This is a genomic window from Streptomyces sp. NPDC045287 (assembly GCF_056432325.1).
On record NZ_JBWKJG010000001.1, the window covers coordinates 663,251 to 711,636 of the forward strand.

48 protein-coding genes and 2 riboswitches (1 of these 50 cut by a window edge) are annotated in these 48,386 nt (G+C 73.6%); of the genes, 32 read left to right on the plus strand and 16 right to left on the minus strand.

Features of this window, described 5'->3' with window-relative positions:
* Window positions 1-984, minus strand: the 5' portion of a protein-coding gene (locus tag AC07D6_RS02900) for an aminotransferase class V-fold PLP-dependent enzyme (protein ID WP_479041413.1). The gene continues 402 nt to the left of window position 1, outside the view; only the first 984 of its 1,386 coding nucleotides appear in the window; its start codon is at window positions 982-984; its stop codon lies beyond the left edge, outside the window.
* A 235-nt stretch (window positions 985-1,219) separates the two neighbouring features.
* Here AC07D6_RS02900 and ctaC point away from each other — a divergent pair, with 235 nt between their 5' ends.
* From ctaC to AC07D6_RS02920, 4 genes are all read left to right on the plus strand, one after another.
* A complete protein-coding gene (ctaC, locus tag AC07D6_RS02905) occupies window positions 1,220-2,188 on the plus strand; it encodes an aa3-type cytochrome oxidase subunit II (RefSeq protein ID WP_315879599.1) in 969 nt (322 codons plus the stop codon).
* Window positions 2,185-3,933 (plus strand): aa3-type cytochrome oxidase subunit I, encoded by a 1,749-nt coding sequence (gene ctaD, locus AC07D6_RS02910; protein ID WP_315879600.1) that lies wholly within the window; start codon window positions 2,185-2,187, stop codon window positions 3,931-3,933. The genes ctaC and ctaD overlap by 4 nt, the downstream gene beginning before the upstream one ends.
* Window positions 3,930-4,328 (plus strand): cytochrome c oxidase subunit 4, encoded by a 399-nt coding sequence (locus AC07D6_RS02915; protein ID WP_315879601.1) that lies wholly within the window; start codon window positions 3,930-3,932, stop codon window positions 4,326-4,328. The genes ctaD and AC07D6_RS02915 overlap by 4 nt, the downstream gene beginning before the upstream one ends.
* A gap of 109 nt (window positions 4,329-4,437) precedes the next feature.
* The gene (locus AC07D6_RS02920; RefSeq protein WP_479041416.1) at window positions 4,438-5,685 is read left to right on the plus strand and encodes a L,D-transpeptidase; all 1,248 of its coding nucleotides are present in this window, start codon (window positions 4,438-4,440) and stop codon (window positions 5,683-5,685) included.
* A gap of 36 nt (window positions 5,686-5,721) precedes the next feature.
* On the opposite strand, the gene AC07D6_RS02925 is transcribed toward AC07D6_RS02920, so the two are convergent.
* The gene (locus tag AC07D6_RS02925; protein ID WP_315879603.1) at window positions 5,722-6,123 is read right to left on the minus strand and encodes a hypothetical protein; all 402 of its coding nucleotides are present in this window, start codon (window positions 6,121-6,123) and stop codon (window positions 5,722-5,724) included.
* A 202-nt stretch (window positions 6,124-6,325) separates the two neighbouring features.
* On the opposite strand from AC07D6_RS02925, the gene ctaE reads away from it, so the two are divergent.
* From ctaE to AC07D6_RS02960, 7 genes are all read left to right on the plus strand, one after another.
* Complete coding sequence (gene ctaE / locus AC07D6_RS02930) at window positions 6,326-6,946, plus strand: aa3-type cytochrome oxidase subunit III (protein WP_023589066.1); 621 nt, start codon at window positions 6,326-6,328, stop codon at window positions 6,944-6,946.
* A 61-nt stretch (window positions 6,947-7,007) separates the two neighbouring features.
* Complete coding sequence (gene qcrC / locus AC07D6_RS02935; protein WP_315879604.1) at window positions 7,008-7,817, plus strand: cytochrome bc1 complex diheme cytochrome c subunit; 810 nt, start codon at window positions 7,008-7,010, stop codon at window positions 7,815-7,817.
* Window positions 7,814-8,860: a cytochrome bc1 complex Rieske iron-sulfur subunit gene (gene qcrA, locus AC07D6_RS02940; RefSeq protein ID WP_315879605.1), complete on the plus strand. Its 1,047-nt coding sequence runs from the start codon at window positions 7,814-7,816 to the stop codon at window positions 8,858-8,860. Before qcrC ends, qcrA begins: the two co-directional genes overlap by 4 nt.
* The gene (gene qcrB, locus AC07D6_RS02945; RefSeq protein ID WP_315879606.1) at window positions 8,857-10,479 is read left to right on the plus strand and encodes a cytochrome bc1 complex cytochrome b subunit; all 1,623 of its coding nucleotides are present in this window, start codon (window positions 8,857-8,859) and stop codon (window positions 10,477-10,479) included. The genes qcrA and qcrB overlap by 4 nt, the downstream gene beginning before the upstream one ends.
* A 120-nt stretch (window positions 10,480-10,599) precedes the next feature.
* A complete protein-coding gene (gene trpD, locus AC07D6_RS02950) occupies window positions 10,600-11,664 on the plus strand; it encodes an anthranilate phosphoribosyltransferase (RefSeq protein WP_479041420.1) in 1,065 nt (354 codons plus the stop codon).
* Between the two features lie 46 nt (window positions 11,665-11,710).
* On the plus strand, window positions 11,711-12,013 hold the full coding sequence (locus AC07D6_RS02955; protein WP_479041422.1) for a hypothetical protein: 303 nt from the start codon (window positions 11,711-11,713) through the stop codon (window positions 12,011-12,013).
* Window positions 12,014-12,160: 147 nt separating this feature from the next.
* Window positions 12,161-12,278: riboswitch (SAM riboswitch) on the plus strand.
* 201 nt (window positions 12,279-12,479) lie between these two features.
* Window positions 12,480-13,898 (plus strand): aminotransferase class V-fold PLP-dependent enzyme, encoded by a 1,419-nt coding sequence (locus tag AC07D6_RS02960; RefSeq protein ID WP_315879609.1) that lies wholly within the window; start codon window positions 12,480-12,482, stop codon window positions 13,896-13,898.
* Window positions 13,899-13,962: 64 nt separating this feature from the next.
* Here the strand turns inward: AC07D6_RS02960 and AC07D6_RS02965 are convergent, their stop codons facing one another.
* A complete protein-coding gene (locus AC07D6_RS02965) occupies window positions 13,963-14,244 on the minus strand; it encodes an Lrp/AsnC family transcriptional regulator (protein WP_479041424.1) in 282 nt (93 codons plus the stop codon).
* Window positions 14,241-14,960 (minus strand): rhomboid family intramembrane serine protease, encoded by a 720-nt coding sequence (locus AC07D6_RS02970; RefSeq protein ID WP_315879611.1) that lies wholly within the window; start codon window positions 14,958-14,960, stop codon window positions 14,241-14,243. Before AC07D6_RS02970 ends, AC07D6_RS02965 begins: the two co-directional genes overlap by 4 nt.
* A 209-nt stretch (window positions 14,961-15,169) precedes the next feature.
* Between AC07D6_RS02970 and AC07D6_RS02975 the strand changes: the two genes are divergently transcribed.
* The 5 genes from AC07D6_RS02975 to AC07D6_RS02995 all read left to right on the plus strand — a co-directional run bounded on the left by AC07D6_RS02975 (window position 15,170) and on the right by AC07D6_RS02995 (window position 20,691).
* Entirely contained in the window at window positions 15,170-15,412 is a 243-nt protein-coding gene (locus AC07D6_RS02975; RefSeq protein WP_149179381.1) for a hypothetical protein, read from the plus strand.
* Window positions 15,413-15,477: 65 nt separating this feature from the next.
* Window positions 15,478-16,842: an NYN domain-containing protein gene (locus tag AC07D6_RS02980; protein WP_315879612.1), complete on the plus strand. Its 1,365-nt coding sequence runs from the start codon at window positions 15,478-15,480 to the stop codon at window positions 16,840-16,842.
* A 327-nt stretch (window positions 16,843-17,169) separates the two neighbouring features.
* Window positions 17,170-18,195 (plus strand): C40 family peptidase, encoded by a 1,026-nt coding sequence (locus AC07D6_RS02985; RefSeq protein WP_315879613.1) that lies wholly within the window; start codon window positions 17,170-17,172, stop codon window positions 18,193-18,195.
* 242 nt (window positions 18,196-18,437) lie between these two features.
* A complete protein-coding gene (locus AC07D6_RS02990) occupies window positions 18,438-19,469 on the plus strand; it encodes a C40 family peptidase (protein WP_479041428.1) in 1,032 nt (343 codons plus the stop codon).
* Window positions 19,470-19,566: 97 nt separating this feature from the next.
* Complete coding sequence (locus AC07D6_RS02995; protein WP_479041430.1) at window positions 19,567-20,691, plus strand: hypothetical protein; 1,125 nt, start codon at window positions 19,567-19,569, stop codon at window positions 20,689-20,691.
* Here the strand turns inward: AC07D6_RS02995 and AC07D6_RS03000 are convergent.
* The gene (locus AC07D6_RS03000; protein ID WP_479041432.1) at window positions 20,661-21,932 is read right to left on the minus strand and encodes a glycosyltransferase 87 family protein; all 1,272 of its coding nucleotides are present in this window, start codon (window positions 21,930-21,932) and stop codon (window positions 20,661-20,663) included. The genes AC07D6_RS02995 and AC07D6_RS03000 overlap by 31 nt on opposite strands.
* A gap of 91 nt (window positions 21,933-22,023) precedes the next feature.
* Here AC07D6_RS03000 and AC07D6_RS03005 point away from each other — a divergent pair, with 91 nt between their 5' ends.
* Window positions 22,024-23,166: a glycosyltransferase family 4 protein gene (locus tag AC07D6_RS03005; protein WP_479041434.1), complete on the plus strand. Its 1,143-nt coding sequence runs from the start codon at window positions 22,024-22,026 to the stop codon at window positions 23,164-23,166.
* 111 nt (window positions 23,167-23,277) lie between these two features.
* On the opposite strand, the gene AC07D6_RS03010 is transcribed toward AC07D6_RS03005, so the two are convergent.
* Window positions 23,278-25,074, minus strand: coding sequence for an AMP-dependent synthetase/ligase (locus tag AC07D6_RS03010; RefSeq protein WP_315879618.1), 1,797 nt, complete (start codon window positions 25,072-25,074; stop codon window positions 23,278-23,280).
* A 268-nt stretch (window positions 25,075-25,342) separates the two neighbouring features.
* Here AC07D6_RS03010 and AC07D6_RS03015 point away from each other — a divergent pair, with 268 nt between their 5' ends.
* The 6 genes from AC07D6_RS03015 (at window position 25,343) to AC07D6_RS03040 (ending at window position 30,243) form a co-directional block, all read left to right on the plus strand.
* Window positions 25,343-26,119, plus strand: a complete 777-nt coding sequence (locus AC07D6_RS03015) for a metallophosphoesterase family protein (protein ID WP_315879619.1) — start codon at window positions 25,343-25,345, stop codon at window positions 26,117-26,119.
* A gap of 58 nt (window positions 26,120-26,177) precedes the next feature.
* A complete protein-coding gene (locus AC07D6_RS03020; RefSeq protein ID WP_479041437.1) occupies window positions 26,178-26,627 on the plus strand; it encodes an SRPBCC family protein in 450 nt (149 codons plus the stop codon).
* A gap of 97 nt (window positions 26,628-26,724) precedes the next feature.
* Window positions 26,725-27,867, plus strand: a complete 1,143-nt coding sequence (locus AC07D6_RS03025) for an ArsA family ATPase (protein WP_479041439.1) — start codon at window positions 26,725-26,727, stop codon at window positions 27,865-27,867.
* A 33-nt stretch (window positions 27,868-27,900) separates the two neighbouring features.
* Window positions 27,901-28,350: a DUF5304 domain-containing protein gene (locus tag AC07D6_RS03030; protein ID WP_315879622.1), complete on the plus strand. Its 450-nt coding sequence runs from the start codon at window positions 27,901-27,903 to the stop codon at window positions 28,348-28,350.
* A 77-nt stretch (window positions 28,351-28,427) separates the two neighbouring features.
* Entirely contained in the window at window positions 28,428-29,369 is a 942-nt protein-coding gene (locus tag AC07D6_RS03035; RefSeq protein WP_315879623.1) for an ROK family glucokinase, read from the plus strand.
* A 118-nt stretch (window positions 29,370-29,487) separates the two neighbouring features.
* Complete coding sequence (locus AC07D6_RS03040) at window positions 29,488-30,243, plus strand: endonuclease/exonuclease/phosphatase family protein (RefSeq protein WP_479041442.1); 756 nt, start codon at window positions 29,488-29,490, stop codon at window positions 30,241-30,243.
* An 11-nt stretch (window positions 30,244-30,254) separates the two neighbouring features.
* Here the strand turns inward: AC07D6_RS03040 and AC07D6_RS03045 are convergent, their stop codons facing one another.
* Window positions 30,255-30,962, minus strand: a complete 708-nt coding sequence (locus AC07D6_RS03045) for a hypothetical protein (protein ID WP_479041444.1) — start codon at window positions 30,960-30,962, stop codon at window positions 30,255-30,257.
* Complete coding sequence (locus tag AC07D6_RS03050; protein WP_479041446.1) at window positions 30,955-31,758, minus strand: alpha/beta hydrolase; 804 nt, start codon at window positions 31,756-31,758, stop codon at window positions 30,955-30,957. The genes AC07D6_RS03045 and AC07D6_RS03050 overlap by 8 nt, the downstream gene beginning before the upstream one ends.
* Window positions 31,759-31,948: 190 nt before the next feature.
* Between AC07D6_RS03050 and AC07D6_RS03055 the strand changes: the two genes are divergently transcribed.
* The 4 genes from AC07D6_RS03055 to AC07D6_RS03070 all read left to right on the plus strand — a co-directional run bounded on the left by AC07D6_RS03055 (window position 31,949) and on the right by AC07D6_RS03070 (window position 35,745).
* Entirely contained in the window at window positions 31,949-32,665 is a 717-nt protein-coding gene (locus AC07D6_RS03055; RefSeq protein ID WP_315879647.1) for a lysophospholipid acyltransferase family protein, read from the plus strand.
* A 67-nt stretch (window positions 32,666-32,732) separates the two neighbouring features.
* Entirely contained in the window at window positions 32,733-33,965 is a 1,233-nt protein-coding gene (macS, locus tag AC07D6_RS03060; protein ID WP_479041448.1) for a MacS family sensor histidine kinase, read from the plus strand.
* On the plus strand, window positions 33,962-34,636 hold the full coding sequence (locus AC07D6_RS03065) for a response regulator (protein WP_315879628.1): 675 nt from the start codon (window positions 33,962-33,964) through the stop codon (window positions 34,634-34,636). Before macS ends, AC07D6_RS03065 begins: the two co-directional genes overlap by 4 nt.
* 113 nt (window positions 34,637-34,749) lie before the next feature.
* Window positions 34,750-35,745 (plus strand): 2-hydroxyacid dehydrogenase, encoded by a 996-nt coding sequence (locus tag AC07D6_RS03070; RefSeq protein ID WP_479041450.1) that lies wholly within the window; start codon window positions 34,750-34,752, stop codon window positions 35,743-35,745.
* Here the strand turns inward: AC07D6_RS03070 and AC07D6_RS03075 are convergent.
* Both AC07D6_RS03075 and AC07D6_RS03080 read right to left on the minus strand, forming a co-directional pair.
* Entirely contained in the window at window positions 35,697-37,592 is a 1,896-nt protein-coding gene (locus tag AC07D6_RS03075; RefSeq protein WP_479041452.1) for an anthranilate synthase family protein, read from the minus strand. The two genes, AC07D6_RS03070 and AC07D6_RS03075, sit on opposite strands and share 49 nt — an antisense overlap.
* 93 nt (window positions 37,593-37,685) lie before the next feature.
* Window positions 37,686-37,742: a trp operon leader peptide gene (locus AC07D6_RS03080; RefSeq protein WP_391653854.1), complete on the minus strand. Its 57-nt coding sequence runs from the start codon at window positions 37,740-37,742 to the stop codon at window positions 37,686-37,688.
* 156 nt (window positions 37,743-37,898) lie between these two features.
* Here AC07D6_RS03080 and AC07D6_RS03085 point away from each other — a divergent pair, with 156 nt between their 5' ends.
* Together AC07D6_RS03085 and AC07D6_RS03090 are read left to right on the plus strand one after the other, a co-directional pair.
* Window positions 37,899-39,254 carry a class II 3-deoxy-7-phosphoheptulonate synthase gene (locus AC07D6_RS03085; protein WP_479041454.1) on the plus strand — a complete coding sequence of 452 codons (1,356 nt, stop codon included), beginning with the start codon at window positions 37,899-37,901 and terminating at the stop codon, window positions 39,252-39,254.
* Window positions 39,255-39,437: 183 nt separating this feature from the next.
* Entirely contained in the window at window positions 39,438-39,719 is a 282-nt protein-coding gene (locus tag AC07D6_RS03090; protein ID WP_479041455.1) for a (2Fe-2S)-binding protein, read from the plus strand.
* 39 nt (window positions 39,720-39,758) lie between these two features.
* On the opposite strand, the gene bfr is transcribed toward AC07D6_RS03090, so the two are convergent.
* Entirely contained in the window at window positions 39,759-40,238 is a 480-nt protein-coding gene (bfr, locus tag AC07D6_RS03095; RefSeq protein ID WP_315879632.1) for a bacterioferritin, read from the minus strand.
* A gap of 155 nt (window positions 40,239-40,393) precedes the next feature.
* On the opposite strand from bfr, the gene AC07D6_RS03100 reads away from it, so the two are divergent.
* Window positions 40,394-41,026, plus strand: a complete 633-nt coding sequence (locus tag AC07D6_RS03100; RefSeq protein ID WP_315879633.1) for a sulfite oxidase-like oxidoreductase — start codon at window positions 40,394-40,396, stop codon at window positions 41,024-41,026.
* Window positions 41,027-41,087: 61 nt separating this feature from the next.
* On the opposite strand, the gene AC07D6_RS03105 is transcribed toward AC07D6_RS03100, so the two are convergent.
* The 5 genes from AC07D6_RS03105 to thiO form a co-directional block, all read right to left on the minus strand.
* Complete coding sequence (locus AC07D6_RS03105) at window positions 41,088-41,990, minus strand: deoxyribonuclease IV (protein ID WP_315879634.1); 903 nt, start codon at window positions 41,988-41,990, stop codon at window positions 41,088-41,090.
* A 6-nt stretch (window positions 41,991-41,996) separates the two neighbouring features.
* Window positions 41,997-43,985 carry a Stk1 family PASTA domain-containing Ser/Thr kinase gene (gene pknB / locus AC07D6_RS03110; RefSeq protein ID WP_479041458.1) on the minus strand — a complete coding sequence of 663 codons (1,989 nt, stop codon included), beginning with the start codon at window positions 43,983-43,985 and terminating at the stop codon, window positions 41,997-41,999.
* Window positions 43,986-44,079: 94 nt separating this feature from the next.
* The gene (locus tag AC07D6_RS03115; protein ID WP_479041460.1) at window positions 44,080-44,874 is read right to left on the minus strand and encodes a thiazole synthase; all 795 of its coding nucleotides are present in this window, start codon (window positions 44,872-44,874) and stop codon (window positions 44,080-44,082) included.
* A 3-nt stretch (window positions 44,875-44,877) separates the two neighbouring features.
* On the minus strand, window positions 44,878-45,102 hold the full coding sequence (gene thiS / locus AC07D6_RS03120) for a sulfur carrier protein ThiS (RefSeq protein WP_315879637.1): 225 nt from the start codon (window positions 45,100-45,102) through the stop codon (window positions 44,878-44,880).
* Entirely contained in the window at window positions 45,099-46,250 is a 1,152-nt protein-coding gene (gene thiO / locus AC07D6_RS03125) for a glycine oxidase ThiO (RefSeq protein WP_479041462.1), read from the minus strand. Before thiO ends, thiS begins: the two co-directional genes overlap by 4 nt.
* A riboswitch (TPP riboswitch) is annotated at window positions 46,248-46,359 on the minus strand. Its footprint overlaps the gene before it by 3 nt.
* A gap of 227 nt (window positions 46,360-46,586) precedes the next feature.
* Here thiO and AC07D6_RS03130 point away from each other — a divergent pair.
* Together AC07D6_RS03130 and AC07D6_RS03135 are read left to right on the plus strand one after the other, a co-directional pair.
* A complete protein-coding gene (locus AC07D6_RS03130; RefSeq protein WP_479041582.1) occupies window positions 46,587-47,774 on the plus strand; it encodes an NAD(P)/FAD-dependent oxidoreductase in 1,188 nt (395 codons plus the stop codon).
* Between the two features lie 92 nt (window positions 47,775-47,866).
* A complete protein-coding gene (locus AC07D6_RS03135; RefSeq protein ID WP_315879639.1) occupies window positions 47,867-48,232 on the plus strand; it encodes an Rv2175c family DNA-binding protein in 366 nt (121 codons plus the stop codon).
* Window positions 48,233-48,386: the final 154 nt, after the last annotated feature.

Here is a 48,386-nt window from a genome sequence, read left to right on the forward strand (position 1 = left end):
GCTGGGCGTCAGCGTCGAACTCGTACACGACGAACCGGACGAAACCGAGAAACCGGACCGGTCCAGCTCGTGCAGCAGCGCCTCCCCGTCCACGTACAGGCAGGAGAACGTCACCAGGTGGGGCAGTCGCCGCACCGGGTCGCCCACCACCTCCACCTCCGGCACCGACTCCGCCACCCGCGCCCGGATCCGCTCCACCAGCTCCCGCAGCCGCTCCGCCTCCGCCGCCGCCTCGGCCCGCACGGCCCGCAGCGACGCCGCCGCCGCCACGATCGCCGGGAGGTTCGGGAACCCGGCCGACCGCCCCGACTCCCGCTCGTCCGCCGGCCCCTGCGGCGCGAACCGCACCCCCTTGCGCACCGCCAGCAGCCCGACCCCCGCCGGACCGCCCCACTTGTGGGCGCTCGCCGCCAGCAGTGACCAGTCCCCCTCCACCGGACCCCACGCCAGCGACTGCGCCGCGTCCACCAGCAGCGGCACCCCCGCCGCCCGGCACGCCTCCGCCGCCCGCGCCACCGGCTGCACCGTCCCCACCTCGTGGTTGGCGGACTGCAGGCACGCCAGCGCCGTGTCGTCGCGCAGCGCCCCCGCGTACGCCTCCGGGGCCACCGCCCCGGACCGCTCCACCGGCACCCGCGTCACCGCCCCGCCCGCCGCCTCGTGCGCGTCCGCCGCGTGCAGCACCGACGAGTGCTCCACCGTCGACACCACCAGGTGCCGGCCCGCCCGGCGCCGTCCCGCGAGGGCGCCGGCGATGCCCGAGTGGACCGCGTGCGTCCCCGAAGGAGTGAACGTCAGCTCGTCCGGCCGGCACCCCACCGCCTCCGCCGCCGCCTCCCGCGCGGCGTCCAGCAGCAGGCGGGCGCGCCTCCCCTCCCGGTACAGGCGCGCGGGATCGGCCCACCCCTCGTCGAGGGACGCCTGGAGCGCCTGACGGGCGACGGGGTGGAGGGGAGCGGAGGAAGCGACGTCGAAGTAGGCCACGTGGCAACGCTAACTCCGCACCCCCACCGGACCGGGTGACGGGCCCGCGACCTGCGCCCCCAACCCGAAAGAGGGGCCCGGCGGCGCGTTGGGCACCCTCCCCGCGCGACCCCGGATAGCGTCCAGTAGGGTTTGGTCCGCATAAACATCCAAACCCCTGCCCGCGTCAGGGCGGCGACCGACCAGCGAGACGGCCGCAGCCGAGCCGCGGGCGAGACTCTCGGGAAGGCGCTACGTGAGTCCCAACGGCTCCGACCGCTCGTCGCGGCGCCCGATGCGGCGGAAGCTGCCGCAGGTGCTGACTGCGGGCCTGATCCTGGCTACCGCCTCCGGTTGCTCGTACAACTGGGAGGACTTCCCTCGCCTCGGTATGCCCACCCCGGTGACGGAGGAGGCCCCGCGGATCCTCTCCCTCTGGCAGGGCTCGTGGGCGGCAGCGCTCGCCACGGGCGTGCTCGTGTGGGGCCTGATCCTGTGGAGCGTCATCTTCCACCGGCGCAGCCGCACCAAGGTCGAGGTTCCTCCGCAGACCCGGTACAACATGCCCATCGAGGCGCTGTACACGGTGACCCCGCTCATCATCGTCTCGGTGCTCTTCTACTTCACCGCGCGTGACGAGTCCAAGCTCCTCGCCCTCTCCGACAAGCCGGCCCACACGATCAACGTGGTCGGCTACCAGTGGAGCTGGGGCTTCAACTACATCGAGAACGTGGACGGCGACGCCACCACGGGCGCCGAGCCCTCCCCGGAGCTCGGTGCCATTCCGGACAAGTGGCAGAAGCAGTTCCCCGCCGGTGCCGAGGGCGTCCACGACGTCGGCGTCCCGGGGACGCGGAACCCGCAGACCGGCAACCCGGGCCCGACGCTGTGGCTGCCGAAGGGGGAGAAGGTCCGGTTCGTCCTGACCTCCCGCGACGTCATCCACTCCTTCTGGGTGGTCCCCTTCCTGATGAAGCAGGACGTCATCCCGGGCCACACCAACGCCTTCGAGGTGACCCCCACCCGGGAGGGCACCTTCCTGGGCAAGTGCGCCGAACTGTGCGGCGTCGACCACTCCCGGATGCTCTTCAACGTCAAGGTCGTCTCCCCGGAGCGCTACCAGCAGCACCTCAAGGAGCTGGCCGAGAAGGGGCAGACCGGCTACATCCCGTCGGGCATTGAGCAGACGGACCCGGCCAGGAATGCGGAGAAGAACCAACTGTGAGCATCCTCAACGAACCTCAGGGTGCCGCCACGGCAGCTGACGGCTCGAAGGAGCCGTACCAGAACGAGCTGCCCGTCCGGCGCAAGCAGCCCGGCAACCGCGTCGTGAAGTGGCTGACCACCACCGACCACAAGACGATCGGCACGCTCTACCTGGTCACCTCGTTCGTCTTCTTCTGCATCGGCGGTCTGCTGGCGCTGTTCATGCGCGCCGAACTGGCCCGCCCCGGCACGCAGATCATGTCGAACGAGCAGTTCAACCAGGCGTTCACGATGCACGGCACGATCATGCTGCTGATGTTCGCGACGCCGCTGTTCGCCGGATTCGCGAACTGGATCATGCCGCTGCAGATCGGCGCGCCCGACGTGGCGTTCCCGCGGCTGAACATGTTCGCCTACTGGCTCTACCTGTTCGGCTCAATCATCGCCGTGGCCGGCTTCCTCACCCCGCAGGGTGCCGCCGACTTCGGCTGGTTCGCCTACACCCCGCTGTCGGACGCCGTCCGCTCGCCGGGGGTCGGCGCCGACATGTGGATCATGGGTCTGGCCTTCTCCGGCTTCGGCACGATCCTCGGCTCGGTCAACTTCATCACCACCATCATCTGCATGCGCGCCCCCGGCATGACGATGTTCCGCATGCCGATCTTCACCTGGAACGTGCTGCTGACCGGTGTCCTGGTCCTGCTCGCCTTCCCGGTCCTGGCCGCGGCGCTCTTCGCGCTGGAGGCCGACCGCAAGTTCGGCGCGCACATCTTCGACTCGGCCAACGGCGGTGCCCTGCTCTGGCAGCACCTCTTCTGGTTCTTCGGCCATCCAGAGGTGTACATCATCGCGCTGCCGTTCTTCGGCATCGTCTCCGAGATCGTCCCGGTCTTCAGCCGCAAGCCGATGTTCGGTTACATCGGCCTCGTGGCCGCGACCATCGCGATCGCCGGCCTGTCCGTGACGGTGTGGGCGCACCACATGTACGTCACCGGCGGTGTGCTGCTGCCGTTCTTCTCCTTCATGACCTTCCTGATCGCGGTCCCGACCGGTGTGAAGTTCTTCAACTGGATCGGCACCATGTGGAAGGGCTCGCTGTCCTTCGAGACGCCGATGCTCTGGACGATCGGCTTCCTGGTCACCTTCACCTTCGGTGGCCTGACCGGTGTGATCCTGGCGTCGCCGCCGATGGACTTCCACGTCTCCGACTCGTACTTCGTCGTCGCGCACTTCCACTACGTCGTCTTCGGCACCGTGGTGTTCGCGATGTTCGCCGGATTCCACTTCTGGTGGCCGAAGTTCACCGGGAAGATGCTGGACGAGCGCCTCGGCAAGATCACCTTCTGGACGCTGTTCATCGGCTTCCACGGCACGTTCCTCGTCCAGCACTGGCTGGGCGCCGAGGGCATGCCCCGCCGCTACGCGGACTACCTGGCCGCGGACGGCTTCACCGCGCTGAACACGATCTCCACGATCAGCTCGTTCCTGCTCGGCATGTCGATCCTGCCGTTCTTCTACAACGTCTGGAAGACCGCCAAGTACGGCAAGAAGATCGAGGTCGACGACCCGTGGGGCTACGGCCGGTCGCTGGAGTGGGCCACGTCCTGCCCGCCGCCGCGCCACAACTTCCTCACGCTGCCGCGCATTCGCTCCGAATCCCCGGCGTTCGACCTGCACCACCCTGAGATCGCCGCGATCGACCAGCTCGAGAACCAGGGCCGCGAGCACACCGCGCTGGTCGGCGGCAAGGAGGCCGGCAAGTGAAGATCCAGGGCAAGATGTTCATCTGGCTGAGCTTCTTCATCCTGGCCATGGCCGTCCTGTACGGCCTGTGGTCGAAGGAGCCGGTCGGCACCACCGCGCTGTTCATGGCCTTCGGCCTGGCGATCATGGTCGGCTACTACCTGGCCTTCACGGCCCGGCGCGTGGACGCCATGGCGCAGGACGACAAGGAGGCCGACGTCGCGGACGAGGCCGGTGAGCTCGGCTTCTTCTCGCCGCACAGCTGGCAGCCGCTCTCCCTGGCCATCGGTGGCGCGTTCGCCTTCCTCGGCGTCGCCCTCGACTGGTGGCTGATGTTCTTCTCCCTGCCGATCATCCTGATCGGCATCTGGGGCTGGGTCTTCGAGTACTACCGGGGCGAGAACCAGAACCAGTAGTCACCCGTAGGGGTGAAGGGACCCGGCGGCCTCCGGGAAGAGGCCGCCGGGTCCCTCTTTTGCACCCATCCGGAGTGCCGCCCCCGACCGCCGTTCCTACGGTGTGGCTATGAGCCACACGCCGAGCCTCCGCATCGCCCTCAGCTGCTCCCTGCTGGCCGTCACCACGGTCGCCGGCGTGGCCGGCTGCGGAGGACCGGACGGCCACCCGCTCTCCGCGCGGCCCTACGACGCCACCCGGCAGGTGGCCCTCGCCGGCTTCGCCGAGGACCGCGAGGTCCCCCTCGGCAAGCCCCTCACCGTCACCGCCACGGACGACGACGCCCGGATCACGGACGTCACCGCCGTCGACGGGGCCGGGCGCCGCCTGGCGGGCGAGCTCTCCGCCGACGGCACCGATTGGCGCTCCACCCGCCCGCTCGCCGCCGACGCCCGCTACACCGTCAGGGTCGCCACGGAGGACGACGACGGGGCACCGGGCGTCCGTACGCTGACGTTCCGGACGGCGCGGGCCAAGAAGCTCCTGAAGGTGGATTTCGGGCCGGAGGCGGGCAAGTACGGCGTCGGACAGCCCCTCACGGCGACCCTGAGCGCCCCCGTCACCTCCCAGGAGGGCCGCGCGGCCGTCGAGCGCGCCCTGGAGGTCCGCTCCACCCCCGCCGTCGTCGGCGCCTGGCACTGGGTCGACGCCAAGGAGCTCCACTTCCGGCCCAAGGAGTACTGGCCCGCCGGCGCCTCCGTCACCCTGACGAGCCGCCTCGCCGGCGCCCCCGTCGCCCACGGCCTCTACGGCACGGCGACCGCCCCGCTCCGCATCGACATCGGCGACCGCGTCGAGGCCATCGCCGACGCGTCCACCCACCACATGGTCGTCAAGCGCAACGGTGAAGTGATCAACACCATTCCGGTGACGACCGGCAAGCCCGGCTTCGCCACGCGCAACGGCGTCAAGGTGGTGCTGGAGAAGCAGCCGTTCGTCCGGATGCGCAGCACCACGGTCGGCATCGCGGCGGACAGCAGCGAGGCGTACGACCTGCCCGTCCACTACGCGACCCGCGTCACCTGGAGCGGCGAGTACGTCCACGCCGCGCCCTGGTCGGTCGGTTCGCAGGGGTACGCCAACGTCAGCCACGGCTGCGTCGGGATGTCCACCGGCAACGCCGCCTGGTTCTTCGAGAACATCCGGCGCGGCGACATCGTCGAGGTCGTCAACAGCCAGGGCGAGGAGATGACCCCGTTCGGCAACGGCTTCGGCGACTGGAACCTGCCCTGGGACCAGTGGCGCCGGGGCAGCGCCGTCCACGCCGACGCCCGCGAGGGCACCGCCCCCGCCCGGCTGCGGCCCCAGCCGCTGTAGCCGGGGCCCCGGCACCGGTGCGGGAAGGGGCGGAGGTCAGGCCTCCACGGACAGGCGGCTGCGCAGCAGCGCCGCCAGGGCCTCCGCCAGCTCCGCGGGGTCCACCGGCAGCGTCACCGCCGCGTCGGCCCGGCTCCACGTCGCCAACCACGCGTCCTGCGGCCGTCCGATCAGCAGCAGCACCGGCGGGCAGTCGAAGACCTCGTCCTTGATCTGCCGGCACACGCCCATCCCGCCCGCCGGAACGGCCTCGCCGTCCAGCACGCACACGTCGACACCGCCCCCGCCCAGCTCCTCCAGGACCGCCGGCAGCGTCGCGCACTCGACGTACTCGACCGGGGGAACGTCGGCCGCGGGGCGCCGCCCGGCCGCCAGCCGCACCTGCGCGCGGGTGTTCGCGTCATCGCTGTAGACCAGTACGGTGGCGTGGGGCTGCATGGTTCCTCCGAGTTCGTACGTGGCAGTGCTCGGTAACCGATGCGGCGGATGCTACTCCGTCCCACAGCCCGTCAACACCGTCCCGTCACCGCTTCGGACGCGTCCACGATGGGCCGTTCGGGTGCGGTCGCGGCGCCCGGGGAGGGCCGGGACACTCCGAACGGCACCCCCCGGAGTGAGGGCGGGATAAGCGACCGACATAATGTCGGTCGTGGCGACAGCAACGACAGTAGATACCGGGCACGCGCACCCGTCGGTCAATCGACCGAACCTCACCAGCGTCGGAACCATCATCTGGCTGAGTTCCGAGCTGATGTTCTTCGCGGCCCTCTTCGCGATGTACTTCACCCTGCGATCGGTAACGGGTGCCGAATACTGGTCCGAGCAGGCGGGCCACCTGAACTTCCCGTTCTCGGCGACCAACACCACGATCCTGGTGCTCTCCTCCCTCACCTGCCAGCTCGGCGTCTTCGCCGCCGAGCGCGGCGACGTGAAGAAGCTGCGCGCCTGGTTCATCGTGACGTTCATCATGGGCGCGATCTTCATCGGCGGCCAGGTCCTCGAGTACACCGAGCTGGTCAAGGAGGCGGGCATGTCCCTCTCCTCCGGCCCGTACGGCTCGGTGTTCTACCTGACCACCGGCTTCCACGGCCTCCACGTGACGGGTGGCCTCATCGCGTTCCTGCTGGTCCTCGGCCGGACGTACGCCGCGAGGCGGTTCACTCACGAGCAGGCAACCGCCGCCATCGTCGTGTCCTACTACTGGCACTTCGTCGATGTCGTCTGGATCGGCCTCTTCGCCACGATCTACATGATCAAGTAATCGGGCCAGGCCCGACTTCCAGCAAGCATCGACGCAGAAGATCCTGACACCGGGGTAATCCGTGAAAAAGCTCTCCGCACGACGACGCCATCCGCTGGCGGCGGTCGTCGTCCTACTTCTCGCGCTGGCGGCCACCGGGGGGCTGTACGCCGCGTTCGCGCCCGCGAGCACGGCACAGGCCGACGAGACCGCCCAGTCCCTCGCCATCGAGGAGGGCAAGAAGCTCTACACCGTCGGCTGCGCCAGCTGCCACGGCACCGGCGGTCAGGGCACCTCCGACGGCCCGTCCCTGGTCGGCGTGGGCGCCGCCGCCGTCGACTTCCAGGTCGGCACCGGCCGCATGCCCGCGCAGCAGCCGGGCGCCCAGGTCCCGCGGAAGAAGAACATCTACACGCAGGCCCAGATCGACCAGCTCGCGGCGTACATCGCGTCGCTCGGTGCCGGTCCGATCACCCCCACCGAGAAGCAGTACAGCGTGGAAGGCGCGGACGTCGCCAGGGGTGGCGAACTCTTCCGCAACAACTGCGCCCAGTGCCACAACTTCACCGGCGAGGGTGGCGCGCTCACCAAGGGCAAGTACGCACCGAGCCTCGACGACGTCAGCGAGAAGCACATCTACGAGGCCATGCAGACCGGCCCGCAGAACATGCCCTCCTTCCCCGACACGACGATGCCGGAGAAGGAGAAGAAGGACATCATCGCGTACATCAAGGCCGTGAACGGTGAGGAGACGCCGACCCCCGGCGGCTTCGCGCTGGGCGGCCTCGGACCGGTCAGCGAGGGCCTGTTCGGCTGGATCTTCGGGCTGGGTTCGCTGATCGCTGTCGCCGTCTGGGTCGCGGCCCACACCGCTAAGGCCAAGAAGTCATGAGTAGCCAAGAGATTTCCGAAGAGAGCCTGCACGAGCAGGACACCGCGCACGGCAAGGCGCTAGCCGAGAACCCGTTCGCCAACCCGGGGCTGCCGCCCCACAAGCCCCGCATCCAGGACATCGACGAGCGGGCCGCCAAGCGCTCGGAGCGCACGGTCGCCCTGCTCTTCACGATCTCGATGCTGGCCACGGTCGGCTTCATCGCCTCGTTCGTGATCTTCCCGGTCGACAAGATCGTGTACGTGTGGCCGCTCGGCCACGTGAGCGCGACCAACCTGTCGCTCGGCCTGACGCTGGGCCTCGCCCTCTTCTGCATCGGCGCCGGCGCGGTCCACTGGGCCCGCACGCTGATGTCGGACGTGGAGATCGCCGACGACCGCCACCCGATCGAGGCGGCGCCGGAGGTCAAGGCCAAGATCATGGCCGACTTCGCCCAGGGCGCCAAGGAGTCCGCGCTCGGCCGGCGCAAGCTGATCCGCAACACCATGTTCGGCGCGCTGGCCATGGTGCCGCTCTCCGGTGTCGTGCTGCTGCGCGAGCTGGGCCCGCTGCCCGAGAAGAAGCTCTTCCACACGTCCTGGGGCAAGGGCAAGCAGCTCATCAACATGAACACGCACGAGCCGCTGCGTCCCGAGGACGTCGCGGTGGGCTCGCTCACCTTCGCCATGCCGGAGGGCCTGAGCGAGGAAGACCACGACTTCAACAACAAGATCGCCAAGGATGCCCTGATGATCGTCCGGATCCAGCCGGAGGACATCAAGGACAAGCGCGAGTTGGAGTGGTCCCACGACGGCATCGTCGCGTTCTCCAAGATCTGCACCCACGTGGGCTGCCCGATCTCCCTGTACGAGCAGCAGACCCACCACGTCCTCTGCCCGTGCCACCAGTCCACCTTCGACCTCTCCGACGGCGCCCGCGTCATCTTCGGCCCTGCCGGTCACGCCCTCCCGCAGCTGCGGATCGGCGTCAATGACAAGGGCTTCCTCGAGGCGCTCGGCGACTTCGAGGAGCCGGTCGGTCCTGCATTCTGGGAGCGCGGATGAGTACCGCACACGACAAGCGGAAGGCGCCCGCCGGTGAGCGGGTGGCCGACTGGGCGGACGGCCGGCTCGGGATCTACTCCCTGGCCAAGGCCAACATGCGCAAGATCTTCCCGGACCACTGGTCCTTCATGCTGGGCGAGATCTGCCTCTACAGCTTCCTGATCATCATCCTCACGGGTGTGTACCTGACGCTGTTCTTCCACCCGAGCATGAACGAGGTCGTGTACCACGGCTCGTACGTGCCGATGCACGGCGTCCGGATGACGGAGGCGTACGCCTCGACCCTGGACATCAGCTTCGACGTCCGCGGTGGCCTGCTGATCCGTCAGATCCACCACTGGGCGGCGCTGATCTTCATCGCCGGCATGTTCGTGCACATGATGCGCGTCTTCTTCACCGGCGCGTTCCGCAAGCCGCGCGAGATCAACTGGCTGTTCGGCTTCCTGCTGTTCGTCCTGGGCATGTTCACCGGCTTCACCGGCTACTCGCTCCCGGACGACCTGCTCTCCGGCACCGGTGTGCGCTTCACGCAGGGCGCGATCCTGTCCGTGCCGATCGTGGGCACGTACCTGTCGATGTTCCTCTTCGGCGGCGAGTTCCCCGGCCACGACATGGTCGCCCGGTTCTACTCGATCCACATCCTGCTGCTGCCGGGCATCATGCTCGGCCTCGTGGTGGCCCACCTGATCCTGGTCTTCTACCACAAGCACACGCAGTTCGCGGGCCCCGGCCGGACGAACAAGAACGTGGTCGGCATGCCGTTCATGCCGGTCTACATCGCCAAGGCCGGCGGCTTCTTCTTCCTGGTCTTCGGCGTCATCGCGGCCATCGCCGGCATGTTCACCATCAACCCGGTGTGGGCGCTCGGCCCGTACCGCCCGGACATGGTGTCCACCGGCGCCCAGCCCGACTGGTACATGGGCTTCGCCGAGGGCCTCATCCGCGCCATGCCCGGCTGGGAGATCAACCTGTGGGGCCACACGCTCGTCCTGGGCGTGTTCCTCCCGCTGGTCCTGTTCGGCGTGATGCTGGCGGCGATCGCGGCGTACCCGTTCATCGAGTCGTGGATCACCGGCGACAAGCGCGAGCACCACATCCTGGACCGCCCGCGCAACGCCCCGACGCGGACGGCGCTCGGCGTCGCCTGGGTCACCGGCTACATGATCATGCTGATCGGCGGTGGCAACGACATCGTCGCCACCTACTTCCACCTGTCGATCAACGCGGTCACCTGGTTCGTCCGGATCTTCTTCTTCCTCGGACCGGTCCTCGCGTTCATCGTCACCAAGCGGATCTGCCTGGGCCTCCAGCGCCGCGACCGCGACAAGGTGCTGCACGGCCGCGAGACCGGCATCATCAAGCGGCTGCCGCACGGTGAGTTCGTCGAGGTCCACGAGCCGCTCAGCCAGGCGCAGCTCCACGCGCTCACCGCGCACGAGCAGTACGCCCCGGCCGAGATCGGCCCGACGGTCGACGAGAACGGCGTCGAGCGCAAGCCGACGGCCAAGGAGAAGCTCCGCTCGAAGCTCAGCAAGGGCTACTACGGCGAGGGGAACCAGATCCCCAAGGCCACGGTCGAGGAGTACAAGGAGATCAGCGCGGGCCACGGCCACCACTGATCACCTGACCTGAAGGTCGCCACGGCGAGAGCCCCGTCCAATCGTCGGACGGGGCTCTTCGCCGTCCCCGGGGCTCGCTAGGCTGGTCCCGTCCCACCCGTCACGGACCCAGGAGCGACCATGAGCGCTGTGCCACCCGCTGGAGGACCTACCGCGGCGGGCCGCTCCTGGCCCGTCCTCCTCGACGCCCTGCTCTCGGGGCGGGACCTGGACGCGGACACGACCGCGTGGGCGATGGAGCGCATCCTCGGCGGGGAGGCCACGGACGCGCAGATCGCCGGCTTCGCGGTGGCCCTGCGCGCCAAGGGCGAGACCGTGGAGGAGATCTCCGGCCTCGTCCGCACCATGTACGCCCACGCCCGGACCATCGAGGTCCCGGGGCGGTCGGTCGACATCGTCGGCACGGGCGGCGACGGCGCGAAGACCGTCAACATCTCCACCATGTCGGCGGTCGTCGTCGCCGGTACGGGCGCGAAGGTCGTCAAGCACGGCAACCGCGCCGCCTCGTCCGCGTCGGGGGCCTCCGACGTCCTGGAGAAGCTCGGCGTCAACCTGGAGCTGTCCCCGGAGCGGGTCGCCGAGGTGGCGGAGGAGGCGGGCATCACGTTCTGCTTCGCCGTCAAGTTCCACCCGGCGCTCCGCCACGTCGCCGCCGCCCGCAAGGAGCTGGGCATCCGCACGACGTTCAACTTCCTGGGCCCGCTGACCAACCCGGCCCGGGTCCGCGCCCAGGCGACGGGGGTGGCCGATGCCCGGATGGCGCCGATCCTCGCCGGGGTGCTCGCCGAGCGCGGCTCGTCGGCGCTGGTGTTCCGCGGTGACGACGGGCTGGACGAGCTGACGACGACGGCCGGGTCCCGGGTGTGGGTCGTGCGGGACGGGACCGTCCGGGAGGAGGTCTTCCACCCGCGCGACGTGGGCCTCGACCTGGTCCCGGTGGAGGCCCTGCGCGGTGCCGACGCCTCGTACAACGCGGACGTGGCGCGCCGTCTGCTGGCCGGCGAGACCGGGCCGGTGCGGGACGCGGTGCTGCTGAACGCGGCGGCGGCGCTGGTCGCGCTGGACCCGTCGGACGCGCCGCTGGCCGAGCAGTTGCGGGCCGGCATGGCGAAGGCCGCCGAGTCCGTCGATTCGGGCGCCGCCCGCGACGCCCTGGACCGCTGGGTGCGGGTCAGCAACCGCTAGTGCCGCCCCCATCGACGCCGGCCCCGTCCGGGACGCGGTGAGGTCCGTGAGCGGTGACCGCCGACCGGACCCGGACGAGGTCGAGGCGTGTCTGGCCGCCGTGGTCGAGGGGCGCGTGAGCCGGGAGGCCGCCGACCGGTGGGCCGGGCGCCGGGTCGCCGACGACGCGCTCGCGTGGGACGAACCGTCCTGGTGGGCGCTGGGGCTCCTGCACGGAATCGACCTGCGGCCGGGGCCCGGGGAGCCGTACCTGCACGACGACGAACAGGTGCGGGGATGGCTGGAGGAACTGCGGCGGCGCCGGGCGGCCCACCGCGAAGGCCCCCCGTCCGGCGACCGGCGCCCGTGAACGCCGTGGGCGCGAACGTCCCCTGACGGGGCGTGGGTTCCACGGGTCCGCGGCACCGCCCCGCCCGGGGTGCGCGCCGCGGACCCGTCCACTGTGCGGACCCCGTCTTGCGCGGTGACCGGGTAGGTGTGGCAGGATGCTCGACAAGGTCATGAGTGACAGCGACTACGGCCCCGGCCCGCTGTCCGGCAACCCTCCGTCCGTGGCGGGGTGCCCCGGGTGAAGACCAGGCCGCAGGCAGAGAGGTCTGCGGCAAGCGCGGACCCCTGCACACCCTGGGGTCCTGGTCCCGAGGGAGCAGTCTCGTGAGCAAGCGAATGCGCTAGGGCCCTTCCGGCCCCTTCCCCCTCCTCCGCGCGGCCGTCGTCGCCGCGCGTCGAGGCAACACCCGCGTGCGGTACGGCAGTCGAGCCGTCCCCGTGGGCCTCCACCTCCGTTCGCCTTGTCCTCGCCGGGAGAATCCGCCATGTCCGCGTACCCGAACACCGCCGTCGCCTCCGCCCCCGTCGCTGTCGCCTCCGTCGCCCCCGCCTCCGCCGAGTGCTCCGCCCCCGCCGCCCTGCCGCTGCCCGTGCTCGGGCGGGACGTGACCGTGCCGCTCGTCACCGGCGGGGAGGCCGTGTACGCCGCGCTGGACTACGCGGCCAGCGCCCCGGCGCTCCAGCGCGTGTGGGACGACGTCGCCGCGTACGCGCCGTACTACGGCAGCGTCCACCGGGGCGCCGGGTACCTGTCGCAGCTCTCCACGGACCTGTTCGAGAACAGCCGCAGGACGGTCGCGGAGTTCCTCGGCTGCCGCCCCGGCGACCAGGTCGTGTTCACCCGCTCCACGACCGACTCGCTGAACCTGCTCGCGCACGCCCTCCCGGCCGGCTGCGAGGTGTTCGTCTTCGAGACCGAGCACCACGCCTCGCTCCTGCCGTGGCGCGACGCCCGCGTGACGTACCTGGACGCGCCCCGCACCCCCGGCCGGGCCGTGGAGACGCTGGAGCGGGCCCTCGCCGGCCGGGACCCCCACGGCCCCGCCCTCGTGTGCGTGACCGGCGCCTCCAACGTGACCGGCGAGCTGTGGCCGGTACGGGAGCTGGCGGCCGCCGCGCACGCGCACGGCGCGCGGATCGTGCTGGACGCCGCCCAGCTGGCGCCGCACCACCCGGTGGACGTGGCGGACCTGGACGTGGACTGGGTGGCGTTCTCGGGGCACAAGCTGTACGCGCCCTTCGGGGCCGGTGTGCTGGCCGGGCGGGCCGACTGGCTGCGGGACGCCGAGCCGTACCTGGCGGGCGGCGGCGCGTCGCGGACGGTGGCCCGGCGGGCCGACGGCGGGGTGGAGGTCGCCTGGCACACCACGGCGGCCCGCCACGAGGCCGGCTCGCCGAACGTGATCGGCGCCTACGCCATCGCCTCGGCCTGCGAGGCGCTCACCGCGGCCGGCTTCGACGCGCTCGTGGCCCGTGAGCAGGAGCTGATCGCCCGCGTGCGGGAGGGGCTGGCCGAGGTGCCCGAGGTGCGGGTGCTGTCGCTGTTCGGCGACGACGCCCCGCGCGTCGGCGTCCTCTCCTTCGTCGTGGAGGGCTGGAACAGCTCGCACTTCGCCGCGGCGCTCTCCGCCGAGTACGGCATCGGCGTCCGCGACGGGCTGTTCTGCGCCCACCCGCTGGTCCGGACCCTGCTGGGCGGGACGCCGCAGGAGCCGGGGGAGTGCGGGGCGCCGGAGGGCGGGCCGGGGGAGCGGTCCCTCAACGCGATCCGGGTCAGCTTCGGCGCGGGCACCCCCGACGAGCACGTCGACCGCTTCGTCCGCGCCGTGCGGGAACTGGTCAGGGACGGCGCCCGCTGGAGCTACCGCACGGAGGACGGGCGCTGCGTGCCCGACCGCGGCTGAGACGGCGATCGCGCCGTGGCTGATTCCGCCTCACCCGTTCGGGTGAATCGGTGGGGCGGGGCGGTCAGGCGTCGAGACCGATCGCGAAGGCCGCTTCCAGGTCGTGCTGCGAGTACGTGCGGAACGCGACGTGCGTGTCCGTCGCGACGACGCCGGGGATCTTGCTGATGCGGCCGGGGATGATGTCGGCCAGGTTCTCGTGCCGGGGCACGCGGACCATGGCGACCAGGTCGTAGGTCCCGGTGACGGAGAAGACCTCGCTCACGCTGTCGAGCGCGGCGATCGCCTCCGCGATCTCCGGGATGCGGTCCACGCTGGTCTTGATGAGCACGATCGCGGTGATCACGGCTGTCCCTCTCCCTCGGTGGCCGCTGCTGGAGCCTTCACTCTAATGCCCCGGTAGCGCGCCCACGCGTACAGGAACCCCAGCGCGAACCCGACGAGGTGCGCGAGGTAGGCGACCCCGGGCCCGCTGCCCGCCCCGCGCGCCGCCAGCCACTGGAGGGCGAACCAGAAGACCAGGACGATCCAGGCGGGGAAGCGCAGCGGCAGGAAGAACAGGAACGGGAAGAGGCTGGTCACCCGCGCCCGGGGGAAGAGGTACAGGAAGGCGCCGAGGACCCCCGAGACCGCCCCCGACGCCCCCACCAGGGTCTGCCCGCTGTCCGCGTGGGCCAGGGCGTAACCGGCCAGCGCGAGGTAGCCGCACACCACGTAGAACACCCCGAACCGGATGTGCCCCATCCGCTCCTCGGCCATCGCGCCGAAGACGAAGAGGAACAGCATGTTCCCCAGCAGGTGCAGCCAGTTGCCGTGCACGAACAGGGCGCTGAGCGGGGTGAGCAGCGCCGGGAGGGAACCGCTCAGGAGGTCCGCCGGGATCACCCCCCAGCGCCGGAAGTACGTGCTCTGCGCGGTGATCAGGGCGTCCCCGCTCCCGTACGAGGCCCGCAGGCCCGAGGCCGGGCCGAGGACGAAGACCAGCGCGCACACCCCGATGACGCCGTACGTCACCGAGGGGCCGGTGACGGTGCGCCGCAACGCTCCACGCCAATCGATCACGCACAGATCATGACGTAGAGGGCGCGAGCGGGACAGAGCGCCTCGCCGGGGCGGGCACCCCTCTCCCCGCTCCCCACCGTCCGCGCAGGCGGGACCGCGGAGGCCGTAGGGTTACGGGCGTGCCCGGGCCGCTCCCGGGGCACCCGCAGTTCGAGGGCGCACCGCGGGTCGAAGCACTGGAACGACCGGACCATGACAAGGACGGCACCATGACGACGGTTCCCCAGCCGACCGCCGACACCCGTTGGCGCTGCACGCTCTGCGGCAATCTGACGCGCTTCGACGTGACGCGCTCCTCGAAGGTCGTGGAGTACGTCCATCTGGACCTGGCGGGGGAACCCACGGTGGAGGAGCGCGAGGTGGTCAGTGAGACCATCGAGTCGGTCCGCTGCCGCTGGTGCAACGCGGTGGACCAGATCGAGCTGGTGGACAGGCCGGGCGCCGGCTCCTGAGCGCGGGCCCGGGACGACGGGCGGCCCGGCAGAGTCAGAACGGACGGGTAGTGGGGTGACGGATCGTGGCGCAGCCCGCAAGCGGCGCTGAGTCGGCCGGCGCGGCCGGTGACGCCGCCGAGGCGCTCGACCGCCCGCTGCCCGAGGCGGTACGGCGCCGGGTGGTCGCGCTCGTCTCCGAGGCGTTCGGCGGTCTGACGGTCCCCGAGCTGCCGTCGCAGCTTCGCCAGTACGCCCGGTTCACCCCCTCCCGGCGGGCCCGGTTCGCGGGCAACGCGATGGCCGCCGCCCTGGAGGGCGACGCGCTGTTCCGGCAGCGCATCGGCGATCGGCTGCGGACCGCCCAGCCGGAGCTGGCCGCGGCCGTCGAGTCGGGCGTGCCGCCCGCCGCCGCCGACCCGGTCGACGTGGCGGCGGCGGCGTACGTGCTGCGCCCCACCGGCTGGGTCAAGCTGGTCGCCGCCGCGGGCGAGGAGGTGCAGCGCGCGGACGCCGAGCGCGCCGACGAGGCGGGCCGGCGCGAACTGGAGCGGCTGCGCGAAGAGCTGGCGGAGGCCCGCGCGCACACCCGCGTGGAGACGGAGCGGCTGCGCTCCGAGCTGGAGGCGGCCCGCAAGGAAGCCGAATCGCTTCAGCGCAAGCTCCGCAGCGCGCAGAGCGACGTCAAGCGCGGCGAGGCCGCCCTGCGCCGCGCCCAGGCGGAGATCGACGGCGTCCGGGCGGACGCCGCCGCCCGCGTCTCGGCCGCCGAGAGCGAGACCCGCCGCCTCAAGGCCCGGCTCGGCGAGACCGAGGCCGCGCTGGAGGCGAGCCGCCGGGCCGCCCGCGAGGGCCGCTCGGTGGAGGACGTGCGGCTCCGGCTGCTGCTGGACACGGTCCTGGAGGCCGCCCAGGGGCTGCGCCGCGAACTGGCCCTGCCGCCCGTCTCCGTACGGCCCGCGGACTCCGTGGAGGCGGTGGAGCCCGGCCGGATGTCGCCGAAGGACGTCGCCGCCCGCGCGCTGTCCGAGACCGACCCGGCCCTCCTCGACCAGCTCCTCGCCCTCCCGCAGGCCCACCTCGTCGTCGACGGCTACAACGTCACCAAGACCGGCTATCCGACGATGCCGCTGGAGAAGCAGCGGCTGCGGCTGCTCGGCGGGCTCTCCGCGCTCGCCGCCCGCTCGGGCGCCGAGGTCACCTGCGTCTTCGACGGCGCGGAGCTGGTCGCCCCGGTGCTGCTCGCCCCGCCGCGCGGGGTGCGCGTGCTGTTCTCCAAGCCGGGGGTGACCGCCGACGAGCTGATCCGCCAGCTCGTCCGCGCCGAGCCCGCGGGCCGGCCGGTGGTCGTGGTCTCCAGCGACCGGGAGGTGGCCGACGGCGTCGCCAAGTCCGGCGCCCGCCCGGTCGCGTCCGTGATGCTGCTGAAGCGGCTTTCGCGCATCTCGTAACTCCTGGGTGGGATGCCCGGTTTGAGGACGCGTGCGGGGGACCCAACGTCAACTTCCCGTGACGCGCTGTGGGGCGCGCGCCAAGAAAGGGCCGGGTGGGAGAGATTTTTCTCATGAGGATTTGAACTGATCACAACTTGGTCACTAGGGTCTGGGCTCGAACCTTCGCGCGGTTGACCGTCCATCCGGGACGGCAGCGAAGGCACCGCCTGAACCGTGCAGTTCGGACCTGGATCACGGGGGAGTGTCCGGACGCCTAGCGCGGAACCGGGGCATTGACCGTCGACCCGGCAGGCGGCTCGAACGAGGAAGAAGGAGCTCGCCTCCGTGGCGTCCCACCGTCGACCCAAGCAGCCGAGCCGCGCCCGTGTGACCGTGCTCACCGCGACCGCCGCCGCTGCCGTCGCCCTGACCGCCCAGACCGCTTCGGCCACGCCGCAGCCCAGCAAGGAACAGGTCAAGGAGAAGGTCGACAAGCTCCACCACGAGGCCGAGGAGGCCACGGAGCAGTTCAACCTCGCCGACGAGCGCCGCGAGAAGCTCCAGAAGGAGGTCACGGCCCTCCAGGACCAGGTCGCCCGCGGCCAGGAGGAGCTCAACGCCCTGCGCGACGGCATCGGTTCGGTCGCCAGCGCCCAGTACCGCAACGGCGGCATGGACCCCTCGCTCCAGCTCTTCCTCTCCTCGAACCCGGACGACTACCTCGACAAGGCGTCCGCCGTCGACCAGCTCTCCGCGAAGCAGGCCGAGACGCTGCGCACCATCCAGGCCAAGCAGCGCACCCTCGCCCAGCAGCGCGCCGAGGCCACGGCGAAGCTCGCCGACCTGGAGGACGTCCGCAAGTCCCTCGGCGAGAAGAAGAAGAAGTTCCAGACCAAGCTCGCCGAAGCGCAGAAGCTCCTCAACACGCTCACCGCCGAGGAGCGGCGGAAGATGCAGGCGGAGGAGGAGCGCGCCAGCCGCGACGCCGGCGAGCGCGTCGAGCTCGGCAACGAGGTCCCCGCCTCCCAGCGCGGCGCCGCCGCCCTCAGCGCCGCCGCCACCCAGGTCGGCAAGCCGTACGTGTCCGGTGCCGAGGGCCCCAACTCGTACGACTGCTCCGGCCTGACGCAGTGGGCCTACCGCCAGGCCGGCGTCAGCCTCACCCGCACCACGTACACACAGCAGAACGACGGCGTGAAGATCGGCCGCAGCCAACTCAAGCCGGGCGACCTCGTCTTCTTCAACAACCTCTCCCACGTCGGCCTCTACGCCGGCAACAACACCGTCCTGCACGCCCCGTACCCGGGCGCCCACGTCCGCTACGAGGCGATGAAGTACCTGGGCACGTTCCAGTTCGGCGTCCGCATCTGAGCCGTCCCGCCCGCGCCCCGGGCAGTGAGGGCGCGCGATGCGCCGGGGCCTCCCCGAACCGCCGCGCGCACACGTCCGATCGGGGGATTTCCGCTCCCCGTACCGACGCTCCGCCCCGCCGGTGACCTGTGGTTCCCGGCGGGGCGCCGCCGTGCGCGCCTCCCGGGGGCTTTGATCACGCCGTGACCGCCCGGCTACTGTCTGCGCGCAACAGCCCCGAACAGTCGAAGGGAGCGCGGTCCGTGGCGTCCCACCGCCGTCCCCCCCACCCGGGCCTCCAACGGAGCGCCACCCGGGTCACCGTCCTGTCCGCCGCGGCGGCCACGGCGGCCGCCGCCTTCGGCGCCACCCCGGTGCAGGCCGAGCCGACCGACCCCGCCCACACCGTCCGCGCCCGCGTCGACCGGCTCTACGCCGAGGCGGAGCAGGCCACGGAGCGCTTCAACGCCGCCGGCGAGCGCACCGACCGGCTCCGCATCGCCGTCGACGCCGCCCGCGACGGCGTGGCGCGCGGCCAGGAGCGCGTCAACCGCATGCGCGGCGCGCTCGGCTCGGTCGCCGGCGCCCAGTACCGGTCCGGCGGGATCGACCCGTCGCTCGCGCTGATGCTCTCGGAGGAGCCCGACACGTACCTCGACAGGGCCGCCGCGCTGGACCGGCTCAGCGAGCGGCAGGCCGCCACGCTCGCCCGGCTCCGCCTCGTGCAGCGGGGGCTGGCCCAGGAGCGCGCCGAGGCCACCCGCGCCCTCGCCGAACTGGAGCGCAGCCGCGCGGCCCTGGCCCGGCACAAGCAGGAGATCGAGCGGAGGCTCACCGCGGCGCGGACGCTGCTGAACTCCCTGCCGTCGCGGGAGCGCGCCGCCTTCGACCGGGCCTCCCGCTCCGGCCGCGTCGGCGCCCTGCTGCCGCTGCCCGTCGGGGCCGCGTCACCGCGGGCCGCCGCCGCCGTGCGGGCCGCCCGGTCGGCGGTCGGCAAGCCGTACGTGTGGGGCGCGAACGGGCCCGACGCCTTCGACTGCTCGGGCCTCACGCAGTGGGCGTACGCGCAGGCCGGGGTGGGGCTGCCGCGCACCTCGCAGGGGCAGCGGAACGCGGGGCGGCACGTGGGGCTGTCGGAGGCGCGGCCGGGCGACCTGGTGACGTACCGCTCGGACGCGAGCCACGTGGCGATGTACATGGGCCACGGCCGGGTCGTCCACGCCCCCTACCCGGGCGCCCCGGTCCGTTACGACCCGGTGGGCATGATGCCGGTCTCGGCGGTGACCCGCGTCTGAGACCCCGGTCCCCGTGCCCGGCCGACCGCGCGGTCGGCGGCGGCCCGCCGGAGCGGGCGGGCACGGCGGGCCGACACGGTGCGCCTACGATCGGCGCGTGGGTGTTCTCAGGCGGTGGGCCGCCGTCGTGGCCGTGCTCGTCGCGGCCGTCACGGGGTGCGCCCCGTGGCCGGGCGGAGCCGCGGACGAGAGCGGCATCCGGCGGGCCGTCGCCGCGCGGGGCGACCTCGTGCGGGGCCTGCTCGGCGGCGTGCCGCTCGCCTCCCGGGCCTACCGCGTCCTCGACGTCCGGCACGAGGGCGCCCGGCGCGCGACCGTCGACGCCGAGCTGACGTACGTGCTCGACGGCTACGACCGCGCCCCCGCCACCGTCCGGCGCCGCCTCGACCTGGTGGAGCACGACGGCCGGTGGCGCGTCACCGCGGACCGCCCCGCCGAGGGGCAGCCCGCCCAGCTCTGGGACCAGGGGCAGGTCCGGGCGGTGCGCGGCACCCACAGCCTCGTTCTCGGGGTCGGCCACCCCCCGGCGCTGCTCGGCGAGGTCGCCGCGGCGGCCGACCTCGCCGTCCCCGCCGTGGCGGCCGCCTGGCCGGGCGCGGCGTGGCGGGAGAAGGTCGTCGTCCTCGTACCGGGGTCGCTCGACGCCATGGCCGCCCTCCTCGGGGAGGGGACCGCCGCGTACCGGGGTGTCGCCGCGGTCACCACCGGGCGCACCGGCGGCGGGGCCGCCGACCGCGTGGTGGTCAACCCGGAGGCGTACCGGGACCTCGGCGCCTTCGGGCGGGCCTTCGTCCTCACCCACGAGACCGTCCACGTCGCCACCCGCGCCGACACGTCCGCCGCCACGCCCCTCTGGCTCTCGGAGGGACTGGCCGACAAGATCGCGTACCGGGGTACGGGCCGCACGGCGGCCGAGGCGGCGCCCGAGCTGGGCCGGGCGGTGCGCGCCGGGAACGTGCCGGCGGCGCTCCCGCCCGACGCGGACTTCACCTCCGGCGGGGACCCCGCCGCCGTGGCGCGCGCCTACGAGGGCGCCTGGCTGGCCTGCGAGCTGATCGCGGACCGGTGGGGCGAGGAACGGCTCGCCGACTTCTACCGGGCCGTCGGGGTGTCCGGCGCGCGCCGCGCCTTCCGGGAGGTCCTGGCCACCACGCCGGAGGAGTTCACCCGCGCCTGGCAGGGCCGCCTCCGTCAGGAGTTCAGCAGCGCCCCGTCGCGGTGAGCGCCCTGCGCCGGCACCCGCGCCGGCCCGGCCCCGTCCCCGGCCGCGCGCAGCCGCGGCTCGGTGACGGTCTGCCGCCACAGTTGCCGCGCCGCGACCAGGGACGCCGCGACGAGCAGCCCGTTGCGGACGAACAGCAGCGCCAGGCCCGGCCCGTCGCTGGCCACCACGTGCGAGAACCAGATCGGGAACTCCAGGAGCGTCACCCCGGTCGCCACCAACACCATCAGTGCCGCCTTGCGCATCCGGCTCCGCCGCCACACCAGGCACACCGCGGCCAGCCCGACCAGCCACAGCATGTACTGGGGGCTGATCACCCGGCTCGTCGTGGTGAACAGCAGCACCGCCACGAACGCCGCGTCGCACAGCGTCGTCGCGCCGAACTCCCGGACCCGCAGCCGCCACAGCATCAGCCAGCCGAACGCCAGCGCCGTCAGCACCATCGCCGCCCCGCTCACCAGCGGCACGTACGGGCCGAGGAACTCCACCGACCCGTAGTTCAGCCGCACCTCGCCGTCCCAGCCGCCGAAGAACCGCGCCACGTGGAACACCAGCGCCCCCAGCGACTCCACCTCGGTGCCCCGGTCGCGCTGGAACGTCAGGAACGCCAGCGCGCCCGGCGCCGCGAGGACGCACGCCGCCAGCACCGCCGCGCCCGACACGACCGCCGCCGCCCACGAGCGGCGCGTGACGCGGCCCCGCACCGTGCCCACGAGCAGCAGCGCCGGCCACACCTTCAGCAGCGCGCCGATCCCGGTGAGGACGCCCATCGTGCGCGGGCTGCGGACCCCGGCGAGCAGCGCGGCGACGGCGACGGCGGTGACCATGATGTCGTACCGGGAGTACGCGGTCGGCCCGAGCAGCGGCACGCCCACGAGCCACACCCAGGCGCCCGCGGGGCTCTTGCCGGGGCGTCCGCCCGCGTACACGAGGAGCCCGAAGACCACCGCGTCGCAGACGAGCGCGAGCACGAAGAACGCGTGCGCGTACTCCAGGAACGGCAGCAGGCCGGGGGAGAGGATCGCGAACGCCGCGGCCGGCGGGTACTGCCACGTCACGTCGTCCAGCGGGTACGTCCCGCCGCGCAGCACCTCGTACCAGTCGTGGTAGATCACCGAGACGTCGGTGGTGACGTCCGGGCCGGGGACGAAGACGACCCTGAAGGTGTAGAGCAGCAGGACGGCCCTGCTGAGCAGCCAGAAGGCCGCCAGGGACAGCCGCGGTCCGCTCGGGTGCTTCATCGGTACCTCGTCCGGTCTCGTGGTGGTCTGCGGGTGGGGGCGGTACGGTGCGCGAGCGGTGGGGGCGGGCCGTTCGGTACTGTCGGCCACGATGCACAAGACGCTGATCGTAACGAACGACTTCCCTCCCCGGCCCGGCGGGATCCAGGCGTTCCTGCACAACATGGCCCTGCGGCTGGATCCGGACCGGGTCGTCGTCTACGCCTCCACGTGGAAGCACGGGCGGGAGGGCGCGGAGGCGACCGCCCGGTTCGACGCGGAGCAGCCGTTCCGGGTGGTGCGGGACCGCACGACGATGCTGCTGCCCACCCCGCGGGTGACCGCGCGGGCGGCCGGGCTGCTGCGGGAGCACGGCTGCACGTCGGTGTGGTTCGGCGCGGCCGCGCCGCTCGGGCTGATGGCGCCCGCGCTGCGCCGGGCCGGGGCCCGCCGCCTGGTCGCGACGACCCACGGCCACGAGGCCGGGTGGGCGCAGCTGCCGGCCGCGCGGCAACTGCTGCGGCGCATCGGCGAGGGCACGGACACGATCACGTACCTCGGGGAGTACACGCGCTCCCGGATCGCCGCCGCGCTCACCCCCGGGGCCGCGGCGCGCATGGTGCGGCTGCCGCCCGGCGTCGACGAGAAGACCTTCCACCCCGGCTCGGGCGGCGACGCCGTGCGCGCCCGGCTGGGGCTGGCCGACCGGCCCGTGGTCGTGTGCGTCTCGCGGCTGGTGCCGCGCAAGGGCCAGGACACGCTGATCCGGGCGATGCCCGCGGTCCTCGCCGCCGTGCCGGACGCCGTCCTGCTGGTCGTCGGCGGCGGCCCGTACGCGAAGGACCTGCACCGCCTCGCCCGGGAGACGGGCGTGGCCGGCTCCGTGCGGTTCACGGGACCCGTGCCGTGGGAGGAACTGCCCGCGCACTACGGGGCCGGCGACGTGTTCGCGATGCCGTGCCGCACCCGGCGCGGCGGGCTGGACGTCGAGGGGCTCGGCATCGTCTACCTGGAGGCGTCCGCGACGGGCCTCCCGGTCGTCGCCGGCGACTCGGGCGGCGCCCCGGACGCGGTCCTGGACGGCGAGACCGGCTGGGTCGTACGGGGCGGCTCCCCGCAGGAGGCCGCCGAGCGGATCGTGCCCCTGCTCCAGGACCCGGAGCTGCGCCGCCGCATGGGCGAGCGGGGCCGCCGGTGGGTCGAGGAGACGTGGCGCTGGGACCTCCTCGCGGAACGCCTCAGGGACCTCCTGTAGCCCGGCCCTGAGCCCCGGCGGACGCGGCGGCGCCCGCCGGGGCGGACCCGGCGGGCGCCGAAGGGACCCGGAGAGTGCCGAAGGGCTCCGGAAGGGCTCCGGACGGCGGGCTCAGCCCTGGTAGATCGCCTCGATCTCGTCGGCGAAGTCCTTCGCCACCACGTTCCGCTTCAGCTTCAGCGACGGCGTGATGTGGCCGGCCTCCTCCGTGAACTGCGCGGGCAGGACGCGGAACTTGCGCACCGACTCCGCCTTGGACACGGCCGCGTTGCCGTCGTCCACGGCCCGCTGGACCTCCGCCAGCAGCTCCGGGTCCTCCCGCAGCTGCGCCGCCGTCGACCCGGCCGGCTTGCCGTGCTCGGCCGCCCAGCGCGCCAGGAACTCCTCGTCCAGGGTGATCAGCGCGCCCACGAACGGCCGCCCGTCGCCGACGACCATGCACTCCGCGACCAGGGCGTGCCCGCGGATGCGGTCCTCGATCACCGCCGGGGCGACGTTCTTGCCGCCCGCGGTGACCAGGATCTCCTTCTTCCGGCCCGTGATGGCCAGGTAGCCGTCCTCGTCGAGGGTGCCGATGTCGCCCGTGTGGAACCAGCCGTCCGCCAGCGCCTCGGCCGTCGCCGCCTCGTTGTTCCAGTAGCCGGTGAAGACGTGCTCGCCGTGCAGGAGCACCTCGCCGTCGTCGGCGATCCGCACCTTGGAACCGGGCAGCGGCTGGCCCACCGTGCCGATCTTCTGCCGGTCCCACGGGTTGAACGCGGTCGCCGCGCACGACTCCGTCAGGCCGTACCCCTCCAGCACGGTGAAGCCGATGCCGCTGTAGAAGTGGCCGAGCCGCTCGCCCAGCGGCGCGCCGCCCGAGATCGCGAACTCGCAGCGGCCGCCCAGCACCGCGCGCAGCTTGGCGTAGACGAGCACGTCGAACAGCTTGTGCCTCAGCCGCAGGCCGAGCGAGGGGCCGCGCGGCGTGGACTTCGCCCGGCTGTACGCGATGGCGGTCTGCGCGGCCCGGTCGAAGATCTTGCCCTTGCCGTCCGCCTGGGCCTTCGCCCGCGCCGAGTTGTACACCTTCTCGAAGACGCGCGGCACGCCCAGGATCAGCGTCGGCCGGAACGAGGCCAGGTCGTCGGTGAGGTTCTTGATGTCCGGCACGCAGCCGAGCCGGATCGGCGCCAGCACCGACGCGACCTCGACCATGCGGCCGAAGACGTGCGCGGCGGGCAGGAACAGCAGCACCGACGAGCGGCCCGTCCGGAACAGCGGCTTGAGCCGCTCCACGACGTTGCCGCACTCGGCGAAGAAGTTCCGGTGGGTCAGTACGCAGCCCTTGGGGCGGCCCGTCGTGCCGGACGTGTAGACGATGGTCGCCACGTCGTCCGCCCTGGCGGTCCCGCCGCGCTCGTCGAGCGTCTCGTCGGACACGTCGCGGCCGGCCGCGACCAGCTCCTCGACGGCGCCGCCGTCGATCCGCCACACGTGCTCCAGCGCCGGCAGCGCGTCCCGCACGGACTCGACCGCGTCGGCGTGCGCCGCGCTCTCCACGATCACCGCGACCGCGCCCGAGTCGCCGAGGATCCACTGGATCTGCTCGGGCGAGCTCGTCTCGTACACCGGCACGGTCACCGCGCCCGCGCTCCAGATCGCGAAGTCCAGCTGCACCCACTCGTAGCGCGTACGGGACACCAGCGCGACCCGGTCCCCGGGCCGCACGCCCCGCGCGACCAGGCCCTTGGCCGCGGCCCGCACCTCGGCGAGGAACTCCTTCGCGGTGACGTCCGCCCAGCCGCCGGGGACCTTGCGGGCCATCACGGCCACGTCTGGGTGCTGCGCGGCGTTGCGGCGGACGAGGTCCGTCAGATTGCCGTCCGCAGGGACCTCGTACAGGGCCGGAAGGCTGAACTCGCGCAAGACTGCTGCTCCTCATCGGGCGCCGACGCCACGACTTTGTGTGATGCGCCGGTTCACGGTCCACGTGGGACACGTACTCAGCGGGGTGAGTACGACTGGACCGCCCGGACGTTACCCATCAGTACCGGGTTCCCGATAGGGGGTCCTGGCCAGATGTTCGCTGCGTCACACATCATGGGCACTACTGCGCGCACAGTAGTCCACTTCCGTCACGACTCGGAAGTAACCGCAGGTCCGGCCCCCCTGCGGGGTCGTAGGGTGGGGTCCTATGCGAGTTCATGTGGTGAGCGACGTGCACGGCAACGCCCGGGACCTGGCCAGGGCCGGCGAGGGCGCCGACGCGCTGGTCTGCCTCGGCGACCTGGTGCTCTTCCTCGACTACGCGAACCACGCCCGCGGCATCTTCCCCGACCTCTTCGGCGAGGAGAACGCCCGCCGCATCGTCGCCCTGCGCACCGCCCGCCGCTTCGACGAGGCCCGCGCCTTCGCCCGCGGCCTGTGGGAGGAGCTGGCACTGCGGGGCGTCGACAAGGCGGCGGCCGTCGAGTCGGCCGTCCGCGACCAGTACGCCGAGCTGTTCGCCGCGTTCCCCGCGCCGACGTACGCCACCTACGGCAACGTCGACGTGCCCCCGCTGTGGCCCGAGTACGTCCGCCCCGGCACGACCGTCCTGGACGGCGAGCGCGTCGAGATCGGCGGTCGCGTCTTCGGCTTCGTCGGCGGCGGCCTGCCCTCCCCGATGCGCACCCCGTACGAGGTGCCGGAGGAGGAGTACGCGGCGAAGGTCGAGGCGCTCGGCGAGGTCGACGTGCTGTGCTCGCACATCCCGCCGGACGTCCCCGAGCTGACGTACGACACGGTCGCCCGCCGCTTCGAGCGCGGCTCCGCCGCCCTGCTGGCCGCGATCCGCCGGGTACGGCCCCGGTACGCGCTGTTCGGGCACGTGCACCAGCCGCTGGCGCGGCGCATGCGCGTCGGCGCGACGGAGTGCGTCAACGTGGGCCATTTCGCCTCCTCGGGGCGGCCCTGGGCCCTGGAGTGGTGACCCGCGGGCACGCGATAGCCTTCCCCCACGTAACGAGCCCTCTGGAGGAGCCACAGCGATGGCGGAACACACCAGCTCGAGCATCACGATCGAGGCGGCGCCCGCCGACGTCATGGGGGTGATCGCCGACTTCGCGCGCTACCCGGAGTGGACGGGCGAGGTCAAGGAGGCGGAGGTCCTGTCGAAGGACGCGGCCGGCCGCGCCGAGCAGGTCCGCCTGCTGCTGGACGCCGGCGCGATCAAGGACGACCACACCCTCGCGTACACGTGGACCGGGGACGACGAGGTCAGCTGGACGCTGGTGAGGTCCCAGATGCTGCGGGAGCTCGACGGCTCGTACAAGCTCACCCCCCTCGCCGGCGGCACGCGCACGGAGGTCACATACCGGCTGACGGTGGACGTCAAGATCCCCATGCTCGGCATGATCAAGCGCAAGGCGGAGAAGGTCATCATCGACCGGGCCCTGGCGGGCCTGAAGAAGCGCGTCGAGTCGACCACCGGCGCCTGAGCACCGCCCGCCCGCCCCGTCCCGGCGCGGGCCGCGGCGGGCGCCCCGGTCCGAGGCCGCGCGCCCCGGCCCCGGTGCCGCCCGCTACCGTGCACGCATGCGCACCCTCCTCGTCACGGGGCCCGGCGGGTCCGGCCGGTCCACCGTCGCCGCCGCGACGGCCCTGGGCGCGGCCCGCGAGGGCCACAAGGTCCTCCTCCTGACCGCCGACCCGGCCGACGCCCTCGCGTCCGGCGGCGCAGGCGGCCCGGCCGTCCGCCTCCTGGACCCCGCCGCCCGCTTCCGCGAGGAGGTCCTCGCCCTCCAGGCCCACGCGGCCCCCGCCCTCGACCTGCTGGGCGCCGCCCCCCTCGACGACGACGAGCTCACCCCCCTCCCCGGCAGCGCCCACCTCGCGTACCTGACGGCCCTGCGCGACGCCGCCCGCGGCGACTGGGACATCCTCGTCGCCGACCTCCCGCCGCTGCGCGACGCGATCGCCCTGCTCGCCCTGCCCGAGCAGCTCCGCCGCTACCTGCGCCGCCTCCTCCCGCCCGAGCGGCGGGCCGCCCGCGCCCTGCGCCCGGTGCTGGCCCAGCTCGCCGGCGTCCCCGTGCCCGCCGACGGGCTGTACGAGGCGGCGGCCCGCCGGGACGCCGAGCTGGCCGCCGTGCAGGACCTGGTCGGCGCCCCGGGCACCAGCGTCCGCCTCGTCGTCGAACCCGGCCCCGCCGCCGCCGACGCGCTGCGCGCCGCCCGCGCCGGGCTCGCCCTGCACCGCCTCGCCCTCGACCCGGTCGTCGCCAACCGCGTCCTGCCCGCCGCCTCCCCCGACCCGTGGCTCGCCGCCCTCGCCGCGCAGCAGCAGGCCCACCTCAAGGAGCTGGGCGAGGACGGCGCCCCCGCCGCGCACGAGGTCCCCCACCTGGGCCGCGACCCGCGCACCGCCGACGACCTGGCCCTCCTCGGCCCGCTCGCCCCCGCCGCCGCGCCCGCCCCGGCCCCCCGGTGGCCCGTCGAGGACCGCCGCGGCACCGACGGCGTACTGGTCTGGCGCATCCCCCTGCCCGGCGCGGCCAAGCCCGACCTGGGGCTCGTCCGGCGCGGCGACGAACTCGTCCTCACCGTCGGACCGTTCCGCCGCGCCGTGCCGCTCCCGTCCGCGCTGCGCCGCTGCACCGTCGCCGGCGCCGCCCTCCACGACGGCGAACTGCGCGTCCGGTTCGCCCCCGACCCCGGCCTGTGGCCCCGTACCCCCTGAACACCCGCCCGCCGGTCGGGTACCGTCGATGGCATGAGCGATGCCACCCACCGGCCCGGCCCCTTCGAGGACGACGCCTGGGCGCGGGCCTGCGCCGAGGACCTGGCGGCCGAGCGCGCCCGCCGCGGCGGTGGCCCGCCGCCCGGATCGGCCGCCGAGGAGCTGCGCAAGCTCGTCGACGCCGTCGCCGACAAGGTCTCCGCGCTCGGCACCCCGCTGCTCGGGGTCGGGGCGCAGAGCGCCGTCCGGCAGGCCGTCGCGCAGGCGAAGTCCGCGATCGAGCCGGTCATCGAGCGCAACCCGGAGGTCTTCGACCACCTCGCCGCCGCGGGCGGCGAACTCCTCGCCGCCTACCGCTCCGCCGTCCAGGGCCACGAGCACCGCTGGACGCGGGGAACGCAGGAGCCGCGCGGCGCCGGTGAATCCGAACGCGGGGAGAACGGCGAGGGACCGGAAAGCAGCCACCGCATCGACCTCGACTGACGCGGGAGCCGACAGCCCGGCGCCCGCCCTCCGGTACGGTTGGGCATAGCGGGGCTCGACCGAAAACTGAGGGACACATGGGACTCACCATCGGCGTCGACATCGGCGGCACGAAGATCGCGGCCGGCGTGGTCGACGAAGAGGGCACCATTCTCGACACCCACAAGGTGCCCACTCCGTCGACGCCCGAGGGCATCGTCGACGCGATCTGCGCGGCCGTCTCCGCGGCGGGCAAGGGCCATGACATCGAGGCCGTCGGCATCGGCGCCGCCGGCTACGTCGACGACAAGCGCGCGACCGTCCTCTTCGCGCCCAACATCGACTGGCGGCACGAGCCGCTGAAGGACAAGGTCGAGCAGCGCGTCGGGCTGCCCGTCGTCGTGGAGAACGACGCGAACGCCGCCGCCTGGGGCGAGTACCGCTTCGGCGCCGGCCAGGGCCACGACGACGTCATCTGCATCACGCTCGGCACGGGCCTCGGCGGCGGCATCATCATCGGCAACAAGCTGCGCCGCGGACGGTTCGGCGTCGCCGCCGAGTTCGGCCACATCCGGGTCGTCCCGGACGGCCTGCTGTGCGGCTGCGGCAGCCAGGGCTGCTGGGAGCAGTACGCCTCCGGCCGGGCCCTCGTCCGGTACGCGAGGCAGCGCGCCAATGCCACCCCGGAGAACGCCCGGATCCTCCTCGCCCTCGGCGACGGCACGCCCGACGGCATCCAGGGCAAGCACGTCAGCGACGCCGCCCGCCAGGGCGACAAGGTCGCCGTCGACTCGTTCCGCGAACTGGCCCGCTGGGCCGGCGCGGGCCTCGCCGACCTGGCCTCCCTGTTCGACCCGTCCGCGTTCATCGTCGGCGGCGGCGTCTCCGACGAGGGCGACCTGGTCCTCGACCCGATCCGCAAGTCGTTCCGCCGCTGGCTCGTCGGCGGGCGGTACCGGCCGCACGCCCAGGTCCTCGCCGCCCAGCTCGGCGGAAAGGCGGGCCTGGTCGGCGCCGCGGACCTCGCCCGCCAGGGCTGAGCGCCGCCCGGGCCGAGCGCCAGGACCGAGCACCCGGGCCGGCGCCCGGAGTCGGAGTTCGACGGTTGCCCGCCGCGTCCCCCCGGGGGCGCGGCGGGCGCCGTCGTATCGTGCCCGCATGGCGCTCACCGCACTGCCCGCCTCCCGCACCGAACCGGACGGTTCGGCCGTGGTCCGGGTGCTCGGCTACAACATCCGGTCGATGCGCGACGACGAGGACGCCCTGGCCCGGGTCATCCGCGCCTGCGCCCCCGACGCCGTCCTCGTCCAGGAGGCGCCCCGCTTCTTCCGCTGGCGCAAGCACGCCGCCCGGCTCGCCGCCAAGAGCGGGCTGTTCGTCCTCGGCGGCGGCGCCCCCGCAGCCGGGCCGCTGCTGCTGTGCTCCCCGCGCGTCACCGTCGAACGGACGCGGGACGTCCTGCTGCCGCTCACCCCCGGCCTGCACCGGCGCGGCTTCGCCACCGCCGTCGTCCGGGTCGCCGGCGCCCGGTTCGGACTGCTCAGCTGTCACCTCGGCCTGCGCGGCGACGAGCGGTACGCGCAGGCGGGCAGGGTGCTGGACGAGCTCGCCGCGCTCGGCGTGGACCACGCGATCGCCGGGGGCGACATCAACGAGCGCCCCGACGGCCGCTCGTTCCGCCGCCTCGCCGCCGAACTGCAGGACTGCCGGGCCGTACGCCCCTGGGGCGGCGAGTACACCTTCACGCCGGACGACCCGCACCAGCGGATCGACGCGCTCTTCGCCACGCGGGGCGTGGAGGTGCTGGGCTGCGGCGTGCCGGCCGGGCTGCCCGGCGTCACCGACGCGGACCTGAGGGCGGCGACGGACCACCTGCCCGTGCTCGCCGCCCTCCGCGTACCGGCCGCCCCCTGACGGCGGGGGCGTCAGACGACCGCGCCGCGCCCCGGGTCGTCGTCCTCCTCGTCGTCGCCGGCCTTCATCCGCGCCACCAGCGTCGCGAAACCGCCCAGGAACCCGCCGACGCACAGCGTGGTCAGCCACCACGTCATGTCCCACTGGAGCAGGACGGCGACCAGCATCAGCACCGGTCCGCCGACCACGCCCAGCCAGCCGAACTTCACCGCCGGGTCCGCCTCGGGCAGCGGCGGCGGCTCCGGCGGGACGAAGTGCCCCTCGCCGTCGTCGTCGCCACCCGCACCCGCACCCGCGCCCCCGCCCGTACCCGAGCCGGTGGCGTCGCCCTTCGGCTCCACCAGCTCGTAGTCGCGCGGGCCGCGCGGGCGGACCCCCGGCGCGAACACGACGGAACCGCCCAGCACCGGCTTGTCCGCCGGGCCGTCGTCGCCGTCGCCGTCGCCGGCGTCGTCGCCTCCCGCGTCCCGTCCGTCGCGGTCGCCGTCCTCCGGGTCCTCCTCCAGTAGCGCCAGGTCCTCCACCGACCGGAACGGCTTCGCGCCCGGCGGGTCCGCCGGCTCCTCCCCGTACGCGGCGACGATCGCCGCCCAGGCCGCCTCCTCGTCGATGGGCGCCCCGCCGCCGTCCACCGGCTCCGGGGCGGGCCGGTCCTCGGGGCCGTCCCGCCGGTCCCGGCCCTCCTCGCGGTCCGCGTCCGCGTCGTGCTGCTCAGCCACCGTTCGTGCTCCCCTCCCTGTCCCTGTCCTGGGCGGCGGTCCCGCCGGCCCCCGGAGCGAGCCGGCCGATGAACGCGTGGCTCTCCTGGAAGATCCGCTCCGCGTCGTGGTCCAACGTCGCCACGTGGTAGCTCTGTTCCAGCAGGACCTCCGTGACGTCCGTGGAGGAGACACGGCTCAGGACGCGCGCCGGGTCGGCGGGCGGCACGACGTGGTCCTGCGGCGAGCGCAGCAGCAGGAGCGGCTGCGTCACCTGCGGCAGCTCCCCGTCCACCAGGCGCAGGAACCGCCGCAGCGAGTACGCCGCGTGCAGCGGCACCCGGTCGTAGCCCAGCTCGTCCACGCCCTCCTTCGCGATGTCGTTCGCGAGGCCGCCCGTCGACGGCACCAGGTGGCGGACGAGCGGCAGCGCGTGCGCCGTCACGCCGTGCACCTTGTTCGCCGGGTTCACCAGGACGACGCCCGTGACCGCGTCGCCGTGGCGGGCCGCCAGCCGCAGCGCCAGCGCGCCGCCCATGGACAGCCCGCACACGAAGACCCGGGCACACCTCCCGCGCAGCGCGCGCAGCTCCCGGTCGACCTCCGCGTACCAGTCCTGCCACCCGGTGACCTGCATGTCCTGCCAGCGCGTGCCGTGTCCGGGGAGCAGCGGCACCGACACGGTCAGGCCGCGCTCCGCGAGGTACTCGCCCCAGGGGCGCATCGACCGGGGCGAACCGGTGAAGCCGTGACAGAGGAGTACGCCGACGTCACCGCCTTCGCGGCGGTACGGCTCGGCTCCGGGAAGGACCGGCACGGAGGACTCCCGTTCGGGTTCGGTGGGGCTCGGAAACGTGTACTTCACCGTACGCGACCGGGGTGACACCGACCAGGGCCGTCACACCCGCAACCCGGTCCCCGCACGGACGGAAGGGTGGCCCGGGCCGCGCACGGGTTAAGGTCTGTGCGACGGAACACGGGAGGAACACGAGTTGATCTACGGCGCTATGAAGTTCTCCATCGGAGGGACGCTGAAGCTCGCCTTCAGGCCCTGGGTGGAGGGCCTCGAGAACGTTCCCGCCGAGGGGCCGGCGATCCTCGCGAGCAACCACCTGTCGTTCTCCGACTCCTTCTTCCTCCCGGCGGTCCTCGACCGGAAGGTCACCTTCATCGCCAAGGCCGAGTACTTCACCTCGCCCGGGGTGAAGGGCAGGCTCACCGCCGCGTTCTTCAAGGGCGTCGGCCAGCTGCCCGTGGACCGCTCCGGCGCGCGGGGCGCCGGCGACGCCGCCGTGCGCAGCGGCATCGAGGTCATCAGGCGCGGTGAGCTGTTCGGCATCTACCCGGAGGGCACCCGCTCCCCGGACGGGCGGCTCTACCGCGGCAAGACCGGCGGCCTCGCGCGCGTGGCACTGGCCACGGGCGCGCCCGTCATCCCGATCGCCATGATCGACACGGAGAAGATCCAGCCGCCCGGCAAGGTCGTCCCCAAGTTGATGCGCCCCGGCATCCGCATCGGCAAGCCGCTGGACTTCAGCCGCTACCAGGGCATGGACAACGACCGCTTCATCCTCCGCTCGGTCACCGACGAGGTGATGTACGAGATCATGAAGTTGTCGGGCCAGGAGTACGTCGACGTCTACGCCACGGTCGCCAAGCGGCGCATCGCCGAGGCGGAGAAGGCCGCCAAGGCGGCGGGCAGGACCGAGAACAAGGCCGACTGAGGCCGAGCGACGACGTACGGCACCCGGCGCCCGAACGGCGCGCCGGGCGTGCGCGGGGGTGGGGGAGATGGCCGGGCGCGAGCGGGTGGTCCGCATGTCCGTGGAGCAGCCGCTGTGGCGCGCGCTCACCGCGTACCGCGTCCTCACCACGGTCTACGCGGACCTCCTCTTCGCGGTCAACCGCGGCGACTTCGAACGGCCGTGGATCGCCGCCGGCTTCCTCGCCGCGATGACCGGGTGGACGCTGGCGACCCTGCCGAAGGTGTCCGCAGCCGCCCGCTGCACCAAGCGGTTCCTCGCCGTCGACCTGGCCCTCGCGCTGACGGGCATCCTGCTCACCCCGTTCGCCGACAGCCACGCCCAGCTCCAGGACGGCCCCACGCTGCCCGGCATCTGGACGGCGGGCGCGGTCCTCGCCTACGCGATCAAGGGCGGCTGGCGCTGGGCCGGCTTCGCGTCCTCGCTGGTCGCCGTCGCCAACATCGTCGAGCGCGGCGAGCCCAGCCGCGACACGCTCCACAACGTGCTGCTCGTCTGGGTGGCGTCCATCGCGATCGGCTACGTCGTCGAGGTCGCCCGCGCCTCCGAGCGGACGCTCGCCCGGGCGCTGGAGATCGAGGCCGCCACCCGCGAGCGGGAGCGGCTGGCCCGCGACATCCACGACTCGGTCCTCCAGGTGCTGGCCATGGTGCAGCGCCGCGGCACCGCCCTGGGCGGCGAGGCGGCCGAGCTGGGCCGGATGGCGGGGGAGCAGGAGGTCGCCCTGCGCACCCTGGTCGCCGGGGGCCTCGGGCGGCCCTCCCGCCTCTGGGAGGACGCCTCGCGGGGGGCCGTCGTCCGCCCGGCCGACGGGTCCGGTGGGTCCGGTGGGTCCGGTGGGTCCGGCGAGGGCGACGGTGGCGGGCAGGACCTGCGGACCCTCCTGGCCCCGCACGCCGGCTCCCGCGTCACGTTCGCCGAACCGGGCGCCCCGGTCATGCTGCCGCGCCCGGTGGCCGCCGAGCTGGCGGCCGCCGTCGGCGCCGCCCTGGACAACGTGCGCAGGCACGCGGGGCCCGGCGCCCGGGCGTGGATACTCGTCGAGGACTGGCCCGACGAGGTCGTCGTGACCGTGCGCGACGACGGCCCGGGCATCCCCGACGGGCGCCTCGCCGAGGCGGAGGGCGAGGGACGGCTCGGCGTCGCCCAGTCCATCCGCGGCAGGCTGCGGGACCTGGGCGGGACGGCGGAGCTGGTCTCGGTGCCCGGCCAGGGCACGGAAGTCGAGTTGAAGGTCCCCCGGGGAAAGGCGAGGCGATGACGGAACGGCCGATCAAGGTGATGGTGGTCGACGACCACCCGATGTGGCGGGACGCCGTCGCCCGCGACCTGGCCGAGGCCGGGTTCGACGTGGTCGCCACGGCCGGCGACGGCGACCAGGCCGTACGCCGCGCCCGCGCCACCTCCCCCGACGTGCTGGTCCTCGACCTGAACCTGCCGGGCAGGCCCGGCGTCGAGGTCTGCAAGGAGCTCGTCGCCGGCGGCGACCTGCCCGTACGGGTCCTGGTGCTCTCCGCGAGCGGCGAGCACGCCGACGTCCTGGAGGCCGTGAAGTCCGGCGCCACGGGGTACCTGCTGAAGTCCGCCAGCACCGCCGACCTCCTGGACGCGGTGCGGCGCACGGCCGCCGGCGACGCGGTGTTCACGCCCGGCCTCGCCGGCCTGGTGCTCGGCGAGTACCGCCGCCTGGCCGCCGAGCCCGCGCCGGCCCGGGGCGCCGCCGAGCCCGGCGCCCCCCGCCTGACCGACCGCGAGACGGAGGTGCTCCGCCTGGTGGCGAAGGGCCTCAGCTACAAGCAGATCGCCGAACGGCTCGTCATCTCCCACCGCACGGTCCAGAACCACGTCCAGAACACCCTGGGCAAGCTCCAGCTCCACAACCGCGTCGAGCTGGTCCGCTACGCCATAGAGCGCGGCCTGGACGACGCCTGATCCCGAAGTCCCTCCCGGCGCGCCCGCCCCGGCCCGGGCGGGCGCGCCGGGAGGGCGGGGGCGGGCGCGGAGCCGTATATTCACGGTGACCGCACCGACCAGCGGGAGGCACCGTGGACGTCCTGGCCTTCGGCGTGCAGGCCGACGAGAAGCCCCTCCTGGAGCGCGCCTTCGCGGGCCGCCACGACCTCCGCTGCCTGGACGTCTTCCTGACGGAGGACACCGCCCCCCTCGCCGCAGGCCACGAGGCCGTCTCCACCAGCGTCAACGCCGACCTCGGCGCCCGCGTGCTGCGCGTCCTCGCCGAAGGCGGCACCCGGATGGTCGCCCAGCGCTCCACCGGCTTCAACAACATCGACCTGGACGTCGCCCGCGACCTCGGGCTGACCGTGGCCCGCGTGTCGTACTACTCGCCGTACGCGGTCGCCGAGTTCGCGTGGACGCTCGCCATGGCGGTGAACCGCCGCATCGTCCGCGCCGCCCACCGCACCCGCGACTTCGACTTCCGCCTCGACGGCCTCCTCGGCCGCGACATGCGGGGCCGCACCGCCGGCGTGCTCGGCACCGGCAAGATCGGTGAGGCGTTCGCCCGGATCGCGCACGGCTTCGGCATGCGCCTCCTCGGCTGGGACCTGGCGGAGAACCCGGCCTGCCTGGACCTCGGCATGGAGTACGTCGGGAAGGACGAGCTCCTCGCCTCCTCCGACCTCGTCAGCCTGCACGTCCCGCTGACGTCCGGAACCCGGCACCTCCTCGACGCGTCCGCCCTCGCCTCGATGAAGGACGACGCCATCCTGGTGAACTCCAGCCGGGGCGGCCTCGTCGACACCGACGCCCTCGTCGCCGAGCTGCGCGCCGGGCGGTTCGCGGGCGTCGGTCTCGACGTCTACGAGTCGGAGGCCGGGCTGTTCTACCTCGACAAGTCGATCGAGGGCGTCGACGACGACACCCTGGCCCGGCTGATGACCTTCCCGAACGTGCTGGTCACCAGCCACCAGGCGTACTACACCGCCGAGGCGGTGGGGGAGATCGTCGAGGCGACGCTGCGGAACGTCACGGACTACGCCGAGGGCCGCCGCAACGAGAACGTGCTGGTCCCCGCCGGCTGACCCAGCAGGCCCCGCACGATCGCGGGGCCGTTCAGCGTGAGCACCGACTCGGGGTGGAACTGCACCCCGGCGAAGCCGTCGCCGCGCAGCGCGTGCACCTCCCCGGTCAGCGGGTCGCGGCTCACCTCCACCCCGCGCGCCGCCAGCCGCCCGGCCGCCGCGTCGTCGCAGCGGGCGGTGAAGCTGTTGTAGAAGCCGACCGTCTCCCGCGCCCCGAACAGGTCGACCTCCACCTGCGCGCCCTGGAACGGGGTCCGCTTCCGCACGATCTCCAGGCCCAGCTCCGCCGCGATCAGCTCGTGGCCCAGGCAGACGCCGAGCAGCGGGCGGTGCGGGCCGCCCAGCAGCTCCGCGGCGAGGCCCCGCAGCAGCCGCATCCTCGGGTCGCCGTCGCGCGGGTCGCCCGGCCCGGGGCCCAGGACCACCGGCCCGGCGTGCGCCAGTGCGGCCTCCCGCAGCCCCGGCTCGTCGAACCGCCGCACCGTCACCTCCAGCCCGCAGGAGCCGAGCAGGTGCGCCAGCATCGACGTGAACGTGTCCTCCCCGTCGATCACGAGGACGTGCCCGGCCCGCTCCGCGGCCCGTTCCTGCATCCGCAGCCAGAACGGCGCCAGGTCCGCGCGGCGGGCGTCCAGCGCCGCCCGCACCCGCGGGTCGTCGGCGAGCCGCGGGACCGGGGCCGCCCCGTCGTACGGTCGCCCCGGGCGCACCCCGAGCGCCGCCAGCACGCCCGCCGCCTTGGCGTGGGTCTCCGCGACCTCGCCCTCCGGGTCGGAGTGCCGCACCAGCGTCGCCCCGACCGGCACCCGCAGCCGGCCCCCGGCGTCGATGTCGGCGGTGCGGATCAGGATGGGCGAGTCCAGCGTCTGCGCGCCGCCGGCGTCCGTGCCGAGCAGCGCGAGCGCGCCCGCGTAGTAGCCGCGCCCGCCCTGCTCGTGGCGCTCGATGACCCGGCAGGCGTTCTGCACCGGCGACCCGGTGACCGTCGCCGCGAACATCGTCTCCCGCAGCACCTCGCGCACGTCCAGCGTCGACCGCCCGCGCAGCTCGTACTCGGTGTGGGCGAGGTGCGCCATCTCCTTCAGCCGGGGCCCGACCACGACACCGCCCATGTCGCCGACGGCGCACATCATCTTCAGCTCCTCGTCGACGACCATCGACAGCTCGTCGGTCTCCTTGCGGCTGGCGAGGAACGTCAGCAGGTCCTCCGGGGTCGGCCCGTCGGCCGGATAGCGGTACGTGCCGCTGATCGGGTTCATCACGACCGTGCCGCCGGACATCCGCACGTGGACCTCGGGGCTCGCCCCGACCAGGGTGCGGTCGCCGGTGTGGACGACGAACGTCCAGTACGCGCCCCGCTCACCGGCCAGCAGCCGCCGGAACAGCGCCAGCGCGTCCGCCCGGCCGAAGCCCGGCACGCGCCCGCGGTAGGTGCGGCGGATGACGAAGTTGGCGCCCTCGCCGCGGCCGATCTCGTCGTCGATCACGCGCCGCACGATCCGCGCGTAGGCGTCGTCCGGCACGTCGAACCCGCCGTCCTCCACCCGCACGTCGTGGGCGGGCAACTGGTCCAGGGCGTCGGCGAGCGGCAGCTCGTACGTCTCGTCGGCGACCAGGACGGACAGCGGCGTCCCGTCGTCGCGGACGTCGAAGCCGCGCTCCCGGAGCTGCCGGAACGGCACGAGGGCCAGCGCGGGCCGCTCCCCGACGGGCAGGTCGGCCAGCCGCTCCACCTCGTGGACCTCGCCGACGAGCACCTCGACGGTGTCGTGGTCGCGGCCGGGCGTGCGGCGGCGGAGCAGGGCGAACGCAGGGCGGTTCGGGTCGAGCAGGTGTCCGAGGTCCATCCGTGGTGTTCCTTCCGTGTGGGGAGGAACGGCCCGGAGAACGAGAGAAGGCCGCCCCTCGGGCGGCCTTCGCGTGTCGTGTACGCGCGTCGATCAGCGGGCCGCCGGATGAGCGGTCCACCACCAGTGCTTGGTCGTCGGCGCGAACATGGCGCCGACCCTAGCGCATCCGCCCGCGCCGCCGCAGGCCGTTGCGGGAAGCGGGACGGACCGCCGCCCGGCGCCGCGCCGCGGCCGGAGGAAGGGGCCGTCTCACTTTCTGATCCCGTATGTGGACGCCTGTCCGGAGCGCGTAATGTTGTCGAGGTGACCGTGAACGCTGACACCCACGCCGTCGCCGCCAAGGCGACCTGGCGAGACCTGCCCGCGGCGCAGCAGCCCGAGTACCCGGATGCCGAGGCTCTGCGCGATGTGATCGCCGACCTCGAGGCGTATCCGCCGCTCGTCTTCGCCGGAGAGTGCGACCAGCTGCGCGCCCGGATGGGGGCCGTCGCCCGGGGCGAGGCGTTCCTCCTCCAGGGCGGCGACTGCGCGGAGTCCTTCGACGCCGTGGGCGCCGAGGACATCCGGGCCAAGCTGAAGACGCTCCTCCAGATGGGCGCCGTGCTGACGTACGCCGCCTCCGTGCCCGTCGTGAAGGTGGGCCGGATCGCCGGCCAGTACTCGAAGCCGCGCTCCAAGCCCACCGAGACCCGCGACGGGGTGACCCTGCCGACGTACCGCGGCGACTCCGTCAACGGCTTCGACTTCACCGAAGAGGCCCGCGTCCCCGACCCGCAGCGGCTGAAGCGCATGTACCAGGCGTCCGCCTCGACGCTGAACCTGGTCCGCGCCTTCACCACCGGCGGCTACGCCGACCTGCGCCAGGTGCACGCCTGGAACCAGGACTTCGTGAAGTCGTCCCCGTCCGGCCAGCGGTACGAGCAGCTGGCCCGCGAGATCGACAACGCCCTCAACTTCATGAAGGCGTGCGGCACGGACCCGGCCGAGTTCCGCACGGTCGAGTTCTTCGCCTCCCACGAGGCGCTGCTCCTCGACTACGAGTCGGCGCTGACCCGGATCGACTCGCGGACCGGCGACCTGTACGACACGTCGGGCCACATGCTGTGGATCGGCGAGCGCACGCGGCAGCTGGACCACGCGCACATCGAGTTCGCGTCCAAGATCCGCAACCCGATCGGCATCAAGCTCGGCCCGACCACGACGGTCGACGAGGCGCTCACCTACATCGACCGCCTGGACCCGGAGCGCGAGCCGGGCCGGCTGACCTTCATCGTCCGCATGGGCGCCGACAAGGTCCGCGACCGGCTCCCGGGGCTGGTCGAGAAGGTCACGGCCTCGGGCGCGGTCGTCGCCTGGGTCACCGACCCGATGCACGGCAACACCTTCGAGGCGGCCTCCGGCCACAAGACGCGCCGCTTCGACGACGTCCTGGACGAGGTCAAGGGCTTCTTCGAGGTCCACAAGGCGCTCGGTACGCACCCGGGCGGCATCCACGTCGAGCTGACCGGCGACGACGTCACCGAGTGCGTGGGCGGCGGCGACGAGATCTTCGTCGACGACCTGCACCAGCGGTACGAGACGGCCTGCGATCCGCGGCTCAACCGCAGCCAGTCGCTCGACCTCGCGTTCCTGGTGGCGGAGATGTACCGGGACCAGTGAGCGAGGAGCGCTGATTCCGGCTGGAAACGGCCGTGGCACGTGCGTGGGGCGTGGATCCGTGTGATCCGCGCCCCACCGCCTTTTCCGGGGACGCCCCGGGCTTTCGCGCACCGCACCCTATGAGTAAGGTTAGGTAAGCCTCACCGAACAAGCGGGGGGCTTCGGCTCGTGACCTGCAGGGAGGTGACCCGCGTGTACGTGTGCTCGTGCTTCGGCATCACCGAGAAGCAGGTCAAGGAACACGCGGACGCCGGGGCCTGCACCCCGCGCCAGATCGCCTCGGCCTGCAAGGCGGGCACCGACTGCGGCTCCTGCGTACGGCGCATCCAGGCCCTTCTCGGCCGGGGCGCCTGCCCGCGGCGCCGGCTGCTGGACCAGGGCGAGCCGGCCCTCTCCGAGCTGCCCGCGGCGCCGGCCCCCGCAACGCCGTCCGGCGCGCTCCAGGACCTCTCCCAGGTCGCCTGAGCCCCGCCCGGGGTCCCGGCGGCCCCGGCCCCTCGCGGCCTAGCCCTCCGGCTGCTCGACGACGGTCGCCAGGTACAGCGACTCGCCGAGCTTCTGCACCAGCTCCAGTTGCGTGTCGAGGTAGTCGATGTGGTGCTCCTCGTCGGCGAGGATCGACTCGAAGATGTTGGCCGAGGTGATGTCGCCCTTGTTGCGCATCACCTCGATGCCGCGCCGCAGCCGGTCGATCGCCTCGACCTCGACCTCGCGGTCCGCGTGGAACATCTCCGTCACCGTCTGGCCCACGCGGACGTGGAACAGCCGCTGGTAGTTGGGCAGGCCCTCCAGGAAGAGGATCCGGTCCGTGAGCACCTCGGCGTGCTTCATCTCGTCGAAGGACTCCGCGCGGGTGTACTTCGCGAGCTTCGTCCATCCGAAGTTCTCCTGCATCTTCGCGTGCAGGAAGTACTGGTTGATGGCGGTCAGTTCGGCGGTGAGCTGCTCGTTGAGGAACTCGATGACCTCGGGGTCGCCCTGCATCGCAGAGGCTCCTTCCGCGTGTGTGAAGGGGCGGGATGCGCGCATCCTCGCACCACGAGAGGGGGCCGTCCAGTAAGTGGAGGCTTAGTAGGACTTGCCCGATTCGATCCCGGACCCGGTCGTCACCACCCCTCCCGGTCTGTCACCATTGAGGCATGGGTCAGCCGGAGAGCGGAGAACACCGGGCGGCGAGGGAGTCCGCGCTTCCGCCGGGACAGCGCCTGCAACGCGGTTGGCCGGTCACCCACTACGGGCCCGTCCCCAAGTTCCGGCCCGAGCGCTGGGAGTTCCGCGTCTTCGGAGCCACGGCGGACGGCGGGAAGCACTGCTGGAACCACGAGGAGTTCACCGCGCTCCCGTTCTCCACCGTCGTCGCCGATCTGCACTGCGTCACGAAATTCAGCATGGTCGGGGCCGAATGGGGGGGCGTGCCCGCGCGCACGGTGCTGGAGCTGGCGCCGCCGGCCCCCGACGTCAGCCACGTGATGGTGTGGGCCGAATACGGCTTCAGCGCCAACATGCGGCTGTCGGACTTCGCCTCCGAGCACGCCATCTTCGCCACCCACAAGGACGGCGAGCTGCTCACCGCGGAGCACGGCTTCCCGCTCCGGCTGATCGTGCCCCACCTGTACGCCTGGAAGGGCCCCAAATGGGTCCGCGGCGTCGAGTACATGACCGCCGACCGCCGCGGTTTCTGGGAGGAGCGCGGCTACCACAACATCGGCGACCCGTGGGCCGAGCAGCGCTACTCGTACCAGGAGGAGCCGGGCGACGGCCCGGAGCTCTGACCCCGGGACCCGGCCCGGCCGGCCGCCCCGGAGCCGCGTACCCGGGGGGTAGGGATCGAGGTCAGGGCCGGGGCGTCGCCCGCAGGGACTTCAGCCGTGCCACGTCCTCGGCGTGCCGCTCCTTGCCGCCCGGCGTCTCGATGACCAGCGGCACGCCCTCCGTGGCGGGGTGGCGCATCAGCTCCCGGAAGGGCTCCTCGCCGATGTGACCGGCGCCGATGTTGGCGTGCCGGTCCCGGTGGGCCCCGACCGCCTCCTGGGAGTCGTTGGCGTGGATCAGCTTCAGCCGCCCCTCGCCGACCGTCTCCACCAGCAGGTCCAGCGTCTTGCGCATCCCGTTGGCCCCGGTCAGGTCGTGACCGGCGGCGAAGACGTGGCAGGTGTCCAGGCAGACGCCGAGCTTGGGGTGGGCGTCGAGCGCCTCGAAGTACGGCCCGAAGTCCCAGGTCCGCGAGCAGAGCGACGAGCCCTGCCCGGCCGTCGACTCCAGCAGCAGGAACGGGTCGTCGTCGTGGGTGAGCTCGTCCAGCAGCGGCAGCATCCGCTCCCGTACCTGCGCGAGCGCCTCCGCGCGGGGCCGCCCGCCCGTCGCCGAGCCGGTGTGGACGACGACGCCCAGGGCGCCGATGGCGCGGGCCCGGCGCAGCGAGTGGCGCAGGGACTCCACCGACCGCTCGACGGTGGCCTCGGTGTGCGAGCCGAAGTTGATCAGGTACGGGGCGTGGACGTACACGGGTATGTCCTCGGCGGCGCACCGGTCGCGGAACATCTCGTCCTGCGCAGGGTTGCCGGCCGGGGTGGCCCAGCCGCGCGGGTTGGCGACGAAGACCTGGACGGCCTCGGCGCCGATCGCGCGGGCGGCGGCGAGACCGGTGGTGGCCAGACCGCCGGCCACGGGGACGTGGCCGCCGACGGGGCGGAGCGACCGCCCCGGGCGGGCGGGGTCGAGGACTCGGGGGAGCATGGGGGGTCAGATTCCCTTGGTCTTGATGGTGATCGTGCTGCCCTCGGGGGCGGTGCGGCCGCCGGGCACGGACTGGGCGTCGACGGTGTCGCCGAGGTACGGGAACGACCTCTCGACCTTCACCTCGAAGCCCGCCGCCTCCAGCTTCCGCGTGGCGTCCTCGACGTTCTCGCCCGTCACGTCCGGTACGGGGACCTTGCGCGGGCCCTTGGAGAGCGTGAGCGTCACGGTCTCGCCCTCGGCTGCGCGGGCGCCCGCCGGGAGGGACTGGGCGGCGACCGCGCCGGCGGGGTGCGGGGCGTGGACGCGCTCCTCGGCGACCTCCACCCTGAACCCGGCGTCCGTCAGCGCGTCGCGGGCCTCCTCCAGCGGCCGTCCGACGGCGGCCGGGACGTCGATGGGGACGCCCTTGCTGACGACCAGCGCCACGGCGGCGTCCGGCGACCGCTCGGTGCCGGCCGGCGGGTCGCTGTCGATGACCGAGCCCTTCGCCACCTCGCCGTCGAACTCCTCGGTGACGACGCCCGCCGCGAGCCCCGCCCGGCGCAACTGCTCCTTCGCGGCGGCCAGCGGCCGGCCCTTCAGCTCCGGCACCTTCACGATCTCCGGGCCGCGCGAGATGACGAGGTCCACCGAGTCGTTGCCGCGGATGCGCTCGCCGGGCGCCGGGTCCGTGGCCATGACCGTGCCCCGCTCGTACGCGCTGCTGAACTCCTCGCGCGTCGAGCCGACGTCGAGGCCCTCGTCCGCGAGCCGCCGCTCGGCGTCCGCCCGGGTCTTGCCGAGCACCCCGGTGGTCGGGACGTGGGTGAACTGGCCCGAGTTGATGTACCAGACGCCGGCGCCGAGCCCGAGGACCAGCAGCACGGCCGCCAGGACCGCCGCGGCGCCCCGCCGCGGACCGGCGGCCGGGACCGGGGCGCCGCGGCGGCGCCCGGCGGGTTCGGCGGGCGCCGCGGGGCGCGGCTGCGGCCGCGTACCGGACTGCGGCGGCACCTCCAGCCGGCTCGTGCGCTCCGCGCCCCCGGCCGGGGGCAGCGGGCGGGGGATGACGCTCGTCACGTCCTCGGGCCCGGCCTCCGCCCCCCGCCGCGCCGCGTCCGCGCGGTCCTCGCCGCGCGCGCCCGGCGGCACCAGGTCCAGTTGCGCGTCGCCGAGCGCGGCCCGGGCGGCGCGGGTCAGGGAGAGCAGCGCCACGGCGTCGCGCGGGCGTGCGGTGGCGTCCCGCGCCGTGGCGGCGGCCACGAGCGCGTCCAGCTCGGGCGCGAGGCCGGGGGCGGCGGCCGAGGGGGCCGGGACGTCGTGGTTCAGGTGCCGGTAGAGGACCTGGGCGGGGGTGTCCCCGCCGTGCGGCTTGCCGCCGGTCAGCATCTCGTACAGGACGACCCCGCAGGCGTACACGTCGGTGCGGGTGTCGGCGGTGCCGTGCTCGATCTGCTCGGGCGCCAGGTACGACACGGTGCCCAGGACGGAGCCGGTCGTGTGGGTGGCCGTGCCGACCGCCCGGACGAGGCCGAAGTCGGCGACCTTGACCCGGCCGTCGTCGCCGACCAGGACGTTCTCCGGCTTCATGTCCCGGTGGACGAACCCGGCCCGGTGCGCCGCCCCGAGCGCGGCGAGCACCGGCTCCAGGACGTCCAGCGCCGCCCGCGGGGACAGCGCCCCGCGCTCGCGGAGCACGTCGCGCAGCGTGCAGCCGGCGACGTACTCCATCGCCAGGTACACGTACGGTCCGTCCGCGCCCTGGTCGAAGACGCCGACCACGTTCGGGTGGGAGAGCCGCGCCACGGACTTGGCCTCGCGGATGAACCGCTCCACGAACGACGCGTCGGCCGCCAGCGACGGGTGCATCACCTTCAGGGCGAGGTCACGGTCGAGGCGGGTGTCGACCGCCCGGTACACCGTGGCCATGCCACCGACGGCGACGCGCGCGTCGACCCGGTAGCGGCCGTCGAGCAGCCGGCCGACGAGCGGGTCGTGAAGGGTTGTGTCCACCCGCCCGAGTCTACGAGCCCCGGCGGACCCGTCCGTCGCCCCGTACACGACCGGCCCGCGGTGCGGCGCACCCGTCACGGGCGCGCCGCACCGCTCAGAAGGCGGGCCGCTCCGGGTCGAGGGCGGCGCGGCCCTCGACGGGGGAGGAGGCGTGCGCGAAGTGGCGGCGCGGGATGCGGCCGGCCCGGTGGGCGAGCCGCCCCGCCTCCACGGCGTGCCGCATCGCCTCCGCCATCAGCACCGGCTCCTGGGCCCGGGTCACCGCCGACGCCAGCATCACCGCGGCGCAGCCCAGCTCCATCGCCAGCGCCGCGTCCGACGCCGTCCCCGCGCCCGCGTCCAGGATCACCGGCACGCGCGCGTGCTCCACGATCAGCTGGAAGTTGTGCGGGTTGCGGATGCCGAGCCCCGACCCGATGGGCGACCCCAGCGGCATGATCGCCGCACAGCCCGCCTCCTCCAGCCTCCGCGCCAGGATCGGGTCGTCGTTGGTGTACGGCAGCACCGTGAAACCGTCGTCGACCAGCGTCTCCGCGGCGTCCAGCAGCTCGACCGGGTCGGGCAGCAGCGTCCGCTCGTCCGCCACGACCTCCAGCTTCACCCAGTCCGTACCGAGCGCTTCGCGCGCGAGGCGGGCCGTCAGCACGGCCTCGCCCGCCGTGAAGCACCCGGCCGTGTTCGGCAGGACGCGGATGCCCAGCCTGTCCAGCACGGACAGCACCGAGCCGTGGACGGTCGGGTCGATGCGCCGCATCGCGACGGTCGTCAGCTGCGTGCCGCTCGCCACGAGGGCCCGCTCCAGCACGTCGAGGCTCGGGGCCCCGCCCGTGCCCATGATCAGCCGGGAGTCGAAGGAGGTCCCGGCGATGGTGAGGCGGTCGTCGGCCACGGCTCAGCCCCCCTGCACCGCGGTGAGGACCTCGACCCGGTCGCCGTCGGCGAGGACGGTGGACGCCCACCCGCCGCGCGGGACGACCGTCTCGTTGACCGCCGCGGCCACCCCGGAGGGGGCCGTGGTCAACGTGGCCACCAGCGCGTCGAGGGTGACCGGGGCGGTGAGCTCGCGGGGCTCGCCGTTCACCGAGACGGTGACGGCGGCGCGTACCTGGTTCGTCATGACACTCCTACGGGGGCGAATCGGGCGGGCGTGAACGCGCGGGCGACCTCGGGCAGCTCCCCGGTCGTCAGCACGGCGGCCATCACGTCCCCGGTGACCGGGGTCAGCAGCACGCCGTTGCGGTGGTGGCCGGTCGCCAGGTGCAGGCCCGGCAGCGCGGACGGGCCCAGCAGCGGCGCGTTGTCGGGCGAGCCGGGCCGCAGCCCGGCGCGGGTCTCGGTGAGCGGCAGCTCGGTGATGCCCGGCACCAGCTCGTGGGCGTCGCGCAGCAGCTCGTACACCCCGCCCGCGGTGACCGTGGTGTCCCAGCCCATCTCCTCGCTCGTCGCGCCGACGACCAGCTCGCCGTTCTCGCGCGGCACCAGGTACACGTGGCCGCCCCGGACGACCGCCCGCACCGTCCGGCTCAGGAACGGCGTGTACGCCTCCGGCACCGACAGCCGCAGCACCTGCCCCTTCACCGGGCGCACCGGCGGCAGCACCTCCTCCGGTACGCCGCCCAGCCGGCCGCTCAGGCTCCCCGCCGCCAGCACCACCTGGTCCGCCACCGGCTCCGCGCCGTCCGAGAGGACCGCGCCCGCCGCCCGGCCCCGCACCACCGACAGCCGGTCGGCCCACGCGCGGTGGAAGACCACCCCGGCCCGCTCGCAGGCCAGCACCAGCGCCGCCGACAGCCGCCGCGGGTCGACCTGGTGGTCGCCGTCCACGCGCAGCCCGCCGCGCACGCAGGGCGCCAGCATCGGCTCCAGGCGCCGACACTCCCGTCCCGACAGCCACTCCGAGGCGAGCCCGCACCGCCGCTGCAGCGCGTGCAGCTCCCGCAGGTGGGCCCGGTCGTCGGCGTCCAGCGCCACGGCGAGCGTGCCGCTCGTGCGGAAGCCGACGTCCAGGCCGGTCGCCCCCTCCAGCTCGGCGACGAAGTCCGGGTAGCGCTCCGCGGAGGCCACGTTGAGGCCGAGGAGCGTCTCCTCGCCGTAGTGCAGCTCCGTGACCGCGGCGAGCATCCCCGCCGCCACCCGGGCGGCGCCGCCGCCCGGCTCCGGGTCCGCCACGGCGGTGCGCAGCCCGCGCTGCGCCGCCCGCCAGGCCGTGACCAGGCCGATGATCCCGCCCCCGATGACGAGGACGTCCGACGTACTCCGTGGCATGGGCGTCCAGCCCCTCCCTTCGCCGGCATGACCCGGATCAGGTTCGTACGGTCGGAGGCCGCCCAGCCTCCCTCTCAGCCCGGTGCGCCGGGCTCCCGCGATGTTCTGGCGTGGCCAGACTAACCCCACGCCCCGAACCCCGGTAAGGGAGCCCGGGCCCGGCCGCCGCGCTCTGGCGGATCAGCGGCGGATCCCCGGCGGAAGCGGCTTCCTGACGGTACGGCCGCTGCGTAAGGTGATCGCGTGAGCGAGCAGCAGCACGAGCAGCCGGGGCAGCGGTTCCCGGGACAGCAGCAGGGGCACGCGGCCGAAACCGGTTCCGCGGACGGGCGGCGCGTGGTCGTCGTCGGGGCCGGGATGGCCGGGGTGCAGACCGCCGTCGCCCTGCGCGAGCAGGGGTTCACCGGGTCGGTGCTGCTCCTGGGCGCCGAACCCCACCAGCCGTACGACAGGCCGCCGCTGTCCAAGGCGTACCTGCTCGGCACGGCCGAGGGCTCCGCCTTCGAAGTGGACTTCGAGTCGCTCGGCGTCGAGCTGCGCCTCGGCGTCGAGGTGACCGGGCTGCGCCCCGGCGACCACGAGGTCGACACGGAGGCCGGCCCCGTCCCGTACGACATGCTGGTCGTCGCGACCGGCGCCGCCCCCGTGGCGCTGCCCGGCTCCGAGGGCGTCCCCGGCGTCCACCTCCTGCGCACCCTGGACGACGCCGAGCGGCTGCGCCCGGTCCTCGCCGGGCAGCACGACGTGGTGGTCGTCGGCGCCGGCTGGATCGGCGCCGAGGTCGCCACCACCGCCCGGGAGGCGGGATGCGCGGTCACCGTCGTCGAGGCCGCCGGGCGGCCCCTCGCCGGCGCGCTGCCGGCCGAGGCCGCCGAGCCGATGGCCGCCTGGTACGGGGAGAACGGCGTCGAACTGCTGACCCACGCGCGCGTGGAGCGGATCGAGCCCGGCCGGGTCGTCCTCGCGGACGGCCGCGTCCTGCCCGCCGGAGCCGTCGTCGTGGGCATCGGCGCGCGGCCCGCGACCGGCTGGCTCCGCGGCTCCGGCGTGGCGCTGGGCCCGGACGGCTCGATCGTCGCCGACGACCACCTGCGCACCTCCGTGCCGGACGTGTACGCGGTCGGCGACTGCGCCTCCTTCCCCTCGGCCCGCTACGGGGCGCGGCTCCTCGTCCACCACTGGGACAACGCCCTGCAGGGGCCGCGCACGGTCGCCGCCGCCGTCGTGGGCGGGGAACCCCGGCCGTACGACCCGGTGCCGTACTTCTGGTCCGAGCAGTTCGGCCGCTTCGTGCAGTACGCCGGACACCACGCGTCCGCCGACACGACCGTCCGGCGCGGCGACCCCGCCGATCCGGCGTGGTCCCTGGCGTGGTTGCGGGACGGCGTCCTGGTGGCGCTGCTCGCGGTGGGCCGGCCGCGCGACCTGGCGCAGGGCCGGCGGCTCATCGAGGCCGGCACACCGGTCGACCCGGAGCTGGTCGCGGATCCGGCGGTGCCGCTGAAGTCCGCGGTCCGCGCCTGACGGAGGCGGCCGGGGCCCGTGGGCGACACGGGCCGTGGCCCGGACGGCGGGCCCGGCTACCGGCTGTCAGCGCGGGATGGCAGGCTTGTCGTGTGACCGAGATTGACACGAAGATCGACGCGCTCGTCCCTGCCTGGCTGTACCTCCCCGACATCGCCGAGCTGCTCGGCGTCGAAGTGACGCGGGTGCGCCAGCTCGTCAAGGAGGGCCAGCTGATCGCCGTGCGCCGCGGTGAGAACCGGGCGCTGCAGGTGCCCGCCGCCTTCATCAAGGACGGCAAGGTCGTCAAGGGCCTCTCCGGCACCCTGACGCTGCTGAGGGACGACGGCTTCACCGACGAGGAAATGCTGGAGTGGCTCTTCACGCCGGACCCGTCCCTGCCGGGCACGCCCGCGCAGGCCCTGGCGGAGAACCGCGGCACGGAGGTGAAGCGCCGCGCCCAGGCGCTCGCCGTCTGAGACCGAAAGCCACCGCACCGACACCCGGCGGCGGGGGGGGGGGGGGGGGGGGGGGGCGGCCCCCCCCCCCCCCGCCCCCGCCCCCGCCCCCCCCCCCCCCGCCGCCTCGCCCCCCACCACACCCCCAGACGCCCGCACGCCGCGGGCCAGAGGG

What these genes read in the sequence shown, in the direction of transcription:
- AC07D6_RS02920 (WP_479041416.1), top strand. Translation starts at nt 4,438, where the DNA reads ATGAGCCACACGCCGAGCCTCCGCATCGCCCTCAGCTGCTCCCTGCTG.
- AC07D6_RS02925 (WP_315879603.1), bottom strand. Translation starts at nt 6,123, where the DNA reads ATGCAGCCCCACGCCACCGTACTGGTCTACAGCGATGACGCGAACACC.
- ctaE (WP_023589066.1), top strand. Translation starts at nt 6,326, where the DNA reads ATGTCGGTCGTGGCGACAGCAACGACAGTAGATACCGGGCACGCGCAC.
- qcrA (WP_315879605.1), top strand. Translation starts at nt 7,814, where the DNA reads ATGAGTAGCCAAGAGATTTCCGAAGAGAGCCTGCACGAGCAGGACACC.
- qcrB (WP_315879606.1), top strand. Translation starts at nt 8,857, where the DNA reads ATGAGTACCGCACACGACAAGCGGAAGGCGCCCGCCGGTGAGCGGGTG.
- trpD (WP_479041420.1), top strand. Translation starts at nt 10,600, where the DNA reads ATGAGCGCTGTGCCACCCGCTGGAGGACCTACCGCGGCGGGCCGCTCC.
- AC07D6_RS02960 (WP_315879609.1), top strand. Translation starts at nt 12,480, where the DNA reads ATGTCCGCGTACCCGAACACCGCCGTCGCCTCCGCCCCCGTCGCTGTC.
- AC07D6_RS02975 (WP_149179381.1), top strand. Translation starts at nt 15,170, where the DNA reads ATGACGACGGTTCCCCAGCCGACCGCCGACACCCGTTGGCGCTGCACG.
- AC07D6_RS03000 (WP_479041432.1), bottom strand. Translation starts at nt 21,932, where the DNA reads ATGAAGCACCCGAGCGGACCGCGGCTGTCCCTGGCGGCCTTCTGGCTG.
- AC07D6_RS03005 (WP_479041434.1), top strand. Translation starts at nt 22,024, where the DNA reads ATGCACAAGACGCTGATCGTAACGAACGACTTCCCTCCCCGGCCCGGC.
- AC07D6_RS03015 (WP_315879619.1), top strand. Translation starts at nt 25,343, where the DNA reads ATGCGAGTTCATGTGGTGAGCGACGTGCACGGCAACGCCCGGGACCTG.
- AC07D6_RS03020 (WP_479041437.1), top strand. Translation starts at nt 26,178, where the DNA reads ATGGCGGAACACACCAGCTCGAGCATCACGATCGAGGCGGCGCCCGCC.
- AC07D6_RS03025 (WP_479041439.1), top strand. Translation starts at nt 26,725, where the DNA reads ATGCGCACCCTCCTCGTCACGGGGCCCGGCGGGTCCGGCCGGTCCACC.
- AC07D6_RS03030 (WP_315879622.1), top strand. Translation starts at nt 27,901, where the DNA reads ATGAGCGATGCCACCCACCGGCCCGGCCCCTTCGAGGACGACGCCTGG.
- AC07D6_RS03035 (WP_315879623.1), top strand. Translation starts at nt 28,428, where the DNA reads ATGGGACTCACCATCGGCGTCGACATCGGCGGCACGAAGATCGCGGCC.
- AC07D6_RS03040 (WP_479041442.1), top strand. Translation starts at nt 29,488, where the DNA reads ATGGCGCTCACCGCACTGCCCGCCTCCCGCACCGAACCGGACGGTTCG.
- AC07D6_RS03055 (WP_315879647.1), top strand. Translation starts at nt 31,949, where the DNA reads ATGAAGTTCTCCATCGGAGGGACGCTGAAGCTCGCCTTCAGGCCCTGG.
- macS (WP_479041448.1), top strand. Translation starts at nt 32,733, where the DNA reads ATGGCCGGGCGCGAGCGGGTGGTCCGCATGTCCGTGGAGCAGCCGCTG.
- AC07D6_RS03065 (WP_315879628.1), top strand. Translation starts at nt 33,962, where the DNA reads ATGACGGAACGGCCGATCAAGGTGATGGTGGTCGACGACCACCCGATG.
- AC07D6_RS03075 (WP_479041452.1), bottom strand. Translation starts at nt 37,592, where the DNA reads ATGGACCTCGGACACCTGCTCGACCCGAACCGCCCTGCGTTCGCCCTG.
- bfr (WP_315879632.1), bottom strand. Translation starts at nt 40,238, where the DNA reads ATGCAGGGCGACCCCGAGGTCATCGAGTTCCTCAACGAGCAGCTCACC.
- AC07D6_RS03100 (WP_315879633.1), top strand. Translation starts at nt 40,394, where the DNA reads ATGGGTCAGCCGGAGAGCGGAGAACACCGGGCGGCGAGGGAGTCCGCG.
- AC07D6_RS03105 (WP_315879634.1), bottom strand. Translation starts at nt 41,990, where the DNA reads ATGCTCCCCCGAGTCCTCGACCCCGCCCGCCCGGGGCGGTCGCTCCGC.
- thiS (WP_315879637.1), bottom strand. Translation starts at nt 45,102, where the DNA reads ATGACGAACCAGGTACGCGCCGCCGTCACCGTCTCGGTGAACGGCGAG.
- thiO (WP_479041462.1), bottom strand. Translation starts at nt 46,250, where the DNA reads ATGCCACGGAGTACGTCGGACGTCCTCGTCATCGGGGGCGGGATCATC.